The organism is Flavobacterium sp. LMO6 (assembly GCF_009495795.1).
Taxonomy (GTDB): domain Bacteria; phylum Bacteroidota; class Bacteroidia; order Flavobacteriales; family Flavobacteriaceae; genus Flavobacterium.
Genome location: NZ_WIBH01000005.1, coordinates 57,672 through 114,708, shown reverse-complemented (window position 1 = coordinate 114,708; position 57,037 = coordinate 57,672). Strand labels below are relative to the sequence as shown.

General features: G+C 29.8%; 62 protein-coding genes and 1 other RNA gene (2 of these 63 only partly in view). 21 read left to right on the top strand and 42 right to left on the bottom strand.

Annotation, left to right across the window (positions count from 1 at the left end; genetic code table 11):
• The 3 genes in view from GFJ99_RS06725 to GFJ99_RS06715 are tightly spaced (at most 12 nt apart) and all read left to right on the top strand, a layout consistent with a single transcriptional unit that may run on beyond the window.
• Positions 1-373 carry the 3' portion of a histidine phosphatase family protein gene (locus tag GFJ99_RS06725; RefSeq protein WP_153208078.1) on the top strand. It extends 119 nt beyond the left edge of the window, so the window shows 373 of its 492 coding nt (coding positions 120-492); its start codon lies beyond the left edge, outside the window; the stop codon is at positions 371-373.
• Positions 366-2,462: a polyphosphate kinase 1 gene (gene ppk1 / locus GFJ99_RS06720; protein WP_153208077.1), complete on the top strand. Its 2,097-nt coding sequence runs from the start codon at positions 366-368 to the stop codon at positions 2,460-2,462. The genes GFJ99_RS06725 and ppk1 overlap by 8 nt, the downstream gene beginning before the upstream one ends.
• Positions 2,463-2,474: 12 nt before the next feature.
• Complete coding sequence (locus GFJ99_RS06715; protein WP_153208076.1) at positions 2,475-3,365, top strand: Ppx/GppA phosphatase family protein; 891 nt, start codon at positions 2,475-2,477, stop codon at positions 3,363-3,365.
• A gap of 24 nt (positions 3,366-3,389) precedes the next feature.
• Here the strand turns inward: GFJ99_RS06715 and GFJ99_RS06710 are convergent, their stop codons facing one another.
• From GFJ99_RS06710 to GFJ99_RS06695, 4 genes are all read right to left on the bottom strand, one after another.
• Positions 3,390-7,100 (bottom strand): PAS domain S-box protein, encoded by a 3,711-nt coding sequence (locus tag GFJ99_RS06710; protein WP_153208075.1) that lies wholly within the window; start codon positions 7,098-7,100, stop codon positions 3,390-3,392.
• A 145-nt stretch (positions 7,101-7,245) separates the two neighbouring features.
• On the bottom strand, positions 7,246-7,551 hold the full coding sequence (locus GFJ99_RS13740; protein WP_238990075.1) for a DNA polymerase III: 306 nt from the start codon (positions 7,549-7,551) through the stop codon (positions 7,246-7,248).
• Between the two features lie 383 nt (positions 7,552-7,934).
• The gene (dnaX, locus tag GFJ99_RS06700; protein ID WP_008258491.1) at positions 7,935-9,008 is read right to left on the bottom strand and encodes a DNA polymerase III subunit gamma/tau; all 1,074 of its coding nucleotides are present in this window, start codon (positions 9,006-9,008) and stop codon (positions 7,935-7,937) included.
• Positions 9,009-9,102: 94 nt separating this feature from the next.
• Complete coding sequence (locus tag GFJ99_RS06695; RefSeq protein ID WP_153208074.1) at positions 9,103-9,411, bottom strand: hypothetical protein; 309 nt, start codon at positions 9,409-9,411, stop codon at positions 9,103-9,105.
• 119 nt (positions 9,412-9,530) lie between these two features.
• On the opposite strand from GFJ99_RS06695, the gene rnpB reads away from it, so the two are divergent.
• Positions 9,531-9,858, top strand: an RNA gene (gene rnpB / locus GFJ99_RS06690) — RNase P RNA component class A.
• Here rnpB and GFJ99_RS06685 read toward each other — a convergent pair.
• From GFJ99_RS06685 to GFJ99_RS06670, 4 genes are read right to left on the bottom strand one after another with little or no spacing between them, the layout of a single operon-like run.
• On the bottom strand, positions 9,856-10,542 hold the full coding sequence (locus GFJ99_RS06685) for a DUF4328 domain-containing protein (RefSeq protein ID WP_153208073.1): 687 nt from the start codon (positions 10,540-10,542) through the stop codon (positions 9,856-9,858). The two genes, rnpB and GFJ99_RS06685, sit on opposite strands and share 3 nt — an antisense overlap.
• An 11-nt stretch (positions 10,543-10,553) precedes the next feature.
• The gene (gene rsmD, locus GFJ99_RS06680) at positions 10,554-11,132 is read right to left on the bottom strand and encodes a 16S rRNA (guanine(966)-N(2))-methyltransferase RsmD (protein WP_008258484.1); all 579 of its coding nucleotides are present in this window, start codon (positions 11,130-11,132) and stop codon (positions 10,554-10,556) included.
• The gene (locus GFJ99_RS06675) at positions 11,129-11,941 is read right to left on the bottom strand and encodes a DUF3822 family protein (RefSeq protein ID WP_153208072.1); all 813 of its coding nucleotides are present in this window, start codon (positions 11,939-11,941) and stop codon (positions 11,129-11,131) included. The genes rsmD and GFJ99_RS06675 overlap by 4 nt, the downstream gene beginning before the upstream one ends.
• Positions 11,925-12,686, bottom strand: a complete 762-nt coding sequence (locus GFJ99_RS06670) for a hypothetical protein (protein ID WP_153208071.1) — start codon at positions 12,684-12,686, stop codon at positions 11,925-11,927. Before GFJ99_RS06670 ends, GFJ99_RS06675 begins: the two co-directional genes overlap by 17 nt.
• A 123-nt stretch (positions 12,687-12,809) precedes the next feature.
• Between GFJ99_RS06670 and GFJ99_RS06665 the strand changes: the two genes are divergently transcribed.
• Entirely contained in the window at positions 12,810-14,234 is a 1,425-nt protein-coding gene (locus tag GFJ99_RS06665; RefSeq protein ID WP_153208070.1) for an ATP-dependent RecD-like DNA helicase, read from the top strand.
• A 30-nt stretch (positions 14,235-14,264) separates the two neighbouring features.
• A complete protein-coding gene (kdsB, locus tag GFJ99_RS06660; RefSeq protein ID WP_153208069.1) occupies positions 14,265-14,996 on the top strand; it encodes a 3-deoxy-manno-octulosonate cytidylyltransferase in 732 nt (243 codons plus the stop codon).
• On the opposite strand, the gene GFJ99_RS06655 is transcribed toward kdsB, so the two are convergent.
• Together GFJ99_RS06655 and GFJ99_RS06650 are read right to left on the bottom strand one after the other, a co-directional pair.
• The gene (locus GFJ99_RS06655) at positions 14,993-15,697 is read right to left on the bottom strand and encodes a potassium channel family protein (protein WP_153208068.1); all 705 of its coding nucleotides are present in this window, start codon (positions 15,695-15,697) and stop codon (positions 14,993-14,995) included. The two genes, kdsB and GFJ99_RS06655, sit on opposite strands and share 4 nt — an antisense overlap.
• A complete protein-coding gene (locus tag GFJ99_RS06650; RefSeq protein ID WP_153208067.1) occupies positions 15,697-16,359 on the bottom strand; it encodes a spermidine synthase in 663 nt (220 codons plus the stop codon). The genes GFJ99_RS06655 and GFJ99_RS06650 overlap by 1 nt, the downstream gene beginning before the upstream one ends.
• A 55-nt stretch (positions 16,360-16,414) precedes the next feature.
• Here GFJ99_RS06650 and GFJ99_RS06645 point away from each other — a divergent pair, with 55 nt between their 5' ends.
• On the top strand, positions 16,415-16,975 hold the full coding sequence (locus GFJ99_RS06645) for a 1-acyl-sn-glycerol-3-phosphate acyltransferase (RefSeq protein WP_153208066.1): 561 nt from the start codon (positions 16,415-16,417) through the stop codon (positions 16,973-16,975).
• Between the two features lie 69 nt (positions 16,976-17,044).
• Here the strand turns inward: GFJ99_RS06645 and GFJ99_RS06640 are convergent, their stop codons facing one another.
• Positions 17,045-17,506, bottom strand: coding sequence for a helix-turn-helix transcriptional regulator (locus GFJ99_RS06640; protein ID WP_153208065.1), 462 nt, complete (start codon positions 17,504-17,506; stop codon positions 17,045-17,047).
• 301 nt (positions 17,507-17,807) lie between these two features.
• On the opposite strand from GFJ99_RS06640, the gene GFJ99_RS06635 reads away from it, so the two are divergent.
• Genes GFJ99_RS06635 through GFJ99_RS06625 form a run of 3 tightly spaced genes read left to right on the top strand, consistent with a single transcriptional unit; the run spans position 17,808 to position 20,053 of the window.
• A complete protein-coding gene (locus tag GFJ99_RS06635; RefSeq protein ID WP_153208064.1) occupies positions 17,808-18,962 on the top strand; it encodes a M14 metallopeptidase family protein in 1,155 nt (384 codons plus the stop codon).
• Between the two features lie 57 nt (positions 18,963-19,019).
• A complete protein-coding gene (locus tag GFJ99_RS06630) occupies positions 19,020-19,499 on the top strand; it encodes an Lrp/AsnC family transcriptional regulator (protein ID WP_008258462.1) in 480 nt (159 codons plus the stop codon).
• Positions 19,500-19,543: 44 nt separating this feature from the next.
• A complete protein-coding gene (locus GFJ99_RS06625; protein WP_153208063.1) occupies positions 19,544-20,053 on the top strand; it encodes a DinB family protein in 510 nt (169 codons plus the stop codon).
• A 36-nt stretch (positions 20,054-20,089) separates the two neighbouring features.
• Here the strand turns inward: GFJ99_RS06625 and GFJ99_RS06620 are convergent, their stop codons facing one another.
• The 4 genes from GFJ99_RS06620 to aroB form a co-directional block, all read right to left on the bottom strand.
• Positions 20,090-20,464 carry a DNA primase gene (locus GFJ99_RS06620; RefSeq protein ID WP_153208062.1) on the bottom strand — a complete coding sequence of 125 codons (375 nt, stop codon included), beginning with the start codon at positions 20,462-20,464 and terminating at the stop codon, positions 20,090-20,092.
• An 87-nt stretch (positions 20,465-20,551) separates the two neighbouring features.
• A complete protein-coding gene (locus GFJ99_RS06615) occupies positions 20,552-21,526 on the bottom strand; it encodes a deoxyhypusine synthase family protein (RefSeq protein WP_008258459.1) in 975 nt (324 codons plus the stop codon).
• Positions 21,527-21,537: 11 nt separating this feature from the next.
• Complete coding sequence (locus GFJ99_RS06610; RefSeq protein WP_153208061.1) at positions 21,538-22,947, bottom strand: arginine decarboxylase; 1,410 nt, start codon at positions 22,945-22,947, stop codon at positions 21,538-21,540.
• A 289-nt stretch (positions 22,948-23,236) separates the two neighbouring features.
• Positions 23,237-24,304 carry a 3-dehydroquinate synthase gene (aroB, locus tag GFJ99_RS06605; protein WP_153208060.1) on the bottom strand — a complete coding sequence of 356 codons (1,068 nt, stop codon included), beginning with the start codon at positions 24,302-24,304 and terminating at the stop codon, positions 23,237-23,239.
• 95 nt (positions 24,305-24,399) lie between these two features.
• Here aroB and GFJ99_RS06600 point away from each other — a divergent pair, with 95 nt between their 5' ends.
• Together GFJ99_RS06600 and GFJ99_RS06595 are read left to right on the top strand one after the other, a co-directional pair.
• The gene (locus GFJ99_RS06600; protein WP_153208059.1) at positions 24,400-25,566 is read left to right on the top strand and encodes a proline dehydrogenase family protein; all 1,167 of its coding nucleotides are present in this window, start codon (positions 24,400-24,402) and stop codon (positions 25,564-25,566) included.
• A gap of 281 nt (positions 25,567-25,847) precedes the next feature.
• Positions 25,848-26,864 carry a T9SS type A sorting domain-containing protein gene (locus GFJ99_RS06595; protein ID WP_153208058.1) on the top strand — a complete coding sequence of 339 codons (1,017 nt, stop codon included), beginning with the start codon at positions 25,848-25,850 and terminating at the stop codon, positions 26,862-26,864.
• 39 nt (positions 26,865-26,903) lie between these two features.
• On the opposite strand, the gene GFJ99_RS13640 is transcribed toward GFJ99_RS06595, so the two are convergent.
• The 3 genes from GFJ99_RS13640 to GFJ99_RS06580 all read right to left on the bottom strand — a co-directional run bounded on the left by GFJ99_RS13640 (position 26,904) and on the right by GFJ99_RS06580 (position 29,817).
• Positions 26,904-27,047, bottom strand: coding sequence for a hypothetical protein (locus tag GFJ99_RS13640; RefSeq protein WP_153208057.1), 144 nt, complete (start codon positions 27,045-27,047; stop codon positions 26,904-26,906).
• A gap of 73 nt (positions 27,048-27,120) precedes the next feature.
• Entirely contained in the window at positions 27,121-27,543 is a 423-nt protein-coding gene (locus GFJ99_RS06585) for a thiol-disulfide oxidoreductase DCC family protein (protein WP_153208056.1), read from the bottom strand.
• 105 nt (positions 27,544-27,648) lie between these two features.
• Complete coding sequence (locus GFJ99_RS06580) at positions 27,649-29,817, bottom strand: DNA mismatch repair protein MutS (RefSeq protein ID WP_153208055.1); 2,169 nt, start codon at positions 29,815-29,817, stop codon at positions 27,649-27,651.
• Positions 29,818-29,900: 83 nt separating this feature from the next.
• On the opposite strand from GFJ99_RS06580, the gene ung reads away from it, so the two are divergent.
• The gene (ung, locus tag GFJ99_RS06575) at positions 29,901-30,566 is read left to right on the top strand and encodes a uracil-DNA glycosylase (RefSeq protein ID WP_153208054.1); all 666 of its coding nucleotides are present in this window, start codon (positions 29,901-29,903) and stop codon (positions 30,564-30,566) included.
• A 35-nt stretch (positions 30,567-30,601) separates the two neighbouring features.
• On the opposite strand, the gene GFJ99_RS06570 is transcribed toward ung, so the two are convergent.
• From GFJ99_RS06570 to GFJ99_RS06520, 11 genes are all read right to left on the bottom strand, one after another.
• The gene (locus GFJ99_RS06570) at positions 30,602-31,135 is read right to left on the bottom strand and encodes a hypothetical protein (protein WP_153208053.1); all 534 of its coding nucleotides are present in this window, start codon (positions 31,133-31,135) and stop codon (positions 30,602-30,604) included.
• Between the two features lie 11 nt (positions 31,136-31,146).
• Positions 31,147-31,728, bottom strand: coding sequence for a hypothetical protein (locus tag GFJ99_RS06565; RefSeq protein WP_153208052.1), 582 nt, complete (start codon positions 31,726-31,728; stop codon positions 31,147-31,149).
• Between the two features lie 39 nt (positions 31,729-31,767).
• Positions 31,768-32,697, bottom strand: coding sequence for a transglutaminase domain-containing protein (locus tag GFJ99_RS06560; protein ID WP_153208051.1), 930 nt, complete (start codon positions 32,695-32,697; stop codon positions 31,768-31,770).
• A gap of 27 nt (positions 32,698-32,724) precedes the next feature.
• Complete coding sequence (locus GFJ99_RS06555) at positions 32,725-33,570, bottom strand: substrate-binding domain-containing protein (protein ID WP_153208050.1); 846 nt, start codon at positions 33,568-33,570, stop codon at positions 32,725-32,727.
• Between the two features lie 37 nt (positions 33,571-33,607).
• On the bottom strand, positions 33,608-34,105 hold the full coding sequence (locus GFJ99_RS06550; protein ID WP_153208049.1) for a hypothetical protein: 498 nt from the start codon (positions 34,103-34,105) through the stop codon (positions 33,608-33,610).
• A 21-nt stretch (positions 34,106-34,126) separates the two neighbouring features.
• Positions 34,127-34,660: a GNAT family N-acetyltransferase gene (locus GFJ99_RS06545; protein ID WP_153208048.1), complete on the bottom strand. Its 534-nt coding sequence runs from the start codon at positions 34,658-34,660 to the stop codon at positions 34,127-34,129.
• Entirely contained in the window at positions 34,657-35,037 is a 381-nt protein-coding gene (locus tag GFJ99_RS06540) for a VOC family protein (RefSeq protein WP_153208047.1), read from the bottom strand. The genes GFJ99_RS06545 and GFJ99_RS06540 overlap by 4 nt, the downstream gene beginning before the upstream one ends.
• 13 nt (positions 35,038-35,050) lie before the next feature.
• Positions 35,051-35,917, bottom strand: coding sequence for a nucleoside phosphorylase (locus tag GFJ99_RS06535; RefSeq protein ID WP_153208046.1), 867 nt, complete (start codon positions 35,915-35,917; stop codon positions 35,051-35,053).
• 66 nt (positions 35,918-35,983) lie between these two features.
• Entirely contained in the window at positions 35,984-36,319 is a 336-nt protein-coding gene (locus tag GFJ99_RS06530; protein WP_153208045.1) for a translation initiation factor, read from the bottom strand.
• A 52-nt stretch (positions 36,320-36,371) separates the two neighbouring features.
• A complete protein-coding gene (locus GFJ99_RS06525; RefSeq protein ID WP_153208044.1) occupies positions 36,372-36,755 on the bottom strand; it encodes a GxxExxY protein in 384 nt (127 codons plus the stop codon).
• 144 nt (positions 36,756-36,899) lie between these two features.
• Positions 36,900-37,853 (bottom strand): isopenicillin N synthase family oxygenase, encoded by a 954-nt coding sequence (locus tag GFJ99_RS06520; RefSeq protein ID WP_153208043.1) that lies wholly within the window; start codon positions 37,851-37,853, stop codon positions 36,900-36,902.
• A 210-nt stretch (positions 37,854-38,063) separates the two neighbouring features.
• On the opposite strand from GFJ99_RS06520, the gene GFJ99_RS06515 reads away from it, so the two are divergent.
• Positions 38,064-40,040 (top strand): thiamine pyrophosphate-dependent enzyme, encoded by a 1,977-nt coding sequence (locus tag GFJ99_RS06515; protein WP_153208042.1) that lies wholly within the window; start codon positions 38,064-38,066, stop codon positions 40,038-40,040.
• Positions 40,041-40,266: 226 nt separating this feature from the next.
• On the opposite strand, the gene GFJ99_RS06510 is transcribed toward GFJ99_RS06515, so the two are convergent.
• The 4 genes from GFJ99_RS06510 to GFJ99_RS06495 form a co-directional block, all read right to left on the bottom strand.
• Positions 40,267-41,286, bottom strand: coding sequence for a hypothetical protein (locus GFJ99_RS06510; RefSeq protein WP_153208041.1), 1,020 nt, complete (start codon positions 41,284-41,286; stop codon positions 40,267-40,269).
• A 168-nt stretch (positions 41,287-41,454) separates the two neighbouring features.
• Positions 41,455-41,694 carry a hypothetical protein gene (locus GFJ99_RS06505; RefSeq protein WP_153208040.1) on the bottom strand — a complete coding sequence of 80 codons (240 nt, stop codon included), beginning with the start codon at positions 41,692-41,694 and terminating at the stop codon, positions 41,455-41,457.
• 12 nt (positions 41,695-41,706) lie between these two features.
• Positions 41,707-42,333: a hypothetical protein gene (locus GFJ99_RS06500; RefSeq protein ID WP_153208039.1), complete on the bottom strand. Its 627-nt coding sequence runs from the start codon at positions 42,331-42,333 to the stop codon at positions 41,707-41,709.
• Positions 42,334-42,957: 624 nt separating this feature from the next.
• Complete coding sequence (locus GFJ99_RS06495) at positions 42,958-43,881, bottom strand: LysR family transcriptional regulator (protein WP_153208038.1); 924 nt, start codon at positions 43,879-43,881, stop codon at positions 42,958-42,960.
• A gap of 83 nt (positions 43,882-43,964) precedes the next feature.
• Between GFJ99_RS06495 and GFJ99_RS06490 the strand changes: the two genes are divergently transcribed.
• The 7 genes from GFJ99_RS06490 (at position 43,965) to GFJ99_RS06460 (ending at position 49,538) form a co-directional block, all read left to right on the top strand.
• A complete protein-coding gene (locus GFJ99_RS06490; RefSeq protein ID WP_153208037.1) occupies positions 43,965-45,395 on the top strand; it encodes an NADP-dependent isocitrate dehydrogenase in 1,431 nt (476 codons plus the stop codon).
• 103 nt (positions 45,396-45,498) lie between these two features.
• Positions 45,499-45,696, top strand: coding sequence for a hypothetical protein (locus GFJ99_RS06485; protein ID WP_008258407.1), 198 nt, complete (start codon positions 45,499-45,501; stop codon positions 45,694-45,696).
• Positions 45,683-45,952, top strand: coding sequence for a hypothetical protein (locus GFJ99_RS06480; RefSeq protein ID WP_008258405.1), 270 nt, complete (start codon positions 45,683-45,685; stop codon positions 45,950-45,952). Before GFJ99_RS06485 ends, GFJ99_RS06480 begins: the two co-directional genes overlap by 14 nt.
• Entirely contained in the window at positions 45,942-46,796 is an 855-nt protein-coding gene (locus tag GFJ99_RS06475; protein ID WP_153208036.1) for a DUF6671 family protein, read from the top strand. The genes GFJ99_RS06480 and GFJ99_RS06475 overlap by 11 nt, the downstream gene beginning before the upstream one ends.
• Positions 46,797-46,799: 3 nt before the next feature.
• Positions 46,800-47,753 carry an L-threonylcarbamoyladenylate synthase gene (locus tag GFJ99_RS06470; protein ID WP_153208035.1) on the top strand — a complete coding sequence of 318 codons (954 nt, stop codon included), beginning with the start codon at positions 46,800-46,802 and terminating at the stop codon, positions 47,751-47,753.
• Between the two features lie 18 nt (positions 47,754-47,771).
• A complete protein-coding gene (locus GFJ99_RS06465) occupies positions 47,772-48,734 on the top strand; it encodes a sodium-dependent bicarbonate transport family permease (protein ID WP_153208034.1) in 963 nt (320 codons plus the stop codon).
• 114 nt (positions 48,735-48,848) lie between these two features.
• Positions 48,849-49,538, top strand: coding sequence for a Bax inhibitor-1 family protein (locus GFJ99_RS06460; RefSeq protein ID WP_153208033.1), 690 nt, complete (start codon positions 48,849-48,851; stop codon positions 49,536-49,538).
• A 133-nt stretch (positions 49,539-49,671) separates the two neighbouring features.
• Here the strand turns inward: GFJ99_RS06460 and GFJ99_RS06455 are convergent, their stop codons facing one another.
• The 9 genes from GFJ99_RS06455 to GFJ99_RS06415 all read right to left on the bottom strand — a co-directional run.
• Positions 49,672-49,962: a chaperone modulator CbpM gene (locus tag GFJ99_RS06455; protein ID WP_040471116.1), complete on the bottom strand. Its 291-nt coding sequence runs from the start codon at positions 49,960-49,962 to the stop codon at positions 49,672-49,674.
• Between the two features lie 4 nt (positions 49,963-49,966).
• Entirely contained in the window at positions 49,967-50,869 is a 903-nt protein-coding gene (locus tag GFJ99_RS06450) for a DnaJ C-terminal domain-containing protein (RefSeq protein WP_008258394.1), read from the bottom strand.
• 292 nt (positions 50,870-51,161) lie between these two features.
• Positions 51,162-51,908 (bottom strand): Asp/Glu racemase, encoded by a 747-nt coding sequence (locus tag GFJ99_RS06445; RefSeq protein ID WP_305069016.1) that lies wholly within the window; start codon positions 51,906-51,908, stop codon positions 51,162-51,164.
• Between the two features lie 69 nt (positions 51,909-51,977).
• Complete coding sequence (locus GFJ99_RS06440) at positions 51,978-52,886, bottom strand: fumarylacetoacetate hydrolase family protein (protein ID WP_153208032.1); 909 nt, start codon at positions 52,884-52,886, stop codon at positions 51,978-51,980.
• Between the two features lie 6 nt (positions 52,887-52,892).
• Positions 52,893-54,068: a retropepsin-like aspartic protease gene (locus tag GFJ99_RS06435; RefSeq protein WP_153208031.1), complete on the bottom strand. Its 1,176-nt coding sequence runs from the start codon at positions 54,066-54,068 to the stop codon at positions 52,893-52,895.
• 16 nt (positions 54,069-54,084) lie between these two features.
• Positions 54,085-55,197 carry a cupin domain-containing protein gene (locus GFJ99_RS06430; protein WP_153208030.1) on the bottom strand — a complete coding sequence of 371 codons (1,113 nt, stop codon included), beginning with the start codon at positions 55,195-55,197 and terminating at the stop codon, positions 54,085-54,087.
• A 38-nt stretch (positions 55,198-55,235) separates the two neighbouring features.
• Positions 55,236-56,216 (bottom strand): carbon-nitrogen hydrolase family protein, encoded by a 981-nt coding sequence (locus GFJ99_RS06425; RefSeq protein ID WP_153208029.1) that lies wholly within the window; start codon positions 56,214-56,216, stop codon positions 55,236-55,238.
• 24 nt (positions 56,217-56,240) lie between these two features.
• Positions 56,241-56,666, bottom strand: coding sequence for a thioesterase family protein (locus tag GFJ99_RS06420; RefSeq protein ID WP_153208028.1), 426 nt, complete (start codon positions 56,664-56,666; stop codon positions 56,241-56,243).
• Positions 56,667-56,704: 38 nt separating this feature from the next.
• Positions 56,705-57,037: the end of an AMP-binding protein gene (locus tag GFJ99_RS06415; RefSeq protein WP_008258382.1), read on the bottom strand. Its footprint extends 1,269 nt past the window's final position; only the last 333 of its 1,602 coding nucleotides appear in the window; the start codon falls outside the window, past its right edge; the stop codon is at positions 56,705-56,707.

Below are 57,037 nucleotides of genomic sequence, written 5' to 3'. Positions count from 1 at the left end.
AGTTGCACTTGTGCCTAATTCTTATATTGTTTGGTGTAGTAAAGCAAAGCGAACAACAGAAACGGCTTATATCTTTTCGGAATACTTATCGATACCCATAGAAACAATTTATTTTTCTGAGGATTTATATACGTTTGACGAAAAAAAATTACATGAAATCATAAAAAAGTGTAAAAATGAACATGATAATCTAATTCTTTTTGGACATAATGAAGCTATTACAAATTTTGTTAATAAATTTGGGGACCTTAATATAGAAAATGTTCCAACATCTGGTTTAGTTGCTATGCAATTTAACACAGAAGATTGGCAAAATATAGGAAAAGGAAAAACAATAGCAACATTATTTCCAAGCCATTTTAAAAATGAATAATACCATAAATAACTATACTGATAGAGAAAAAAGTTGGTTAACATTTAATGCAAGAGTACTTCAAGAAGCTAACGATGAAAGTGTTCCATTATTAGATCGATTTCGATTTCTTGGAATTTTTTCAAATAATTTAGATGAATTTTTTAGAGTTCGTTATGCTGCAATTCGTAGAATGAGTTTTGAAAGAGTAGAATCTGAAAAAATTCTGGGTGTTCCGGCGGAGCAATTACTAAAAGAAATTACAGAAATTGTTATTGAACAACAAGCTGAAAGTTTACGTATTTTAAGTGAAATTGAGAAAAAGTTAGAAAGTGAAAATATTTTCATTATTAATGAAAAACAAGTAACTAAAGAACAAGAAATTTTTATTCATGATTACTTTATTCAAAATGTAAGTCCGGCAGTTGTAACTATCATGCTTAACGACTTAGATGAATTTCCATTGCTAAAAGATACTTCGGGATATTTAGCAGTTAAATTGGTCATGAAATCAAAAAATAATTTTCCATTTTCGTCAAAAGAAATTCGTTATGCAGTTGTAGAAATTCCAAATACCGTGAATCGATTTGTTGTGCTTCCATCTAATTCAGGAAAGCAGTATATTATTCTTTTAGATGATGTTATACGTTGTAATTTAAATAATATATTTAACATATTTGATTACGAAAGCATATCGGCACATATGATAAAAATTACTCGCGATGCGCAGTTAGAATTTGATAGCGATTTGAGTAAAAGTTTAATGGAAAAAATATCCAATTCGGTTAAAGAACGAAGAGTAGGTGAGCCAGTTCGATTTGTTTACGATCAATCTATTGAAAATGACACCTTGTCTTTTTTCTTAAAAGGCATGGGAATTGATAGTTCAGATAGTGTTATTCCCGGTGGAAGATATCACAATCGTAGAGATTACATGAATTTTCCAAATTTAGGGCGCTATGATTTATTGTATAAGGAAAATTTACCGTTGCCTGTTCCCGGATTATCATTAGAAGGAAGTATTTTAGAAAGAATTAAAAAGAAAGATTATTTGCTTTACGCTCCTTATCAATCTTTTTCGTACATAATAAAGTTTTTACGAGAAGCCGCATTAGATCCTAAAGTAGTTTCTATTAAGATTACGTTGTATCGTTTAGCAAAGAATTCTCAAATTGTAAGTTCGCTTATAAATGCTGCTAAAAACGGAAAAAAAGTAACGGTTCAAATAGAATTACAGGCTCGTTTTGATGAAGAAAGTAATATTTCGTATTCCGAACAAATGCAAACCGAAGGAATTGAATTAATTTTTGGAGTAAAAGGCTTAAAAGTTCACAGTAAAATTTGTGTTATAGAGCGTTTAGAGGAAGGAAAAGTGAAACGATATGGATTGGTTTCTACTGGAAATTTCAATGAAAATTCGGCTAAAATATATACCGATGTTACATTATTTACTAGTAACAATGAAATTTTAAAGGATGCAGCTAAAATATTTGATTTTTTTGATGTAAATTACAGAGTGCATCGATACAAACATTTAATCGTTTCACCTCATTACACACGTAGCCGATTTAATAAATTAATCGATCGTGAAATATCAAATGCCCTTTCAGGAAAAGAAGCTTATATAAAATTGAAAATGAACAGTATATCCGATTTTAAAATGACGGATAAATTGTATGAAGCGAGTAATGCTGGAGTAAAAATTCAATTGGTCATTAGAGGTATTTGTTGTTTAATTCCTGGATTAAAAGGAATAAGCGAAAATATTGAAGCCATAAGTATAGTAGATAATTATTTAGAACATTCTCGTATTTATATTTTTGCAAATGATGGAAATCCGGATGTGTTTATTTCTTCGGCTGATTTTATGACTCGTAATTTAGATTCTAGGGTAGAAGTAACTTGCCCAATTTATGATTCAGAAATTAAAAAAGAGTTAATTGAAACATTTGAAATAGGCTGGAAAGCTAATGTAAAAGCACGTATTCATTCTGCCGATTTATTAAATAATTACAGAAAGCGTAATGATGAAAAACCTTTTAGAGCGCAACAAGAAATGTACAATTTCTATCAAAATAAATTAGATGTAATTGCAGAAGACGTACAATAATTAAATAACTAAATGATTACAATAAAAAAATATGCTGCTATTGATATTGGATCTAATGCCATGAGGTTGTTAGTAACTAATATTGTGGAGCAAGAAGGCCATCCACCTCAGTTTAATAAGAGCTCTTTAGTTCGTGTTCCAATTCGTTTAGGGCAAGATGCTTTTACTGTTGGAGAAATTTCTGAAGAAAATATTGACCGAATGGTCGATGCAATGAAGGCTTTTAAACTATTAATGAAAGTACACAAAGTAGAACAATATAAAGCTTGTGCTACATCTGCCATGAGGGAAGCCTATAATGGTAAAGAAGTTGCCGATATAATTAAGAAAAAGGCTGATATAAAAATTGATATAATTGACGGAAAAAAAGAAGCTGCTATTATTGCCGCTTCTGATTTAAAACAATTTATTTCTTCTGATAAAGCGTATTTATATGTTGATGTTGGTGGAGGAAGTACTGAATTTTCTTTATTTCATGAAGGAAAAATAATTGCTTCTAAATCTTTTAAAAACGGAACGGTTAGATTGTTAAATAATATGGTTTCCGATATTGTATGGCAAGAAATAGAAAAATGGATTAAAATAAATACAGAACCTTTTGAAAATATTACTTTAATTGGCTCTGGTGGAAATATTAATAAATTATTTAAATTATCTGAGAAAAATCAAGATAGACCATTGTCTTATATGTATGTGCAATCGCAATATCAAAAGTTGAATAGCATGACATACGAACAACGCATAGCCGATTTAGGTTTAAATCCAGACCGTGCCGACGTAATTATTCCTGCAACGCGTATTTATTTAAATGCAATGAAATGGAGTGGAGCACGAAATATTTATGTACCAAAAATTGGATTATCTGATGGTATTGTAAAAGCAATGTATTATGGTAAAATTTAAAACATTGCTTTTATAATTTTTATACTAGTTATTAGTTTTAGGAATTGTAAAGTAAAATGTACTTCCTTCTCCAACAACTGATTCTAACCAAATTTTACCTCCTAAAAATTCAACATGTCTTTTAGCAACTGATAAACCTATTCCAGTTCCAGAATATGCTTCTTTACTGTGGAGACGCTGAAAAATAACAAATATTTTTTCATAAAATTGAGAATCAATTCCAATACCATTATCTTGAATAGAAAATAGCCACTCTTGATCATTTTCTTGACAATTAATTTCAATTTTTGATGGACTATTTTCTTTAGAATATTTTAAAGCATTGTCTAATATACAATGCATTATTTGGGTAATTGCAGCTTTATAGGTTTTTAATGTTGGTAAATTTTTATATGTTATTGCAGCAGATTTTTCTGAAATAACTTTTCGTCTTAACTTTTTATACTCAATGATTACTTCTTTTAAATCAATTTGTTCTCTGCCTTCTTGTGGTCTACTGGCTCTAGAATATTGTAATAAATCAAGCATAAGTTGTTTCATTCTTTTTGCACCATCAGTAGCAAAATGAATATATTTCTTTCCGTTATCATCAATTTCATGACCATATCTACGGAGAAAAAGTTCCATAAAGCTAGAAATCATTCGTAAAGGTTCTTGCAAATCATGCGAAGCAACAAAGGCAAATTGTTCTAATTCTTTGTTAGAACGCTCAAGTTCAATTGTATATTTTTGTAGCGCCTCATTTAATTCACTTAATTCTAAAGTCATTTGTTTTTGCTCAGTAATGTCAGTCATGGCGCCCACCATTCGAATGGCTTTTCCTTTAGAATCTCTAATAATTATACCTCTATCAATTACAAAGAGGACTTTTTTCTGCTTATTTATAACTCTAAATTCTAGCTCCCATCTTGTAATTGAAGGATCTGCAACTGCTTCAGAAAGGCTGGTTTTAAAATTTTCAACATCATCTGGATGAAAATTATCATTCCAAAATCTATTATCTATTATTTTATTAGGTACTTTTTTTCCAAAAAATCGCTCAAAAGCTTTTGAACGATAAATTGTTTGATTTACAATGTCCCAATCCCAAATAGCGTCATTTGTAGCTTCGGTAACTTTTTCAAATCGTTCATTTGAAAGTAGTATTAATTCCTTATTTTTTTTACGTTCTGTAATATCTAGAATATTTGCCAAGATACGTTTGGATTTATCTTCAATAACTAATTGTAAATGAACTTCAACAGGATAAACACTTCCATCTTTACGTTTATGATTTGTTATAAGTGTAATTTTTTCTTTTTCACCTTTAAGTAACGGAGATACAAGTTCATTAAAAGAATCTATTTTAAAATCAGAGTTTATATCAAAAGGAGTTAATGTTTTAATTTCAGATTCTAAGTAACCTAAATTATGAAGTGCACCTTTATTAACAAAACTAAATTTATACGTTTCTGCATCAAAAATATAAATTTCATTTAAGCTGTTTTCAAGGGTTAGTAATAAACTGTTTTTTTCTTTTTCTATATTAGTTCGTTCTGTAATATCTCTAGTTACTGCTAAAATAGAAATAATAGCACCCAATTCATTTCTCATAGGAACTGCATGGGTTTCTAGCCAACGTTTTGTTCCTTTTAAACCTTTAATTTCAAATATAAGTTTTCGAGATTTACCTTTTAATACATCTTTTATTAAAGTTAGGAATGCAGGTCTATGTTCTGGTAAAACAATTTCATGTACTTGATTACCCAAAATTATAGCTTCATTATCTGCCTCAATCATTTCTAATCCAGCAGGGTTCATCATCAATAATTTACCTTCTCTATCTAACAATTTTATACATTCTGGCTCAGCTTCTAAAATAGTTTTAAATCTATTTTCGCTTTCATGTAATTTAATTTCAGCTTTTTTCCTTATGTTAATATCTTGAAAACCACCAATAACGCGAATACACTTACCCTTTTCAAAAATAGTATGACCAATTGATCGTACCCATAGCTCTTTCTTTTCATTGTTAACCAAAACAGCTTCAAAATCAAATCCTTCTCCAGTTTTTATAGCATTTTCAATTTTATTTAGAACCATTTCACGAAAATCTTTTCTGTAGAAATTTATAGCTGTTTTTAAATTAGGTGAAAATGTATCTGGATTTGTTCCGTGTAATTCATGTACCTTATCTGACCAAAATATTGCTTTTTTTTCTAAATCTATTTCCCAACTTCCTATTTTAGATAATTTACTAATTTGTTCAAGAAGTTGTTCGTTTTTAACATCTTTTGTAATATCTAATACTGTAGCATTAAACATTATAGTTCCATCGGATAAGAAAACCGGAGTTCCACTAGCAAGATGCGTATTTCTTTCTCCAGTTGGTTTAATATTTTCAAAACGAGAAATCCATTTAGACTTTGTTTCTATTGCATGTAGAATACTTGCTTTCACAGCTTCATAATCTTTTCCTGCTTTTATTTGATCCCAAATTAAATCAACATTATTAAGAACTTCAGAAGCAGAATACCCCCAAAGTTGTTCTACAGCTCCAGATACGTATTTTAAGGAATCGGTTCCATCTGGATGAATGAAATATTGATAAACTACACCTGGGAAATTTTCTGAAAACGCATTAAGCCTAATTTGAGATTCTTTAAATTCATCAATATTTTGAAAACTCCCATAAATACGTTTGCATTTATTATCTTTAAATTCTGCATGTCCAATTGCTCGAGCCCAAATTTCTTTTTTATTTGTTGTAATTAATACAGCTTCAATATCAAATGGTTCTCCAGTTGATATACATTTTTGAATATTAAATTGAATATTTTCACGAAAATCTTCTCTATAAAAATTAATTCCGGTTTCTAATTTTGGTTCAAATGTATTTGGATCCGTTTCGTGCATTTTATGAACTTCATCTGACCAATAAATTTTTTTATGTTCTAAATCTATTTCCCAACTTCCTATTTTTGCAATTTCACTAACTTGACGATTTAATTCTCTAAGTTTTCTCTCTTCTGTAATGTCTCTTGAGTTAATTACAATACCATTTACATATGGATTTTCTAACATATTGGTTAGTATCATTTCCATACAGCGCCATTCTAACTTATAGTTTTGAAAACGTATACAATCTAAAACAACTTTAGATTCAGAAATTACATTTTGTATACCAGTAGTAATTTTTTTAATATCATCAGGATGAATAAATTCATTTATATTTTTACCAATAAATTTTTCAGGCCCAAATCCAAGTATTGAAGTAGTTTTAGGATTGCAATAGCTATAATTTCCATCTGGATTTATTATTGCTATCATATCATGGCCTTCGTGAATTAACGCATTGTATCGTTGTTCGCTCTCATTTCTTTGATTAACTAAGGTTGTTATATCTTTTGATTGGCAAGAAACGCCAAAAATTAATTTATCTTCTCCAATTAATGGTTCAAAAGTTATTTGATTGTATTGTGGTTTGTTTGATTCAGAATGATTTAGTTGTTCTTCTATTTGGAAATATTCACCTTTAAGACATTTACTGTAATAGTTTTCCCATTTTTGAATATATTCGTCACTTAATCCATCAATCCAAATAGATTTATTTAAAATCATTTCTTCTCCTGTGAATTCTTTCATGAATTTTAAATAACTTTTATTAGCATATACTAATTGAAAGTTATTGTCAATCATCCAAATAAGGTCTTGAGTTTGATCTAGTAGAAGATTCTTATATTGATTTTCCCTCATTTATAGGTAGATTTATAGATAGATTTTTTTAGATTTAAATTGAAAACAAACCATAATCATTATAAAGATAGTGTTTTTTATAGTTTCTAAAAAAAATCAATTAAAAATGATTTAAATAGAACTATTTATTATAAAATTTTATAAACTAAACATCTAAATCAAAAGTTTTTCTCAGTAATTCGATTGTTGGATTAATTTGTTTTAATCGTTCAAATTTTTCTTGTGGTGTAAATGCATATTTGTTTTCAGTGGCTTCATTTACAATTACTTCGATCGTAATATCGTGATTATGTAATTTACCTCTTAAATAACCAATTAATTCATGGCATCCAGTTAAGAATTCTTCTTTTGTGCTTTGATTGGGTAACTCTAGTGTTATTGTTGTACCATTTAACGTAGGATCGTTCATTTGCATATAAGTTGCTAACAAACGTTTTCCTGCATCTGTCATTTTTTGAGCAAATTTATTCCATTGCAATAACATATCGGTTTCATTAAAAACTTCCGAAGGTAATTCTTCCTTGTGTTTTTGATACTGATTTTGTTGGGCTTCTAAGTCTTTTTTTGCTTTTACACTAGCTAGCGATAGGGCAGATACTTTTGTTCCTGTTGGATTAAAATTAGGAAGACTAGGTTTTGGAATTTCCGTAATAATTGGAGCAACAACTTCATTCTGAACTTGTGTGATTTCAGCAACTATTGGTTCATTTATAACCGTTTCAGTAACTACAACAGGTTTTGATTCCTCTGTTGGAATTTGCGTTTTAATTGCAGGAACTTCAGTAATAGAGTAGGAGTTGTTCTTGTAATAAGTAGCTGGAATTATAAATTTAGCTACTTTTTTTTTTCTCCATCAAAAGTGATAGAGGCTAATTGCATTAAACAAAGTTCAACTAAAAGTCGTTGATTTTGACTGACTTTAAATTTTAAATCGCACTCATTTGCTAATTCAATTCCTTTGATTAAGAAATCGTGCATGGCTTTATGAGATTGTGCAGCATACAAACTTTGAGCTTGTTCTCCTGCTTCTAATAAAGATAAAGTTGCAGGATTTTTACAAACTAATAAATCTCTAAAATGAGATGCCAAGCCAGCAATAAAATGATGTCCATCAAAACCTTTAGATAATATATCATTATAAGCTAAAAGTAAATCAGGGATTTTATTTTCTAAAATTAAATCGGTTATGGTAATATAATATTCAAAATCTAAAACATTTAAGTTTTCAGTAACCGCTTGTCTGGTTAAATTTTTACCACAATACGAAACTACTCTGTCAAAAATAGATAAAGCATCACGCATTGCACCATCTGCTTTTTGAGCAATAATATGCAGGGCATCATCTTCAAAAGTAACACCTTGTTCATTTGCAATTTCAGCTAAATGATTTTTAGCATCTTTTATGGTAATTCTTTTAAAATCAAATATTTGACAACGCGATAAAATTGTTGGAATTATTTTATGCTTTTCTGTTGTTGCTAAAATAAAAATAGCATGCTTAGGTGGTTCCTCTAATGTTTTTAAAAAAGCATTAAAAGCTGATGTAGAAAGCATGTGAACCTCGTCTATAATATAAACTTTATATTTTCCAGTTTGTGGTGGTATTCTTACTTGGTCAATGATACTTCTAATATCATCTACACCATTGTTTGAAGCCGCATCTAATTCGAACACATTAAACGAAAAATCTTCATACGGATCATCATAACCTTCCTGATTTATTTTTCGTGCTAAAATACGTGCACAAGTTGTTTTTCCTACACCTCTTGGACCTGTAAATAATAAAGCTTGCGCTAGGTGATTGGTTTCAATTGCATTTAACAAAGTATTGGTAATAGCTTGTTGTCCTACAACATCTTTAAATGTTTGAGGACGATATTTACGAGCCGATACGATAAATTGTTCCATAAATCTTATTGAATCACAAATATAGATTTAAAAATTTCAAATTTCAAATTGTAAGTTCTAAATTGAGTAAAATGTTTCTAAAAGTTATTCACAATTACATATAAGGTTCATTTGCATTTTTAATACTGACTTTAGCAAGTATAGTAGCGTTTTTATCTGTAGAATTTGCAGAAGTACCTGTTACAAAAACGCCTTTTAAACCAAATTTATTTTTTATGCCATAAACAGCAGATCTATCTCCTGTTCCCGAATTCCCTTCATATTGATAAATTTCGTTTATGATATAATTTTCAGGATGTAAAATAATATCTTCAGGATTTAAATTAAAGTCATATGTATATCCATTAATTTTTAATTGTTTTAATGCTTCTGAAACCGATGCGTAATTATAAATACTTGACATAATAATTTGATTTTAAATCTTCTATAAATTTACATATTATTAAGTAAACAAATACAAGTTATTTTGTTAAACAATGCATCTAAATTGCTTAATAACTATTAATTTTATTGTAAGTTTGCAACGCAGACCGCCTTATCGTCGTCCGCCTAGGCGGATGGAGGAAAGTCCGGACACCAAAGAGTAGCATAGCGGGTAACGCCCGTCCGTTGAAAGGCGAGGACAAGTGCAACAGAAAGTATGTACAGATAATGCTGTAGTGAAACCAGGTAAACTCTATGCGGTGAAATGTCAAGTATATCAACAGTTTCTGAGTAATTAGAATAAGGGCTACTCGTCCGATGTTGAAGGGTAGACAGCTTGAGCTAAGCAGTAATGTTTGGTCTAGATAAATGATAAGGGTCCGCCATTGGCGCGATACAGAATCCGGCTTATAGGTCTGCTTTTTTATTCAATTAAAGGTATAGATTCATCAGTAATTTCAATACCTTTTGATTTTTCCATCTCAAATATTTCATTTTCTACCACACTATAATCTTTGATTACTTTTATAATTATTAAGCAAAGTGGTATGGTAAAAATTTCGTTTATCAAATTAATTGTTGTGGCATTGATAATTTCATCTAAAGTTTCAGCTTTTAAATTTAATCTCATTCCTATTCTTTCTAGGAAAGAAGCAATTATCCATAATGTCCACCAAAGTCCAACAAAAGTTACATTTAATTTTTTTGTATAGTCTGGTTTAATTTTTGAGATATATTTTTCAGATTCTACATAAAGTTCCCTCATTATTTGGTAAGGTCTGAAAAAATTTATAAAAGGAACAAACCATGCGCCAGCAGCCCATCCTTCGCTATGTTCAAGATGTTTTACTACTTGATGTAAATTGTAATATGCTCTTCTAAACCAAAGTATAAATAAAACATAACAACAAACGTAAACGCTAAACATTGTTATTCCAATAATTGACTGTCTTAAATCATTTAATTCAGCTTCTTCCATAGAAAAACCCTCTAAGGAATTTAGCATTGAATATTGCATTAAATCAGAAATAATAGTAATAATATTTAAGATAAATATTATCGAAAATATAATGATTAAATTTCTAGCTCTTAATTTATTATTCTTTAGCATATTACAGAATTTTAGCCTTCGTCTTCCTCTTCAATATTTTCTTCTTCGTCGCTTTCAAATTCATAAAACGAAAACACAGAACCGCCATAACTCTTAGAAAAAGAAAAATTTGTCATGTGATCTAATTTCGTGTGCTTAGAATGCTCAACAATAAGCATTCCTTCTTCATCTAAAAGTTCGTTTTCAAATATTTCTTGAATAATTTTTTCAAAATTTTCTTGTCCAATATCATACGGAGGATCGGCAAAAATAATATCGTAGGTAGCTTTGCTTTTTTCTAGGAATTTAAATACATCGCTTTTTATTGCAGAAATATCTAAATCAAGTTCAGTTGCTGTTTTTTTAATAAAATTTACGCATCCCATATCGCCATCAACACTTGTTATGGGTCCAGCACCACGAGAAGCAAATTCGTAACTTATATTACCGGTTCCAGAAAATAAATCTAAAACTTTTAACCCATGTAAATTAAAATAATTATTTAAAATATTAAACAACGATTCTTTACACATATCGGTAGTAGGGCGAACTGGTAAATTTTTAGGAGCTACTAAACGGCGACCTTTGTGTTTTCCGGAGATAATTCTCATGAATGATAGAGTATAAAATGATTTCTTAAGTCAGAAGGAGTAACGTCTAAAATAGAAGCTTTATCAATATTTTGAATAAGGCTACAATTTCTAATGTATTTAAATGCAATTTTAAAATAGGCATCATCTTCATTACAATTTCCTAAAATTTGTACTAATACACTTTCTGGATTGAGTTGTAATTGCTCACAAGTAAATAAAAGATAATAAATAAAATCTTCTGGAGTATTATGTTGAAAAGAATTATAGAGAATAAGTTGTTGATTTTTAACTATAATTATTTCAAAGTGTTCTTTTTGAAGATGTATAAAAACTTGTTTTTCGTCTTTGTTGATTGACAAATCAAGTAATTGTTTTACTAAAATTGAATTCGCATTTTGATATTCAAAACTTTGGTATTGATCTAATAGAAAGTTATTAATATTTACAAAAGGGACATGAATATTATTAATTTCATAAGGAAAAATAACATCGTGTGTAAAAAAATCAGTCTCAAAAACTTTGGTGTTGTATTGTAAGTAACTTGCTAAAAAATTAGCATCAAAAAGCGAATTAGGAACAAATGAATTTAAGTTATTATCATGAATAATAATAATGTCATCGTAAGCTTTTGTTAGTATAGGATAATCTACAAATGTTTTCCATAACTGTTCTTCAATTACTTTGTTTTTTTCAAAGTTAATTGATTTAGTTAGGATTACTTTATTTGATATTAAATCAAAAACACAAAAAGAAAGTCCATTCAAGGAAACCTGAATGGACAACTTTTTGTATGTTTTTAGAGTAATGTCGTTATTCGTTATTACCATATTTTTTTGGCCAGTTTCCAGTAAGAGAAACTTCTTCTAAAGATCCTAAGATAATTTTATCACCATTAATTTCATCAATAGCTTCAACTTTATTTTCTTGTTTTACTAATTCTTGATCTAAATCTTTTAATAAAGCATTTTTATCAATAATTGCTTGAAAAACCGAAATATTCATATCATTTCTGCTAACTGTACTAGTTTTCATTTCCACAGGAACTTGAACACCTCCAACTTTTACAACATTTAATCTTTTGTAACGATCAGAGTTTTTAAATAATGAATCTTTTACAGAAACATTTCCTAATTTAGTTATAATAACTTCATCTTTAAAAAATCCACCAACACCATCAGCTCCAACTTTAATTCCAAATGCAGCATTTTTAGTAGCATCTATAACAGCTGTATCTTTTCTAGAAACGATTTCAAATTGTCCGTTTTCAACAAACTGAATAAGTTGTTCAAACGTGTCAGCATAAACTCCATTAACTGATTTATATCCAGTTTGAAGTTTTTTAATATCTAACATTGTTTTAACCGCAATTTCATAACGAGCTTCTTTTTCTTGTTTGAATTCAATAGGTTTCATAACGGAACCATAGATTAAATAAGCAAGAAAAATAGAAATTCCCCACAACAAAATTGTGAATATTTTTTTATTTCCTGGTGTAACAAATTTATCAATTAGTTTAACCAATGCAAAGATTAAAACAATTAATACGACTAAATAAATAGCAATTTCTAACATTTGATTAATTTATTTTTAGTTAAATAGGTACGCAAATCTACAATTTTTTTTTCTACACAAAAGAATTTCTTGTAAAAATCATCAGTATATTTGAAAAAAATAATATTGGCCAAATCAATTTTTATGACTTACAAGCTGTTTTACAATTTATTACAAAATAATTTTCCGCATCAACCCACTTTAAAACAAGATATTTTTTTTCAGAAAATAGCCGATTTTATTTTAAATTCTACTTCTGATGATATTTTTGTACTCAAAGGTTATGCCGGAACGGGTAAAACAACCATAATTTCTACTGTAATTAATAATTTACAAGAAATTAATATGAAAGCGGTTTTACTTGCACCAACAGGAAGAGCTGCAAAAGTTATAGGAAATTATTCAGGAAAACCAGCACATACTATTCATAAGCGTATTTATTTCCCCAAAAAAAATAAAACAGGTGGAGTAAGTTTTACATTGCAACAAAATAAATTTAAAAATACCATTTTTATTGTAGATGAATCCTCTATGATATCTGATACGAGTCAGGATTCTAAATTATATGAAAATGGGTCTCTTTTAGATGATTTGTTTTTTTATGTAGAAGCTGGTAAAAACTGTAAGTTATTATTAATAGGAGATACAGCTCAGTTACCACCAGTAAACATGACGATTAGTCCGGCATTAAATATTGATTCTCTTTCATTACATTATCAAAAAAACGTGCATCATATCGAATTAGATGAAGTAATGAGACAATCTGAATTTTCAGGTATTCTTTACAATGCTACTGAGTTAAGAGAATTATTACATTCTCAATTTATAGATACTTTTAAGTTTAAATTAAAAGGATTTAAAGATATTGTTCGTTTGCAAGATGGATATGATATTCAAGATGCTATTCATCAAGCTTATGATAATTATAGTATTGAAGACACTGTTTTTATTGTTCGTTCAAACAAAAGAGCCAATCAGTATAACCAACAAATTAGAGCTTCCATTTTATCAAAAGAGAATGAAATTTCTACAGGAGATTATTTAATGGTTGTTAAAAACAATTATTTTTGGTTAAAAGAAGAATCAGAAGCAGGTTTTATTGCAAATGGAGATATAGTAGAAGTTTTAGAAATTAGAAAAATTCAGGAACTATATGGTTTTAAATTTGCAACGGTAAAAGTACGAATGGTAGATTATCCAAATCAGCTTCCATTTGATACCATTGTAATGCTAGATACCATTATGAGTGAATCACCTTCATTAACGTATGACGAATCAAATAAATTATATCAGGAAGTTTTATTAGATTACGAAGAAGAGCGTCAGCAATATAAAAAACTACAAAAAGTAAAAGAAAATCCTTATTTTAATGCACTTCAAGTAAAATTTTCTTATGCTATTACTTGTCATAAATCACAAGGCGGACAATGGAAAACGGTTTTTGTAGAACAACCTTATTTACCAGACGGAATTGATGTAGAATATGTAAGATGGTTGTATACCGCCATTACTCGTGCCGAAGAAAAATTATATTTAATTGGATTTAAAGATGAGTTTTTTGAAAATTAATACTTTTGTAACTAAATTAATTAAAACAACATGAAAATTATAGCTGTAATTCCGGCCAGATATGCCTCAACACGTTTTCCTGCAAAGTTAATGCAAGACTTAGGAGGAAAAACTGTAATCTTAAGAACGTATGAAGCTGCTATATCAACTGAATTGTTTGATGATGTTTTTGTAGTAACAGATTCAGAATTAATTTTTAATGAAATCATTTCTAATGGAGGCAAAGCTATTATGTCTGTAAAAGAGCATGAGAGTGGAAGCGACAGAATTGCTGAAGCTGTTGAAAACATGGAAGTTGATGTTGTAATTAATGTGCAAGGCGATGAACCTTTTATTAATAAAAAACCATTAGAAGAATTAATTGAAGTATTTAAAAACGATACTAAAAACCAAGTAGATTTAGGTTCGTTAATGTTTCAAATTACGGATAAAGAAGAAGTTAATAATCCAAATAATGTTAAAGTAATTACAGATCAACAAGGTTTTGCTTTGTACTTTTCCCGTTCTGTAATACCCTTTCCAAGAGATGAAAATGCAGGTGTTCGTTATATGAAACACATCGGAATTTATGCATTTAGAAAAGCCGCTTTAATGGATTTCTATCGTTTACCCATGTTGTCATTAGAAGCTTCTGAAAAATTAGAACAACTTCGTTATTTAGAATACGGAAAACGTATCAAAATGGTTGAAACATCACATGGAAGTATCGGAATTGATACACCAGAAGATTTAGAAAAAGCTAGAAAACTAATAAAGAATTAAATCTCGTCATCATCAAAATATCCTTTGCTTTTTATTTTTGTTGAAAAGAAATTCAAAAATAAAATTACAAACGATAAAAAGAACATGGCTTGTAAACTAACTAAAACTTTTCCAAAAGTTGTAACAGGATAATAATCTCCATAACCAATAGAATTAGAGCTAATTATACTAAAATAAACCGAGTCAAACCAATGTTTAAAAGGTTTATTCATGTTGTTCCCTAATGTGTATAAAACAGCAAAAGAAACTACGATTTCTATATAGTTGAAAAACAGCAAAAGCATTGAACGTTTATACGATCGTGGTCTTGAAAATAAATCGGAAGCAAATATTAAAGTCGGAATATAAAATACGGTTTCTAGCAAAACATAAATTAGGATGTAAATTATGTAAGGCTCGTATTGAAGATGGTTTGTTAGAATTATGAGTGGAAAAATAACTTTTGCAAGAACATATAAATCCATAGCTAAATCTTCATATTCATACCCTTTTTTAGAGGCTAGATATTTAATATAAATTCCAGGAAATATCAATTGAGTAGAAGATAAAAATAATCGAACAATTTTTTCAATTCCATTATCTTCTTGATGGTCATTGTTCCAAATAGATTTTAGATTCAAAATTCTTTTTTGAATTGGGTTGTATTTTGGGGTATAATTTTTTGTTACCTTACCCAATAAAAGTTTTTTAAAAAAATTCATTAACTCAATTTTTTAATGGTAAATAATTCGTTGTGTTCTTCAATCTTAGGATATAATCTAACAGAATAATTACTTTCAAATTTGCTTTTATATATAGCGTTTCTTCTTCTATCGTTAAACTCTAAAACCATGGTATTAAATAATATAAACCCATTTATATTAAGTAAAAAATTAATACGATTAATAAAAAAATCTTCAAATAGAAAGTTAGGCATAACAGTATCTTGAAAAATATCAATTACGATTAAATCATACTTTTCTTTTGTTTTTAGCACATATTCAAAAGCATCATCTATTACAATTTCAACATTATCATACTTATTTAAACCAAAGTATTTATTGGCTAAATCTACTACAGTAGCATCAATTTCAACACCTGTAATTTTTCCTTCAAACTTTATTTCTTTTTTTAAAGTTTCTATTACACTTCCACCTGCAACTCCAAGAACTAAAATTGATTTAAATTTTTTAATCCTTTCATAACCAATATATTTCAATCCTTTCTTTAAAACACGTTGCAAACTACCAAACGAATAATTGGTGTTTTCTGAATCTAATACCAAATAACCATTATTCCAGGTAATTTCTAGATTTTTATTGTATTTCGACTTTTTTTCATGAATTTTTATAGGGAGTAAAAAACTCATTAATCTCTTAACCATTAACTTTTAGTTTGTAATCGTAAATATAATTTTAATTTTGTGCAAAATCTATCACATGAAACAAATTATTTATAAATTTATTTTTTGTACCCTTTTAGGGTGGAAAGTTATTGGAACAATCACTCCCGAGGTTAAAAAATGTGTAATAATTGCTGTACCTCACACCAGTTGGTGGGATTTTTTTCTAGGAATTTTTTCAAGAGGAATTTTAAAAATAGAAATTAATTATGTCGCCAAAAAAGAATTATTTGTATTTCCATTTAATTATTTTTTCACCTGGACAGGAGGAAGATCTTTAAATCGTCAAAAAAACGAAAACAAAGTAGATTCTATTGCTAAAATTTTTACAGAAAATGACATCTTTAGATTAGCAATTGCTCCTGAAGGAACTCGTAAAAAAGTAACCGAATGGAAAACGGGGTTTTATTATATCGCCTTAAAAGCAAATGTGCCTATTGTTCCCGTTGCATTTGATTTTGGTAAAAAGCAAGTTGTTTACAACGAACCATTTTATCCAACAGGAAATATTGAAGCAGATATTAAAATTTTAGAATCGTATTATGTAGGAGTAGTTGGTAAAGTACCAAGTTTAAGTTACACACCTAAAAACCAATAAGGTATTTTAAAACCCAAAATTAATCTGTAGTTAAAATTTATAAGGCTTTAAAGAAATTTAGAGCTTTTTTTATGGTTTATAATTCTTAAAAGTTCCATTTTTAAAGAACACTACAATGCGCTCAATTTCTTCAGCAGCATTATTTTCTGTTTTAATAGATTCTACAGCATTGTTTTCTGAAAGAGCAGGAGTAGTTACTTTTTCTGCAGTGGAAAACAAATCCAGTTCCGAATTAGTGATTTCTGCGATAGGCAATGAAGGAGATTTTTTTTCTATTTCAGAAACTGTAGGAACAACATTATCAGATTTAGGGAAACTTCCTTTCCCATTTAAAATCCAATACAAATCAACTTCAGGAAAAACCTCAATTACTTTTATGATAAAATCTAAACTAGGCTTATTTCTTCCAGAGAGTAGGTGAGACAAACTCGAGCGTTGCACATTAATTTTATCTGCAAAAGCTGATGCCGATAAATTGTAATAATCGAGTATAATTTCTAAACGTTTAATAAAATCATCTATGTTTACCATTGTAAATAGTAATTAAAATTAATTAATTACAAATGTAAACATTAGTAATGAAATACACAAGTTTACAAATGTAAATACGTAAATAAATATTAAACTATCTATTTAGTATAAATAACTTAAATAAATGATAATCTATAATTTAGGTATAATTATATAAATGTATTTAAACTTGTAAACATAAGTAAATATAACGATCTAATAAAGACAAATAAGATGTTTACAAAAGTAAATTTAGGTTTGTTTTTACTTGTTTACAAATGTAAATTTAAAGTTGTTTACATTTGTAAATCAAATTTAAAGCATGGATTATTTACAATTAGCAACTCAATTTAAAGAGCCTTTATTAAAAGGAAAATATATTCATTTAGATATAATTCATCCTCTTTTAGAAAAATTGAAATTGGATTTTAAAATAACTGAAATAGGGAAATCGGTTCAAGGTAGAAGTATAGACCAGGTAAAAATTGGTACCGGAAAGATTAAAATATTGATGTGGTCACAAATGCATGGTAACGAATCTACAACTACTAAAGGGTTGTTTGATTTTTTTAATTTTTTGAATTCGGATTCTGATTTTGCTAAACAAATAAAAGATAATTATACTTTATTATGTATTCCTATGTTAAATCCTGATGGTGCTTTTTTGTATACACGCGAAAATGCTTATCAAATTGATTTAAATAGAGATGCTTTCGATAGAACACAGCCTGAAATGCAGCTATTATATGCTGTTTATAGCGAGTTTCAACCGGACTTTTGTTATAATCTACATGATCAGAGAACTATTTTTGGAACTGAGGACTTTAAATTGCCCGCTACGGTCTCGTTTTTATCACCTGCTTTTAATGATGCTAGGGAATATAATGAAACTCGCTTAAAAGCAATTTATGTTATTAATAGAATGAATGCTGTTTTGCAAAATTATCTTCCAAATCAAATAGGAAGATTTGATGATAGTTATAATGTAAATTGTACGGGAGATTTTTTTACAACTCAAAATACACCAACTATTTTATTTGAGGCCGGACATTATGAAAATGATTATGATAGAGATTTGGTGCGTAGTTATCTTTTTATAGCGCTTTTAAGTTCGTTTGAGGTAAATTACGAAAACGTTATAGTTGATAAAGAATTGACGAATTATTTGAATATTTCTCAAAATAACAAATGTTTTTATGATTTTATTTATAAAAATGTCAAAATTATTGAAAATAGTGAGGAAAAAATAATTAACTTTGCAGCTCAATATAGTGAAGAATTGCATGATGGTCAATTAAAATTTATTGCTAAAATCTCTAAAATAGATGATTTACAAAATTTTAAAGGACATATTGAATACGATTGTGAGAATGGTTTATATTCCTCAATTGGTTTGCATTTCCCAATTATAGGAGAAAATGCAGATTTTATTATTAATAATTTAACAAAATTTCACAATGGTTTAATTATTATTTAATAAATTTGTTTAAAAATAGATAAAAAAATAAAATTTTAACAATTATTATAAGCACTTATGAGTAAGTTTCGTTTAGATGAAGTAGATCATCAAATTTTGGACATGTTGATTGATAACACGAGAGTTCCTTTTACAGATATTGCAAAAAAACTATTAATTTCTGCAGGAACTGTACATGTTAGAGTAAAGAAAATGGAAGATGCTGGTATTATCCAAGGATCGTCATTAACTTTAGATTATGAAAAATTAGGATATTCGTTTATTGCTTATGTTGGAGTTTTTTTACATAATACATCTCAAACTAAATTTGTTTTAGAGCGTATTAATCAAATTCCATTTGTAACAGTTGCGCATGTTACTACAGGAAAATTTAATGTTTTCTGTAAAATTAGAGCTAAAGACACTAAACACGCTAAAGAAGTAATCTTCATGATTGATGATATTGAAGGTGTTTACAGAACTGAAACCATGATTTCTTTAGAAGAGAGCATCAATGATAAAAAACGTTTGATGCACACCATTTTTAAAGAAATGTAAAATATTAAAGTCTCTTAGGAGGCTTTTTTTATACCTATTAGTATATGAAGAATTTAGAAATCAATGAGTTTTCTCCTTATTATGAAAATTATATAAAGTTAGTTCCGGGTAATAATATAAATAAAGAGTTAATTAGGCAAAAAGAAGAACTATTACATTTTTATAAATCAATTCCTGTTTTTAAACAGGAATACAAATATGCGGAGGGAAAGTGGACTATAAAAGATATTATATTGCATCTTATTGATGCGGAACGAATATTTGCATACAGAGCTTTAAGAATTTCTAGAAGTGATACGACACCTTTACCTGGTTTTGACGAAAATGATTATGTTGGTATGGCTAATGCTAACGATAGAGAATTTGAAAGTTTGTTATCCGAATTCGAAACTGTACGAGAAGCTACAATTAGTTTATTTGCTAGTTTTACAGATTTAGATTTATTACGCTTAGGAACTGCATCAAATGCTAGTGTTTCTGTAAGAGCTATTGGTTATATAATTCTTGGACATGAATTACATCATAAAAATATAATTTTAGAACGTTATTTATAAAAAAAAAGGATTCAAAATTAATTGAATCCTTTTTTTTTATTCTTCATCTTCGTCAGAATCATCTTCAGAATCTTCTATATTATCTGCATTGTCAGACATATCGTCATCGTCATCATCGTCGTCTTCGATATCTAAATCTTTTAGAGCAGCAATTTTGTCGTCTACTACCACTACATCATCTTCAATAATATCATCTTCATCGTAATTTTCAATTCTGTCAGCTAATTTTGTACTTACTTTAACTAAATAAATAGTGTCTTCTGTACGAACTTCAACAGCTTCAATAGTTTCATTTTTTGCGTTCTTAAAACGGATAATATCCGAATCATCATAACCATCAGGAAATTTCTCAACTAATAAGGTTAAGATTTCATTTGTTAATTTAGCGTAATCAACAATAACTCTTTTCATTGGGTAGGTTTTAATCTTGTATTTTTGTCAAATGTACTATCCTAAACTTATATTTTCAAGCAAAATTAATTTTTTTTTTAATTTTTTTTACCATCCTAAAATGTAAGCAAACATTAAAGGCGCAACTATCGTAGCGTCAGACTCTACGATGAATTTTGGTGTATGAATATCTAATTTACCCCAAGTAATTTTTTCGTTTGGAACTGCTCCAGAGTACGAACCATAACTTGTTGTTGAATCAGAAATCTGGCAAAAATAGCTCCAAAAAGGTACATCATGCATTTCCATATCTTGATAAAGCATTGGAACTACACAAATAGGAAAGTCTCCTGCGATACCTCCACCAATTTGAAAGAAACCAATTCCTTTTCCAGCACAGTTTTTAGGATACCAATCTGCTAACCACATCATGTATTCAATACCACTTTTCATTGTAGTAGCTTTGAATTCTCCTTTAATGCAATACGATGAAAAAATATTCCCCATAGTACTGTCTTCCCATCCTGGTACAACAATAGGCAAGTTTTTTTCAGCTGCAGCTACCATCCAAGAATCAGCAGGATCAATTTCGTAATATTGTTTTAAAACACCAGAATTAATCATTTGATACATAAATTCATGTGGAAAATATCTTTCTCCTTTTGAATCTGCATTATTCCATATATCAAATAAATGCGACTGAAGTCTTCTAAAAGCTTCTTCCTCTGGAATACAAGTGTCAGTTACACGGTTATAGTGATTTTCTAACAAATCCCATTCTTCTTGTGGACTTAAATCTCTGTAATTTGGAACTCTTTTATAAGAATTATGAGCTACAAGGTTCATAATATCTTCTTCTAAATTAGCACCAGTACATGAAATAATATGCACTTTATCTTGACGAATCATTTCAGCTAAAGATTTACCAAGTTCAGCAGTACTCATGGCACCTGCTAAGGTAATCATCATTTTTCCGTTGTCTAATAAATGTTCTTCGTAACCTTTTGCAGCATCAACTAAAGCGGCAGAGTTAAAATGAAGATAATGTTTTTCAATAAACTGACTAACTGGTCCTTTATTCATCTTATTTTGATTTATTGTTCTTTGTTTTTGTTATATCCTAAAATAGCTAATACATCTTCGGCTTTTTGTTGTTCAGCGAAAACTTCTGTAGCAATTATTCCGTTTTTATCTTTATCAATCAATATGTGCTTTGGTTGTGGTAAAATACAGTGACTTAATCCACCAAAACCTCCAATTGTTTCTTGATAAGCTCCTGTGTTGAAAAAACCAATATATAAAGGTTTTTCTTTGTTGTATTTTGGTAAATAAACAGCATTCATGTGTTGCTCTGAATTGTAATAATCATCTCCATCACAGGTTAAACCTCCAAGCAATACACGCTCGTAAGTATCATTCCAACGATTTACAGCCATCATTACAAAACGTTTATTAATAGCCCAAGTATCTGGTAGAGTAGTAATGAAAGAAGAATCAATCATGTTCCAGTTTTCTCTATCATTTTGTTTCTTTTGATAAAGGACTTGGTATAAAGCACCACCGGCTTCTCCAACAGTAAATGAGCCAAATTCTGTAAAAATATGAGGAACTTCTACTTCTGCATCATCACAAGCGATTTTAATTTGATTTAAAATCTCATCCACCATGTATTGGTAATCGTAATCAAAAGCTAATGAGTTTTTAATTGGAAATCCTCCGCCAATATTTAAACTATCTAATGAAGGACATTCCTTTTTTAAAGCAATGTACACTTTCATACACTTTAATAACTCGTTCCAATAATAGGCTGTGTCTCTAATTCCTGCATTAATAAAAAAGTGAAGCATTTTTAACTCAACTTTTTTATTATCAGCTATTTGTTTACGGTAAAAAGGTAGAATATCTTTGTATCCAATTCCTAATCTTGAAGTATAAAACTCAAATTTTGGTTCTTCTTCAGCAGCAATTCGAATTCCAATTTTAAATTTACCATCAATTTCTACTTGTAATAAATCTAATTCTTCAAAATTATCAATTACAGGAATAGTATTCTTATGTCCGTTATTTATTAAACGTGCAATATTAGTAACATACTGAGCTCTTTTAAAGCCATTACAAACCACAAAGGAATTTTTATTAATTTTTCCTTGCGCCATTAAATTTTCAACGATATCGATGTCAAAAGCAGAAGATGTTTCTATGTGAATATTATTTTTTAATGCTTCATTCAAAATAAATTCAAAATGAGAACTTTTAGTACAATAGCAATAGAAATATTTGGCTTCGTAACCATGTTTTTCCATTGAATTTCTAAACCACATTTTAGCTCTATTAATATTCTGTGATATTTTAGGTAAATAGGTAAATTTTAAAGGAGTACCATATTCTTCTACTAATTTCATTAAGTCGATACCATGAAATTGTAATTCGTCTTTGTTTAAAGTAAATTCTTCTTGAGGAAAATAAAAAGTTTGATTTATTAAGTCTGAATATTTAGTGTTCATTTTGAAAATTTGAATTAAATTATTGAATTAAAAATTTGATTTAATAATTCAATTTCAAACTCTAATATTTGCAAATCGAATAGGAAGTTTTTCACTAAATGTCTTCGAAAGCATAAATAAATCGGTTATATGAAAGCAAAAAATAGAAAAAAACAAAAGTTCAATAATAGATAAGTCGTTGCTTTTATTATTAAAATTTTTATTGTTATTATTCGAATTGTAGTTTTCTTTCATGAGCGCAAAGTTAAAAATAAAACGGCTATAATTTAAAGAAAATTAAAAAAAATAATTAGATAAAATAATCATTAAAAGCCTTGATAATCAATTCATTATTTGTTTCTTGATTGATTTTTATTTTTCCAATTCCATCTAAGAGTGCAAATTGGACTTTACCAAATTCATTTTTTTTATCAAAAATCAAAAGTTTAATAATTTCATCAATATCTGATCTGTTAAATTCAACTCGTTCAAATATATCATTAATGATGTATTTGATTTCTTGATATTCTTCATTGGTTATTAATTTCTTCTCTCTAGAAATGTAGCTTTCTAAAATCATTCCTATGGCAATTGCTTCACCATGAAGAAGGTTTGTTTTTTCTTCATTTTCTAAAAAATAACTTTCAATAGCATGTCCTATAGTATGACCGAAATTCAATGATTTTCTAATTCCGTTTTCAGTTAAATCTTCGCAAACAATTCTATTCTTTATTTGAATTGATTCATGAATTAATTCGTTTAAATTATCTGTACTTAAGTCTTTTAAGTTTTTAAATTTATCCCAATATTTTTTATCATAGATTAAGCCATGTTTCAGCATTTCAGCCAAACCAGATCGCATTTCGTTTTGAGGTAATGTGTTTAAAAATTGAGTGTCAACAATTACAGCTTTTGGTTCACGAATTATCCCAATTTGATTTTTTAAATTTCCTAAATCTACACCGTTTTTTCCTCCAATTGAGGCATCAACCATAGATAATAATGTTGTTGGGATGTTAATAAAATCTATACCTCTTTTAAAAGTACAAGCTACAAATCCGCCTAAATCCGAAATAACGCCACCGCCTAAATTAATTAATACGCTTTTACGATCACCTCCAAGTTCAGATAACGCTCCCCACACTTCAGTGCATGTTTCAATATTTTTATGAATTTCACCCACTTCCAATTCGATTATTTCAATTTCGATTTCCGTAGCTAAATTATTTAGTAAATGTGGTAAACAATATTGTGAAGTATTTTCATCAACTAAAATAAATATTTTTGAATAACGTGAAGGAATTAGTAGTTCTACTAAAGTTTCATATCCTTCTAAATCAAAGTAAACACTATATTGGGTTGCTGTAATTGTTTGCATGTGAAAAGCTTGAATTTTATTGCAAAATAAGGCATTTTTTATTTAAAATTCGCAAAATCTAACGTATATTTGTGTCGCTTTTTATTAAAAATATCATGAATAAAATATTTGACAATACACAAGTTGCTTTTTCTTTAAAAAGTGACACAGAACTCGAAAGAGCTTATTTTCTTTTCAAATTAATTGCTAGTCAACCACTTGTAAAAATAGGAACTGCGGTTACCAATTTTGCTCTTAAAGCACATTTACCTGTAGAAGGATTGATTCGTTCAACTGTTTTTGATCATTTTTGTGGTGGTGTTAACGAAGTAGATTGTTTAAAAGTGGTAGATAATATGTTTACCAAAGGTGTTTCATCGGTTTTGGATTATTCTGTAGAAGGGAAAGAAGAAGAAGAACAGTTTGACGCAGCTTTAGAAATGACATTGAAAACAATTGAATTTGCTAGAGAACGTGAAGCTATTCCGTTTGCGGTTTTTAAACCAACCGGTTTTGGTCGTTTAGATTTATATGAAAAAGTAGGAGAGAAGTCGGTTTTAACGGAAGCTGAACAACAAGAATGGAATCGTGTAATTGCTCGATTTGATTTGGCTTGTAGAACCGCACATGAAAAAGATGTTTTATTACTAATTGATGCAGAGGAGAGTTGGATGCAAGATGCCGCTGATGCAATAGTTACCGATATGATGCGCAAGTACAACAAACAAAAGGCTATTGTATTCAATACGTTGCAAATGTATCGTTGGGATCGATTGGATTATTTAAAAAATCTTCATGATCAAGCGAAAGCAGAAGGTTTTTTTATTGGAATGAAGTTAGTTCGTGGAGCTTACATGGAAAAAGAAAATGAAAGAGCAGAAGCACGTGGATTAAAATCTCCAATATGCGTTTCTAAAGAAGCTACTGATATTAATTACGATGCAGCCATTTTGTACATGGTTGAAAATATTGATAGAATGGCTGTTTTTGCCGGAACACACAATGAAGAAAGCTCATACAAATTAATGCTATTAATGACAGAAAAAGGAATTGCTAAAAACGATAATCGTATCTTTTTTGGACAATTATTAGGAATGAGTGATAATATTAGTTTTAATTTAGCGTCTAATGGTTATAATGTTGCTAAATATTTGCCATTTGGACCAGTAAGAGATGTTATGCCATACTTAATTAGAAGAGCAGAAGAAAACACTTCAGTTGCTGGACAAACTAGTAGAGAATTAATGTTAATTAAAAAAGAAAAGGAGAGAAGGAAATTGTAAGTTATATTTAAATTATTAAAGCATTTGATTTTAAGGAAATAAAAAATATTTTGAATAATATTAATTTTTTCTTTCTAAAATCAAAAAAATAACACACAATTTGCTCTTTTAAATAGCACTTAATATCAAATTAATGTAAATATAATGTTATTTCACTAATTATAAATTTGTATTAAAGTGAAATAGAAATTTGTTCTGAGTTCAAAAAAAACAGAAAAAATAAAACTAAATGTCTTACATTTTTTATAAATTTGGTGAAAATTAAAATAAATTACTTAATTATGAAAAAAACATTACTTTTATTAACTTTATTATCTTTTGGCGTTAGCAATTCGCAAGTGCTTATTAATGAAGATTATAATGCTTTAACTGTTGGAAATATTACAACAGTTGTGGATGGAACTTTAGCTGGGCAAGGTGGTTATTTTGCTGCTAATGGTACAGTTTCTAGTTATCAAATTGTTTCAGAAGGTGGTTCAAGAGGAAACGTAATTGAAATTACAGGTTCAAATACTGCAACTGGGACACGTTTTTTATTCAAAGATATTACTTCTTTGTGGTCAGGTAGAACTTCTGGAAACAATGTTATTGATGTTGAATTTGATATTTTTACTGGAGGTACAACAACAAGTAAAAATACTGCTCGAGTTTATTTATACAATGATACAGATGTTGCTTTAGCTGGTATAGGTTTAAATTTAGAAACAAAAGCAATTTCTGGTTATGCATTTTTTGATCCAAATAATGGTGGAGTTAATCCAGTTGGCTTTTATTCTTTTAACTTAGGAGCTTCTAATGCTGTACTGAATTTAACAGCTAGTACTTGGGTTAGAGTCGGATTATCTTATAATACTACAACCAAAGAGGTAGTTTGGAAAGGACCAGGATTTTATGTAGGTGTTGATGGAGCTACTCCAACATCAGGTACTACTAATCCTAAAGAAGTAGATTATATTCATACAGCAGGAACAGCTAATGCTGTTGCAGCCACTTCTAGATTTGATAATTTATATTTAGAGGCTGTTGCTACTGAAGATTTATTAGGAACTGAAAATATTGTAATTTCTAATGATAGTTTTGCATTATATCCAAACCCAACTACATCTGTTTTAAACATATTAAATAATAATAATGTTGAAATCAAAAACATTTCTGTAACGGATATCAATGGAAGAGTTGTTAAAAATGAAACAGGTTCATTAACTCAAATAAACGTTTCTGACTTAAATTCAGGTGTTTACTTTGTAACTATTGAAGCTGCTGAAGGTAAAACAACTAAGAAATTTATCAAACAATAATTTCTTTCAAAAAGAATAGTAAATTAAAAACGACCAGTATTACTGGTCGTTTTTTTTCTTTTTATCACTATTCATCATAAGCATTACGGCGCCTACTAAGCCGAGAATTACAATTGCAAAAATTGCAATCATAATAAATGCTCCATTTCCCCAAGAATAAAGTGGTAATAATAAATTTGCCATAGTTACAAAGGTTAGAATTTACACAAAGGTAAACCTTCACAATTGTTTATAAACTGATAATTATCATGTGAATTTATTCTAAAAACTTGGCTTTTAATTCAGATGTTGGTATCATGCAAGCTTCTTTTTTACCATACCATTTATATCTATTTTTTGCGATATAATCATAAATAGTATCACTAATTCCTGTGGGTAATAGTGTGAAAACTCTTGCTAAAGTAAAAACACCACTTAATCTTTTTGCAATTTGTAAAGCAGCAGTAGATTTATAATAATAAGAAATACCAGGCTCATATAGCACAATACTATCCGTATGAATGGGATTAATTCCAATATGTTTTAATATTTTTTGACCTAAATTGGATTGTAAGGATACAAATCGAAAAATATCTTTTTTATCCTGTTTTATAATATATTGAACAGATGAATTGCAAAGGTTGCAAACACCGTCAAAAAGTATAATTTTTTTATCTTGTGGTAAGTCTTGTATTTCCATAAATCAAGTTCAATGTCAAGTTCAATATCAAGTTCAATCTTTAATTTTTAAAAAAAGGAACACAGATTTTTAAAAAATTAAGTAATTGAAAAAACTCTGTATAACTTAAACAGGTTGCACGTATTCCAATTGCTCTAAACTCACTTTTGATGTGAAAATTCCGTAATTCACAGTTGCTTTTGTTTTTTCGATTACATCAATGGTTCCAATCGCTTTTCCATCTATCATTCTAACTCTGTCGCCAACTTTTAAAGTAACTTTTGGTTTGTTTTCTTCTTCAATTTTGGCTTTGATTTTTTTTTCTTTTTTAACTACTCGAATTTCCTCCACAATAACCTTGACTTCTTCTTCCACTTTTTTCTGGATGACTTCTTTTACTTTCTTTTCCTTTACAGAAAGCTTTTTACGTTTCGAATTTTCAATTTCAACCATTTTCAGAAATTCGCCAATTAACGTTTTTTTATCTTTGTTATTGAAGTAACTTTCCGAAATATCATCAATCTTTTGACCTATGTAAATCAAACGCTGATTCGCATCATATAATTCCTGATAACGTTCTAATTTATCTTGAATTTTTGCATTGATGGTTTCCATTTTTTTGCTTTCTTCACGCGCTTTGGTTTCTTCTTCCTTTAAATTTAAAGATGTTTTTTCCAATTTAGAACGCTCTTTTTGAAGTGTAGCAATTGTTTTGTCAAATCGGACTTTTCCACCTTCAATTTTCTTTTTGGCACGATTGATTAGTCCGTATGGAATGCCATTTTTCTGAGCTACTTCAAATGTAAATGAACTTCCGGCTTGACCTAATATTAATTTGTACATGGGTTCTAATGATTTCTCATCAAACATCATATTGGCATTGGAAGCAAAAGGTAATTCGTTAGCTAATATTTTTAAGTTGCTGTAATGTGTTGTTATAATTCCGAATGCTTCGCGAGCATAAAATTCTTCTAAAAACGTTTCAGCTAAAGCGCCACCTAATTCCGGGTCAGAACCAGTTCCAAACTCATCAATTAAAAATAAGGTTTTAGCGTTACATTTCTTCAAAAAATAATTCATATTCTTCAATCGGTAACTGTACGTACTCAAATGATTTTCGATAGACTGATTATCTCCAATATCCGTTAGAATTCTATCAAATAAAAAGGTTTCACTTCGTTCATGAACCGGAATTAATATCCCACTTTGAAGCATTAATTGTAATAAGCCAACAGTTTTTAAAGAAATTGTTTTTCCACCAGCATTAGGTCCGGAAATTACAATAATTCTACTTTCATTGTTAAGTTCTATAGTTTGCGGATAAGTAATCGCCTTTTTTTCTTTGTTATTTAAATACAAAATAGGATGGAAGGCTTCTCTAAAATACAACCGCTTTTCTTCGATAATATTTGGAAGAATTCCATTGATTTTATTAGCGTATTTTGCCTTTGCAGCAATTACATCAACATCACTTAAAAAGTCTTGATAAGCCGCAATAGTTTCTGTAAAAGGACGAATTTCATTTGTCAAACGTTTTAAAATACGCATTATTTCTTCACGTTCTTCAAACTCTAAATTGTTCAATTCTCTTGAGTAACGTTGTGCTGCCTCGGGTTCGATATAAGCAATACTTCCTGTTTTAGAACTTCCTAAGATAGAACCTTTTACTTTTCTTCGGTACATGGCTAAAACCGCTAAAACTCTGCGATTTTCAACAACCGTTTCTTTGATGTCATCTAAATAACCTAACGAATTGTATTGACTTAACGCCATTCCAAAACTTTGATTGATTTTACCTCTAACTACATTAATATTTCTTCTAATGTCAATTAAATCTGGTGAAGCGTTGTCTTTTATAATTCCAAATTTATCAACAACTTCGTCAATTCTTTGAATGATTAATTTGACAATATCAATTTGAGAAGCTTTTTGATGTAAAGTTGGATAATAGTCTTCGAATTTCTTTAAAAACTGAATCAACGTAATGGCTGTTTCTGAAAGGTTGGCAATCTTTTTAAAACTTCCAACTTCTAAAAAACTGTCTTCAATTGCTAAGAATTTTAATTCGTAATTAATGTTTTCAAATCCGTGATTCGGAATCGCATTATTGTTAGAAAAAGAAGATAAATATTCAGAAGTTTGCTTTAAGTTGATAAGCAATTCTTCTTTGTTTTTAAAAGGCGTTATTGCCATTGCTTTTGCTTCACCAATATCAGTGTTACATCGACCAGCGATGGTTTCTAAAACCGTATTGAATTCTAAATCCTGAAGCGTTTTTTGGGTAATCGAAATCATTTTTCTTTTTCTGTTAGGTCAAAGTTACAAAGTAATAAAGGCATATTGCAACAGAAATTTATATTTTTGGGAAAAATTATAAAATGTTTATCAAAAATCAGAGTTGGGATACCTTATTAGAGTCTGAATTTCAGAAGCCATATTTTGTAGAACTCATGCAACAAGTGGAACAAGAATATACTATTACGACTTGTTTTCCGCCCAAAGAACTCATTTTTTCGGCTTTTGAACAATTTGATTTTCAAGATACAAAAGTGGTCATCATTGGACAAGATCCGTATCATGGAATCGGTGAAGCTAATGGTTTGTGTTTTTCGGTGAATGATGGCGTTGCGATTCCGCCTTCGTTGAAAAATATTTATACAGAAATTAATAATGAATATGATAGATTTCTATTCCCAACATCGGGTAATTTAGAACGATGGGCAAAGCAAGGTATTTTGTTGTTAAATGCTGGTTTAACGGTAAGAAAAGACGAAGCTAACAGCCACAAACACCTAAAATGGAATGTTTTTACCGATGCTGTAATTGATTTGATTAATCAGAAATCTGAAAACGTGGTGTTTTTATTATGGGGTGGTTTTGCACAAAAAAAAGGTAAATTAATAAACAGAAGTAAACATTTGGTTTTAGAAAGTGGTCATCCTTCTCCTTTAAGTGCTAACAGAGGTTTTTGGTTTGGTCATGATCATTTTAAATTGACGAACGAATACTTATTAAAAAATAAAAAAGTTGAAATAGACTGGTAGTCTTTTCAACTTTTTAATGATAATTTTAAACTGTTTTATAAGATAGTAAATTCGATATTATTGGAACCAATTACTGTTGTTTTAATGGTTACAGTAACCGCATCTTTTGAATCTAAAGAAACGATTTCGTTATCTACTGATAATCTATATTGGCCTGCAGTGTTTGGAGTTATTACACTTTCATACTGATAATCACTTTCTAGCGCATCTAATTGACAAATTGCTGATATATAACTACCTAGTTGATTGCTACCTAAATTATTTGTAATGGTATAGTTTGTTGAAGTTACATATTCCCAATTTCCAGCATTATTTTTCTTTTCTAAAGTATAATTAAAGAAAAATTCTTCAGAGGTAGTTGTTAAGTATAAATCTAAAGGATTTGTGTCTTGAGGAAGTAATCGAGCAAAATTACACGTAACGGTAGCGCTACTAGAGGTTGTAATTACTTCAATTAAACCATTTGATGTTACATATTTTGAAGCATAAAATTCATCATCATTTTCTGTACATCCTGTAAAAATTAAAGCTATTATTACTACTGTAATGTATTGAATATATTTTTTCATATGTTTTCTTTTTAAAATCTATAACCTAAATTAATTCCTAATCTTGAAATATCTTTTGGACTTTCTGCGTGAAATAAGTTTTTTCCCATTCCAATAGTAATATCAACTACAAAACTTTCTTTTATATAGAATTTATATCCTGCAGAGGCACCAATTGCTAAATCATTATACTCTTTAACAGAAGTTACAACATAATCAGCAACTCCATTATTTAGGGTAACTAACTCTTTATATTGTCCGCCATTAATAGAAGTAAAGGCTTCTAAATAATATAAGTTTACTGCGCTTTTAGATAAAGCATAACGTACATAAGGTATTATTTGATAATCTATTAATGTTCTAGTGTCGTCAGTTGAAAAGTTATCTTTTTTGCTTGATTTATTTAAGAACATTCCGGTAATTCCAACAGAGAAATCATTATTTAAAAAGCGCTCATAAGTAATTCCTAATCTTCCATTTGAAATTAAATTTAGAACATCAAGTTTAACTTCGTTTTTTTTTGTAAGAATTGGAGAGGCTATTGTATCTAAATTTGTTTGGGAAAAGGAAATAGAGGAAAGGAATAAACAAAATATTACACTTATTTTTTTCATAAATAGGGGATGTTAATTTGCGTAAATATAACAAAATAATTAATTAAAAGTAAGAGCTCCTAAAATTTCTTCACTCATAAATTTTCCACCAGGATAGGTTGCTGTGTAATCTAAATTCAACCAAATCTGACCTCTTTCATCAATATGATAGTGAATTTCTTGATTCTTACTTTCGTTAATAAACAATACTTCTTTTATTAAATATATGGCATATTCTAAATCATTTTTATTTCCAATTAACATTTCTGGATACAAATGACCTCCTGTATGAATAATTCTAGGAGTGCCACCAATTGCTTTAATACAAGCCGACATTAATATTGCATGATCATCACAATCGCCAGAAAAATGTTGTAAACTTTCTGAAGCATAAGCAATATATTCTCTTCCTTTAGGATCGTTTACATAATTCCAATGATTTCTAATTTCTTTGAAAATGGCAAAACACTGAATCATTCTTCTTTTATCTCCGGTTTCATTACTAGTAGTAAAGTGTTTTGAAGTTGCATATAATGCAAAGTTTCTAACTTTTGGATTTGCAAAATCTACTGCATCTATAATTTTAGATTTATTAGGGAAAGGTAAAAGTTTTTCAATAATAATGTCCTGAGGTTTAGGGTTTTCACTCATTGAATATATCATGTGTTTATAATCTTCAAATACTCTTCCAAAACCATATCCACCAAAAATAGTTCCATAAAATAACGAGATTAAATACAAGAAAATGATTAAAATTAAAATTGTTTTAACCAATCTTAAAATTAACTGAATAATTACAACAAGTAAAATAAAAAGTAAAATTCTATCTAAATGAATTGGCCAATTTAAATCAATTAAATTTTGATGAGCAATTATAAAAATAGGAATTGCAATAAGAATATTTAATAAAAAAATGATAACATTATCCCATGGCTTCGGTAAAGAAAGCTTTTCTTTTAATTCAGCGATTGTGGGGATTTTAATTGTCATTTCGTTTAAAACGATAAAAATACGGAATTATTTAAGTATCGATTCTTTTGGTGGTTTTTTATCGATAATTTGAAGCTTCAAAAGTTGTTCCATAATTTTTTCTAAAGTTGGTGCTGTCATTTGTTTTTGCGACCAACGCGTTAATTTCAACCATTCTTGTATTGCAGCAACTTCTTGATTATATTTGGCTGCTAAAGTTCTATCAATACTTGGAATTAGCTTAAATTCTTCGGTTGTAGTATTTATGATGTCTAAAATTTGCTCAATTACTTTTGGATGATTTTCCAAAACTTCATTTCGAACTGCAATTACAAAACAAGGCCATGGAGTAGGACAATCTGCAATTCTTCTAAAAATCCCTTTATCTACAAGAGGTTGCGTCATAAAACGTTCCCACATGAAATAATCAGCTTTTCCTGAAGTTAAACTTTCAACGGCGCCATCAATAGTATTTACGATTTCGAATTGTATGTTTTCTGTATTCCAATTTTGATTTTGTGCATTCACAATACTCATCAAATGCGAACCGGAACCCATGCGAGAAATCGCTACTTTTTTATGTTCTAAATCGGAAAGTGTTTTATAATTAGAATTAGCAGCAACGTGAATTCCCCAAATCAAAGGACTTTGCACATAAACTTGTACAATCTTACTCTGATTTCCAGCAGCGATATCTTTGATAATGCCTTCGGTAAGAATTACGGCAATATCGGTTTCACCATCGCGCAACATTTGACACATTTTTCCTGTTCCTTCAGGAACATCAGTCCATTGTAAATCGATTCCCACGGCTTCAAATTCGCCATCTTCAATGCACATATGCCAAGGTAAGTTGAAATGTTCTGGAACTCCCGCTATTTTGATTGTTTTCATTTTAAAAGTATTAAGACAAAAGAATTAAGTATTAAGACTATACAGATAATTTTGAGATACATTGCTCTCTAATTTCCCAAATTTCTTCAAAGTTATTATTTTGATTGGTTTCTTTAATCCAATTTTTCAAAAAAGCCTTATGATAAGTTACTTTAAAATCACTTACTTGATTAGGAGTTATTTCGATTTCTTCAACGATATCCTGCTTTATTTTGTCGTAAAATGAATCAACTGTTGTGACATCAACTGGAACTTGGTTTATTTTCAAATAACAATGTGCTTCTGGAATGTACTCAATTTTATTATTTGAAAGTAAATCACCCAATTTCGGTGTATTTGTCTCGTTCATTTTAAATATTCCAATGTATAACTTAACATTTTCAATTCCATTATTATCTGCAAAATCCTTTAAGAAAGCATGTTTTGAACTACAAGTTCCTTTGTTTTCAGAAAGTACTAATGAAAAATCGTATCTATTAGCATTTCTACCGTAAGGAATGTTTTTTACTTTATCGATTAGTTCTTTAAATTCCATTTTCTGAATACTAAATACTGATTACTGAACACTATTTAAAAGCTGCCACCATTTCCAAATTACATCATTTTCATCTGGATAATCTTCCATAAAATGAAAACCTACTTTTTGTAAAACGTGATTAGAAGCCCCGTTTTCGGCATGCGTATAAGCATTCATTTCTTGGATGTTCATTTGGTTGAAACCATAGTCTAACCAAGCCTTTGAAGCTTCAGTAGCAAAACCTTTGTTCCAAAATTTTTCATTTAAACGATAGCCGTAATCATAAAAATTGGTATTTCCATTTTCTACGTGGTCGTTTACAAATTTAATTCCTGTCCAACCGATTAATTCATTCGTATCTTTAGTAATAGCAATAAAACGCCCAATTCCGTAATCAACGTATTGTTTTCTAACCATATCAATATAAGCATGAACTTCGTCAATGTGAACAACAGGTTTTTGCCACAGATATTTGTGAACATTAGGATTGCAATCCATTTCAAATAGAGCATTTGCATCTTCATGACGCATTTCTCTTAGGATTAGTCTTGGTGTTTCTAATATTAATTTCATTGTTTTATTTTTAAATCAGAAATTATAATTCTATATCCATCAGGATCTAAAATCATTTTCCCGTTTTCATTCCAATAAGGATTTTTGGCTTCTACGAATTCAATTTTTTTTGATTGAATTTTATTCATGATGAAGTCAAACTCTATTTTATTGTTTGGATAAAAAACTAAAATATCATCCTCGTTAAAATCAAAATGAACAACTTCTTCTGATTTTGTAAATTCTAAATGCCAATTCTCATTTGATTTTCCAATAAAAATACCATCATAATCATTATGTTTTACAAAATTACCTAATAATTCAAAACCTAAAATATCGATATAAAAAGATTTAACTTGTTCTAAATTATTGGTATGTCTTGCAAAACGAAACGTCATTTTTTTTTTTTAATTATTCAGATAACTTATTCAAAGTATATTCAATTAATTCATCCACAGCTTTGTATGGGTCTTCACTGAAAGTTCCAGTTGCACGATTTGCGATGATAGCATTTAATGATAAACAGTTATGACCTAATAGTTTTCCTAAACCATAAATAGCGCCGGTTTCCATTTCTAAATTGGTCATTTTAGTTCCGTTGAAATTGAAACTATCCATTTTAGAATTTAATTCTGGATCTTGAATTCCTAAACGCACTACACGTCCTTGTGGTCCGTAAAATCCACCAGCTGTTCCAGTAAATCCTTTGAAAATTTTATCGCTTTCCAAACGTTGTTCTAAAGTTTTACTTCCAGAAATTACATAAGGACGCCCTTTTCTCATGTCCCAATTCGTTTGTTTGATGAACGCTTCTTCCATTTCTATTTCCGAAATTTCATCGATTAAATAGGAGCGAAGCATGTTGTCTAAACCTAATCCATACTGACTCATAACAAAACTATCGCAAGGAATATCCGCTTGTAACGAACCCGAAGTTCCGATACGAACTATATTCAACGAAGTCAATTCTGTCTTAACAGTTCTGGTTGCTAAATCCACGTTTACCAAAGCGTCTAATTCATTCATTACGATGTCGATGTTGTCTGGACCAATACCAGTTGACATAACGGTAATTCTTTTGCCTTTGTAGGTTCCGGTTTGGGTTTTAAATTCGCGTTTTTGAGTCGTAAACTCAATAGAATCAAAGTGTTTGGTAATTTTTTCAACACGATTTTGATCACCAACGAAGATAATATCGTTAGCTACTTGTCCAGGTTTTAAATTGATGTGATATACACTTCCGTCTGGATTTAATATTAATTCTGATGCTGCTATCATTTGTTTTTTAGTCTAAAGTTTCAGGTTTCAGGTTCTTTAACTTTGAACTTGAAACCTGAAACAAATTTATCCACCTACTCGTTTTGTTTTGAATCCTTTATCTTGTAATAGTTTCATGATTTTATCACGATAATCACCTTGAATGATGATTTCACCCTCTTTAAAAGTGCCACCTACTGCTAATTTGCTTTTGATTTCCTTAGCTAAGATTTTAAAATCTTCCTCTTCGCCTTCATATCCTGAAATTATCGTGGTAGGCTTTCCTTTACGTTTTTCATATTTGCAAATCATAGGTTCCTTTTGAACAAATAGTTCATGATGGGTTTCCTCGATTGCTTCTGGTTCATTTGAAACTTCGTGGTCGGGGAAAAGTTTTTTTAGTTGTTCTTCTAAATCATTCATAGTTAATTTTTTAGAACGCAGATAATACTGATTTTTCGAATTACCGCTGATTTTATTTTCTATAATTTTGAAATACTTTTCTACAAAACTCAGGTTTTTTTCCAAAGTTTAATAGAAGTCCTACTTCAATATTCGTGCTTTTTAAATAATTAAGTAGTTGAAATTCATGAGCTTCAGTAATTACTTCAGTAGCTTTTAATTCTAAAATCACTTTATCGTTTACTATTAAATCGGCATAATATTCTCCTACTTCAACATTCTTGTAATATACTTTTATTTGCTTTTGAGATTCAACTTCAAATCCATTATTTTTCAATTCAGTATACAATGCATTTTGATATACTTTTTCTAGAAAACCATATCCTAGCTCATTGTATACCTCATAAAATAATTTCAAAATTGAACCTGTTAACTCTTTGTGTAAAATACTACTCATAATTTTTATTTATAATCTGCGGTTATCCGAAAAATCCGTTTCATCCGCGTTCTATTGTGGCGTGTAAATATTAATCTTTAAACAAAAAACCAAACCCCAATGTTACTTGGAATTTGGAATTTATTATTTAGAGTATTTTATTCTTTATTTCTTAATTAAACCTAATTCCACCAAACGTTCATGTAAAAAATCACCAGCGGTAATATCTTCATATAATTTTGGATTATTTTCATCGATACATTCAGGCAAACAATTTAAACTCATATCACTTACAGGATGCATGAAGAAAGGAATTGAATAACGAGAAGAACCCCACAATTCTCTTGCCGGATTAACCACTTGATGAATCGTTGATTTCAACTTATTATTCGTATGTCTTGATAACATGTCGCCCACATTAATCATCAATTCGTCTGGTTGTGCCATAGCGTCAATCCATTCTCCATTGTGATTTTGTACTTGTAATCCTTTTCCTTGAGCGCCCATTAATAAGGTAATCAAGTTGATGTCACCATGTGCTGCTGCACGAACGGCTCCATCTTTAGGCTCGTCAGTAATAGGTGGGTAGTGAATTGGACGTAAAATACTGTTTCCGTCTTTGATGTATTTATCAAAGTAGAATTCGTCTAAACCAATGTAAATCGCTAAAGCTCTTAACACATAAACGCCTGTTTTTTCTAACATTTGGTACGCTTCTTTACCTACTTCATTGAATTTAGGCAATTCAGTTACTTCAACATTATCTGGATATTCACCAGCATATTTAGAACCTTCACTAACGTATTGTCCAAAATGCCAAAACTCTTTTAAATCACCAGCAGAGCGACCTTTAGCATGTTCTTTACCGAAAGAAACATAACCACGTTGTCCGCCAATGCCCGGGATTTCGTATTTTTCTTTGGTTTCTAAAGGAAGTGTGAAAAAATTTCTTACTTCTGAATACAAACCTTCAACTAATTTGTCATCTAAAAAATGACCTTTTAATGCTACGAAGCCGATTTCTTCGTAGGCTTTTCCGATTTCATTTACAAATTTTTGTTTACGTGCCGGATCATCCGACAGGAAATCACGTAAGTCAACACTAGGAATTTGTTGCATACTTAAGCTTTGTTATTAATAAATCATTTTGGGCTAAACCCAAGTATTGACAAATGTATAGAAATAATTTAAATTCAAAATAGTAAAGTTATTAACATTCTAATTTACTCAATATTAATGCGTTCAAAAAAAGAGTTAATTTTTTATAACAATTCACTTTCAAAATGTTATTTTTATTACTTTTGAGCAAAATTTAATTGTTCCAACATCATGAACTTTGAAAGAAAAGAATTAACGAATCCTCAATTATTAGATTTATATAAAAAAATATTGAAACCCAGATTGATAGAAGAAAAGATGCTTATCTTAATTCGTCAAGGAAAAGTTTCTAAATGGTTCTCTGGAATTGGACAAGAAGCTATTTCTGTGGGGATTACTTCAGTTTTGGATAAAGATGAATATATTTTACCAATGCACCGTAATTTAGGAGTATTTACTACGCGTGATATTCCGTTGCACCGTTTGTTTTCGCAATGGCAAGGAAAGAAAAACGGATTCACAAAAGGTCGTGATAGAAGTTTCCACTTTGGAACGCAAGAATATAAGATTATTGGAATGATTTCGCATTTAGGTCCTCAATTAGGGATTGCAGACGGAATCGCTTTAGCCAATAAATTAAGAAAGAACGGAAAAGTAACAGCAGTATTTACTGGTGAAGGGGCTACTTCAGAGGGCGATTTTCACGAAGCTTTGAATATTGCAGCTGTTTGGGAATTACCGGTTTTATTCGTTATTGAAAATAATGGTTACGGATTATCAACACCAACAAACGAGCAATACCGTTGTGAAAACCTTGCCGATAAAGGTGTAGGTTACGGAATGGAAAGCCACGTTGTTGATGGAAATAACTTGTTAGAAGTAGTGCATTTGATTTCGGAATTAAAAGCATCTATGGTAGAAAATCCGCGTCCGGTGTTATTAGAGTTCAAAACGTTTAGAATGCGTGGTCATGAAGAGGCGAGTGGTACTAAGTATGTTCCGCAAGAATTAATGGACATGTGGGCGGTGAAAGACCCAGTAGAAAATTATAGAAATTACTTAAAAGCTACAGCCGTTTTATCAGAAGAAGAAGATGAAGCTATTAGAGCTGAAATTAAGAAAGAAATCGATACGGATTGGGCAAAAGTGCAAGAAGAACCAGAAATTGTAGCTTCGTTAGAAGAAGAATTGGGAGATGTTTACCAACCTTACGAATTTGAAGCATTCAATCCTTCTTCAGAAGTAGAAAATATCCGTGTGATTGATGCGATTTCGAATGGTCTACGTCAGTCGATGGAACGCCATGAGAATTTGGTAATTATGGGACAAGATATTGCTGAATATGGTGGTGCTTTCAAAATTACCGACGGATTTGTAGCGCAATTTGGAAAAGAAAGAGTTAGAAATACACCAATCTGTGAAAGTGCTGTAGTTTCAGCCGCTAACGGATTATCAATAAACGGATTTAAAGCGGTAATGGAAATGCAATTTGCAGATTTCGTTTCAACCGGATTTAATCCAATCGTAAACTTATTAGCGAAGCAACATTACAGATGGCAAGAAAAGTCGGATGTAGTGGTGCGTATGCCTTGTGGTGGTGGTACTCAGGCAGGACCTTTCCACTCACAAACTAACGAAGCTTGGTTTACCAAAACACCAGGATTAAAAGTAGTGTATCCAGCGTTTCCTTATGATGCAAAAGGTTTATTGAATACCGCAATTAACGATCCAAATCCGGTATTATTCTTCGAACACAAGCAATTGTATAGAAGTGTGTATCAAGATGTACCAAAAGATTACTATACGTTACCTTTTGGGAAAGCGTCTTTAATTAAAGAAGGAACGGATGTTACGATTATTTCTTTTGGAGCAGGCGTTCATTGGGCTTTAGAAACTCTAGTTAAAAATCCAGAAATTAAAGCAGATTTATTGGATTTAAGAACATTACAACCAATGGATTGGGATGCAATTTACGCTTCAATCAAGAAAACAAATAAAGTAATCATTTTACAAGAAGATACTTTATTTGGTGGTGTTGCCAGCGATATTTCAGCAATGATTATGGAAAACTGCTTCGAACATTTAGATGCTCCTGTTAGAAGAGTGGGAAGTTTAGAATCACCTATTCCATTTATGAAATCATTAGAAGATCAATATTTACCTAAAGTTAGATTTGAAAAAGAATTAAAAGAGCTATTGGCTTATTAATTTGAACAATAAATATTTTAAAAAAGACACTTTCTGGGTGTCTTTTTTAATTTTACATCGTCTCATACCAGCTAAATTTGGAGTGGATTATCGCTTCTTTTTACTTTTTTAAATAATCCAAATAGGCTAGGACGGCTGGGATGTGATTTTTGCCTTTTACCCAAATTAAACTCCAATCGGTTTTAATGGGTAATTGTATGCCTTAATTTTATCAATTAATAGACTGTTATTCACATAAACAGTCTATTAATTTATTGTTAAATATTTTCCATGGATCATAACTTACACCATTAAAATTTGAACTTATAGTGATTCTACCATATGCACATTTTCCATTGTTTTTAGTAGCATAAAATCCTACATCAAATGTTTTATAATCAGGAAAGCCGTTATTTTTTTTAATATTACTAATACTGCTATTGTAATAACTAAGCATTTTTAATTTATAATCTGTATTGTTAAATAATTTAAATGCAATTTTTTCTACATCTACACGAGTTATTTCTCCATCAAAGCCTTTAAAATCATTGTTTAAGTAATCTTTTGGTGCTTTGGTTTTATTAGTAAGATTTGAATACATTTCCTTTTTTTGAGCCTCCGCTTTTTCAGTTGATTTATTGATGATATCTGAAAAAGGATAGTCTTTAGAAAGTTCTTTAGAAAATTCAACAACTTTTTTTAATTTAATATTTGGCATTATTCCAGAAAACTGAGGAAACCGATCTGCATCTTCCGAAAACATACCAATACCAATTCTAGTATTATAACCCTTTAAGTGGTCATAAACGGTTACATCAAATTCATCAATACTAACTTTCCATTTCTTTTGATTTGCAGTTTGTTTTTCCATTTCTTGCAAAAATCTATAATGAAATTCTTGGTGAATTGTATTTACGTCAAAGGTTGCCGCCTCGTTTGTTGGTGGTATTATAACTCCTGAACCACGAATAACACCTTGATTGTCCTGAGTAGCAGAAATTTTATAGTTTTCTATTGGTTGAACACCACTCAAAAAACGCATACTAATAAAAATGGATTCACTTTCTAATAATTTCATTTTTTGTACATCGTGTATTTCAAAAGCTATATATACAGGATCTGTTGAATTAAATTTTAAAACATTAGGTACCGTATTTAAATCAGATTCAATAATTGGTGTATTAGAAAATCGAATATATGTTTGAGAAAAACTATTAAAGCTAACTAAACATAAAATGAGTGTTTTTAAGAAAAGTTTTGATGTCATATTAATTTTATTTAAGAAAATAAGATAGTTGTAAATTTAATTTTTTTTATCTTTTTATACAATATTTTTTATTTTTTTATGATACTATATTAGTAAAATAGTCTTTTGTTGTTATTTTATATTATATTTTAACACGTAAGATATTTTTAGGATTTAGTTAAATTTCATTTAAATATCTTCTGAACATCTTTTTTTTACCTCATTTAAAATTTCATTATAAATTTCAACAGAAAAATTTGATTTAATTATCATTGCTGTGAAATTTTTATTTATTAAAAAATCTTCAAATTTTTCATAACTCTCAAAACTGTTATGTGGATTGTCTGTAATATTGCATCTTACAATTTGTCTTTTATCACTATCTAAGGTAATGATTTCATGTTCGCATTTCCACTCTAAATTATCCATATGTTGTGTTTTTTAATAAATAACATTTAGCCATCCAATTTTTAAATTAATATTTGCTTGTGTGTTATTTTTAATTTCAACGTTATTATTTTTTATATCTTCAATTATTATTGAAGTATTTTGTATACTATCCAAAGAGTCATAAAGTATTTCTGTTATCTGTAAGTCATATTCCTTTTTAGTGTTGGTTTCTAAAAGTGAAACAAAATACCTGTTTTTATGATAAGTTCGTTTTACATTGCTAATGGATGGTGTTTTTTTATATAGTGAAATAATGTTTCCAGTTAGTACATAAGGCTTAGATTTTGATGGAATTTTGTTTGCGAAATTTAAACTTCCTAAGATACCCCAAATAATGAATACGATGCTGAAAATATGAATTATGAATTTAATAGCGATTGGTTGTTTCATAAATTCAGGATGACGATAAATAATCTGTAAAAAAAGAATGCTAATCACAATTGCAATTGGAACAACAAGATAGTAATAGCTATAAATAATTAAATCAATGGAGTTAATAATAATATGAATCGGGGCTAAAACCATTCCTACAATCCCAATTACTACAAATAAAATATAAAAAATAATCAATGGCCAAAGGGCTTTGCTAGGGGCTGTTTTGTCTTTAGTAGTTTTCATGCTTATTTATCAAAATCGTTTAAAAATTCGGAAAGGAATTTAAGTTGTACTTTTCTTTCTTCTAAAGAGTGATTAAAGTATTTATCTTTAAATTTAGTTTCAAACATTTTAGTTCTTGGGTAGAAATATTCTACTTTAAGATTTCCTACTGTTTTTTCTTTGTTTAAACTAAATCAATATTAAATACTGTTGGTTACTACAGTTGTAATACCTCCAAAAATGAGTCTGTCATGATTAATATTATTTGTTTAATAGTATGGGGTATAAAAACAAACCCGTTATGTATTTAGAAAAAAATAAAACAATGTTCATAGAATTATTAAAATATGGACATTTAATTAGTTTTAAAATTAATTAAATAAACAAATGACCTTAATCAAAGCTATGAAAATATTTTGAAAAGTCTGCAATCTCTAAATATTTTTTTAAACTATTCTTTAATTTTGATAACCAAAACTTGAATTAGAATTTAATCGAAATTGAATATAAAGTCATATTTATAATTGATTTTAATGTCAATCAATTGATAAATAATAGCAAGTATACTTTATATTTTTTCGATTGCTTTGCATTTTTTTATTTGATCACTTAAGAAGTTTCTTACTAATAAACTATAAAACAAGCTTACACCGTTTCATACCAACTAAACTTATTCTTTATAATCGCTTCTTTTTCCTTTTTTAAATATTCCAAATAGGCTAGGGCGGCTGGGTTGTGGTTTTTACCTTTTACCCAAATCAAACTCCAGTCGGTTTTAATGGGTAATCCTTTTAAAGGAATAATTTGTAAGTCCTTGTTTTGTATTTCTTTACGAATACCAATTAAAGGCATGATTGAATATCCTAATCCTGCTAAAATGGATTGTTTTACTGCTTCATTTGAAGTAAGTTCCATTTTCTTTTCTATTTTAATCGCATTTTTTTGAATAAAACGTTCCATAGTTTGCCTTGTACCAGAACCAATTTCTCTAAATAATAATGGACGTTTTTGTAAAATAGTTTCCATATCCTTTTTTGAAGTAAAATCTTCCTCCATATTACCTACAAAATAGAGTTTGTTTTGCATTAAGTCTATTTTTTCTACGTTTAATTTTTCTGGAAGAATGGATACTAAAGCAAAATCTATTTCATTTTGTTGTAAACTTTTAACCACTTTATTTTTATTGGTTACATCCATTTCGAGTTCAACACCAGGATGTAATTTTAAAAAATCAGATAAAAAATAAGGCATAATGTATTTTCCTGTAGATACAATATCAATTTTAATTTTTCCAAAAAGCTGCCCTTTATAGGCTAACGTTTTGTAATTAATTGTTCCTACTTGTTGTAGTATTTGTTCAGCTGCTTCTGCAATTTCTTTTCCAAAATCGGTTACATAAATTTTCCTTCCAATTACTTCAGTCAGTGGAATTTCAAATTGATCTTGAAAATTTTTCAATTGAATGGACACTGCAGGTTGAGTTAAATGTAATTCTTCAGAAGCTTTTGTTACACTCTGATTTTGAACAACTTTTAAAAATATACGCAATTGGTTTAATGTATAGTTCATAAAATATAATTATGTAAATGATTACAAATATAAATAAAAATATATGGAATAAAGGTTAGAAATTTGTAAAAAATATTAAAATCATGAAAAAAGTAACCATTGCAAAAGGAGACGGAATTGGTCCAGAAATTATGAATGCTGTTATTAAGATTATTAAAGCAGCTAATACGCCAATTGATTTTGAAGAAATTGAAATAGGTGAAAAAGTCTATTTAGCTGGGAATTCATCTGGAATTTCCGATTCAAGTTGGGATGTTATTCGAAGAAATAAAGTGTTACTAAAAGCTCCTATAACAACTCCTCAAGGTGGAGGTTATAAAAGTTTAAATGTAACCATGAGAAAAGCTTTAGGTTTGTATGCTAACATAAGACCATGCCTTGCTCTTCATCCTTTTGTAGCAACAAACTTTCCTAAATTAGATGTTGTAATTGTTAGAGAAAATGAAGAAGATTTGTATGCAGGAATAGAACACCAACAAACTGATGAAGTAGTTCAGTGCTTAAAATTGATTAGCCGACCAGGTTGTGAAAAAATTATTCGCTACGCTTTTGAATATGCTAAAAATTACGGTAGAAAAAAAGTTACTTGTTTTAGTAAAGACAATATTATGAAGCAAACAGACGGATTGTTTCATCAGGTATTCAAAGAGATTGCCATGGAATATCCAGAAATTGAATCTAACCATATGATTATCGATATTGGAACGGCTTATTTAGCAGATCATCCTGAAAAATTTGATGTTATTGTAACCTCAAATTTATATGGTGATATTATTTCAGATGTAGCAGCACAAATTGCGGGCTCAGTAGGATTGGCAGGTTCCGTGAATATAGGAAATGAATGTTCTATGTTTGAAGCAATTCATGGATCTGCTCCTGATATTGCTGGTAAAAACATTGCTAATCCATCTGGCTTACTTCAAGCTGCTATTGCAATGTTATATCATTTAGGTTTTTCAGAAAATGCTACAATGATTCAAAATGCGTGGCTTAAAACTTTAGAAGATGGAATTCATACCGCCGATATTTTTAATATCGAAAATAGCAAAATAAATTCGAGTACTTCTGATTTTGCAAATGCTGTTATTGCTAACTTTTTGCAGCAACCTAAGATTTTAAAAGCGGTAACTCCTCCACAAAATTCTGTTATTAAGTTACCTGCATATACAAGAAAACCAGCTGCAAATAAAGAATTATTAGGTGTTGATTTATTTGTTCATTGGACAGGAACCGATGCTAATTTGTTAGCAAATCGACTAAATCAACTAATTAAAGATGATATTTCTTTAGTAATGATATCTAATAGAGGTGTAAAAGTATGGCCAAATGGATTTTCAGAAACTTTTTGTACCGATCATTGGCGTTGTAGATTTCAATCTAATGCTCCAATATCTAAAGGATTAATTGTAAATCTTTTAGGAGATGCAATAGAATTAGGTATCGATGTCATTAAAACTGAAAATTTGTATCAATTTGACGGAACTAAAGCGTATTCAATGGGACAAGGGCAATAAAAAAATCATAAAATATTTTTATACATATGATTACAAATATAAATAAAAACAAATGATTTATAATCCGCAACTTTGCCCCAGTATTTAATTAAGTACCATTACGATGAAGAAATTTAGTATTCAAATAATATTAGTGGTTTGTACTATAATAGAAGTAATATTATTATTTAAAATTATAGATACGACAGATATAATTTATAATGGACTTTATTCTGGTTTAGCAATATTAGTGATGCTTACAATGATTCGTTTAATTTACAATTTTACAGATACTATTTATGGAAACCATGAAAAAAATTAATTTAATCGACGGACATTTTAATTCTTTTGAAGCAAGAGAAATTTTAATGGATTTGTGTAATAAAAACCTAAATTTTAATCAAGTACAAAACTTTAGTTCTCAAATTCGATTTGGAAAAGACGATACAAATGCGCTTAAAAGAATTGATTCTTTAAACGAAAGTAAGTCTTCTATTTGTGAGATATTAAATGAAGCTAAAGCAACAAATAAAAAGTTAATTATTAAGTCTTTTATAGAAATTGAATATGAAGATTAGTCAAAATTTCTTTAAAAATAGAGATTTATTAATTGTAACCAAGCATAAAAAGGAGCAAGTAATTGCTCCTTTATTTGAAAAAGAATTGGGCGTTAATTGCTTTGTTTCTAAAGAGTTTGATACTGATTTGTTAGGCACATTTAGTGGTGAAATTTCTCGTAAATATGATGCTCTTGAAACCTTGAAACAGAAATGTTTACAAGCCATGGAACTTGAAGGGTATGATTTAGCAATTGCCACAGAAGGTTCTTTCGGAAATCATCCAGCTGTTTTTTTTGCACCTGCAAATGAAGAACTAATCCTTTTATTAGACAAAAAAAATGAAATTGAAATTATAGAACGCGTTATAAGTTTAGATACAAACTTTGATGCACAAGAAATTCATTCAAAAGAAATGTTATTTGCATTTTTAGAAAAGATACAATTTCCATCGCATGGTGTTATAATAAAAGATAAAAAACAAGATTGGAATAAAATTAAAAAAGGAATTACCTGTAAAGAAACAATTGAAAAGTGTTTTGAAGATTTTACAGAAAATAAAAATTCATGCTATGTAGAAACGGATATGCGAGCAATGTATAATCCGACTCGAATGAAAATAATAAAAGAAGTTAGTTTAAAGTTAATCAATAAAATTAATTCTTTTTGTCCAAGTTGCCATTTACCCGGCTTTGGAGTGGTTAAAGCCAAAGCCGGTTTATTATGTAGTTCTTGTTCTATGCCTACACGATCTGTTTCTGCTCATGTGTATAATTGCCAAAAGTGTAATTATGAAACAGAAAAAATGTATCCGAATGGTAAATCTATTGAAGATCCAATGTATTGCGATTTTTGTAACCCATAAAATATGATAAGTACTAATTTAGACCAAGCAGTTGCTCTTTTAAACAAGGATCAAATTATAGGTTTTCCTACTGAAACAGTTTACGGATTAGCAGGTAATGCTTTTAGCGATGTAGCTATTAAAAAAATATATGAAGTTAAAAAACGACCTTCTTTTAATCCACTTATTGTTCATATAAAATCATTTGATGTTTTAGACACCGTTGCCACTGAAATTCCAGAAAAAGCCCATTTATTAGCTAATGCATTTTGGCCAGGTCCATTAACTTTACTTCTAAAAAAGCAACCTACAATTTCTAACTTAGTAACTGCAAATTTAGACACTGTTGCAGTTAGAATTCCAAATCACCCTGTTGCTTTAGAGTTGTTACACCAATTGGATTTTCCTTTAGTGGCTCCAAGTGCAAATCCATTTACACGAATTAGCCCTACCAAAGCAGAACATGTGGCTCAATATTTTGAAAATGAAATTGACATGGTTTTAGACGGAGGAACATGTACGGCAGGAGTAGAGTCTACCATTGTTGGCTTTGAATCTAATAAAGTAATTGTTTATCGTCTTGGAGCACTTTCATTAGAAGCTATAGAAAAGGTTGTTGGTCCGGTAACAATTATCAATAAAAATAAAAAAAATCCTAAAGCTCCTGGAATGTTTTTAAAACATTATTCTCCAAAAACAGAATTTATTTTAACTCGTAATCTTCAAAGTGAAATTGATTGGTTTCAGGATAAAAAAGTTGGTTTGCTTTTATTTAATACTATCCAACCTAATTTTGAACTAAAAAACCAGTTTGTTCTCTCAAAAGATAGTAATTTAAATGAAGCTGCAGCAAATTTATATGAAGCGCTACACGAATTAGATAAACTAAACTTAGATTTAATAATAGCAGAACGATTTCCAGAATATGGATTAGGAATAACAATTAATGATCGCTTAGAAAGAGCCTCTAAAAATTAATAACACAAACTAACAAATATGAATTTTAATTTATTACTCGAAAATTTAACAAATCCGGCATTATTGTATTTCATTTTAGGAATAGTTGCAGTCTATTTAAAAAGTGATTTAGAGATTCCTCAAAATTCTTCAAAATTTATATCGCTTTATTTACTTTTTGCTATTGGTTTTAAAGGCGGACAAGAATTATCTCATGAAACGATTACAAGCGAAATTTTATGGTGTATGCTTTTTGGAATTTCAATCGCTATAATAATTCCTTTATATACATTTTTTGTATTAAAACGTAAGTTAAATGTTTTTGATGCTGGTGCAATTGCTGCTGCCTATGGTTCTATTAGTGCAGTAACTTTTGTAACTGCAGTATCGTATTTAGAATCGCAACAAATTTCAATTCATGGCTATATGGTTGCTATTATGGCCTTAATGGAATCGCCAGCTATTATTGTTGGTTTAGTATTAATTACACTTTTCAATAAAGAAAAATCAAGTAAGTTTAATAAATCGGAAATTTTACGTCACTCATTTACAAATGGAAGTGTATTATTAATCTTAGGTAGTTTGATAATTGGGTTTTTAGCTAGTGATAAACAAGCAGAAGGAATTCAGCCATTTACTAACGATTTATTTAAAGGATTTTTAGCTATATTTTTATTAGACATGGGAATAACAAGTGGTAAAAAATTAAAATCTTTCTTTGACCACGGATGGTTTCCCTTTGCATTTGCATTCTTAATACCGTTAGTGAATGGAAGTTTGTTTGCTTGGTTAAGTGGTTATATAACAGATGATGTTTCAAATCGTTTTATTTTCTCAATATTAGCAGCTAGTGCATCCTATATTGCAGTTCCTGCAGCCATGAAAATTACCGTTCCAAAAGCCAATCCAGGATTGTTTTTACCAATGGCACTTGCCGTAACTTTTCCTGTAAACATAACCATTGGTATGCCTTTGTATTTTTTTATTGTTCAGAATTGTTAATGAATGTAATTAATTGATTTAAAAACACTTAAAAATTAAAAATTCAGAAAACGTAATTTATTTTTATAATTCGATAGAAAATCATAAATTCGATAAACTTTAAAATTAAATTATATGAATTCAGAAAATAATGTAATTGTATCTTATGCTACTGATAGTGAAAGAGCTACATTTTTTAAAAAGACGTACAGTCATGTCGCTTATGCTATTTTAGCCTTTATGTTAGTAGAATCTATTTTATTGAAGATTGTACCAATAGATTGGATTTTAATGATGATGGGTGGTAAATTTGTATGGTTGTTTATATTGGGATTATTTTGGTTGGGATCAACATTATCAGACCGATTGGTTTTTCATCCTGATAGAGACAAACAATATTTAGGTTTAGGATTATATGTTTTATTAGAGGCTATAATTTTTTTACCAATGATAGCCATTGCGGTTATTTATTCGGGTAGCGAAATGATTATGCAAGCGGCAATTATTACCTTATTCATGTTTTCTGGATTAACAGCGGTTGTATTTATGACAAAAACCGATTTCTCTTTTTTAAGAACTGCAATTACAATAGGAGGTTTTGTTGCGTTAGGAGTAATTGTTGTAGGTGCTATTTTTGGTTTTAATTTAGGATTATGGTTTTCTGTTGGTATGGTTGTATTAGCTTCTGCTAGTATTTTATATCAAACTAGTCAAATTAAAGATAATTTTAGTACAGATCAATACGTTGGAGCTTCATTACAATTGTTTGCTTCAATTATGTTATTATTCTGGTATATTTTAAGAATATTAATGAGTAGAAAATAAAAAAAGGTTTTTAAATAAATCAAAAGCCCTGAAATACTATATTTCAGGGCTTTTTTATAATAGATAGTTAAAAAGACATTCGTAATTAATTTGGAGTAAAATGAATTTAATTTAAAAAAAATATTTTTAATATTTACTCGTACAAACTCAACCTATTTTTCAAGTAATTAATCTCAGTAAGTAATTGATTTTCTTTATCTTGTAGATTTAGAATAATATCAATACCTTCTTTATTTATTTTTAAATCGTTGTGTAATCGAATTATTTTTTCAAGAGTGCCCAATTGATTTTTATTTAAATATTTATTTTCGTTTTGAGCCGTAATTTCAATCAAACCAAACGCTTCTAAATCATGAATAAAGTTAATTTCGATTTGAGATTCTTTGCAAAATAGATCTACAACAATTAAATCAGATGTTTCCATAATGTTAGTTTTTAGTAGCTTTTGATAATTCATTGAATAATTCAGTTTCTTTTTCAGAAAGATTGGTTGGAATGGGAATCGTAAATATTACATACAAATCACCAAATTCATTATCCTTTTTATAGATTGGGAAACCTTTTCCTTTTAATCGAACTTTTGTACCGTTTTGAGTCCCAGCGGTTACTTTTAGTTTTAATTTAGTGTTATTAAAATCAGTAATTGTAACTTCTCCACCCAGTACAGCAGTGTATAAATTTAAATCATGATGTAAGAATAAATCATTTCCAACTCTTTTAAATAAAGTTGTATTTAGTATTGAAAAAGTAATGAATAAATCACCATTTGGGCCATTATTAACTCCAGTTCCGCCAAAACCGCTGATTTTTATGGTTTGTTGATCTTCAATTCCTGCAGGAATAGTAATTCGAATGTTTTTTCCGTTTACCGTAAATTCTTTTTTATGTGCTGTATAAGCTTCATTGATGCTAATTTGCAATTGCGCTTGAATATCTTGTCCGCGGTATTTTACTTGTGCTCTTTGTCTATTTCCAGATTGATTACCAAACATAGAGGAGAAAAAATCTGAAAAGTCTTCTTCTTGATAATTTCCACCAGAATAGGATTGTTGAGCAGCCGAGTTGGAATAACTTTGTTGTTGTTTCTGTTTTTCATACGCTTCACCATTTTCCCAATCTTTTCCATACGTATCGTATTTCTTTCTTTTTTCAGGATTACTCAGTACTTCATTAGCTTCATTAAGTTGCTGAAACTTGGCTTGTGCTTCTTTATCGTTTGGGTTGATGTCTGGATGTAATTTTCTAGCTTGTTTTCTGTAGGCTTTTTTTATTTCATCATTAGTTGCACTTTTTGTAACGCCAAGAACTTTGTAATAGTCTATAAATTCCATAAGAATTGTGAATTAAACACTTTAAATAATCTTAGAGTGTTTATGTAAATTTACGGAATTTAAAAGGGTTGTGACTTTAAATCGTTTATTTCTTTGAAAATAAGAGTATTATAATGAAATGGATTAGATTCATAAAAATTTAATCCATTTCATTTGGAGCATTTTATTACAATGATATACAAACCAATTAATATTGGAATTATGAATACAAAATACAATCCAAATAGTCGTAATAAGGAGATGCCAATGACTATAAATAAAAAGAACAGTATTTTATATTGAAGTGACTTCATTAATATTTACCGCTCAATAATTCACCACCAATTGCTGATTTTGCTTCAATTCCTAATTTTTTCATCATTTCGTATGTGGTACAAACAGCTGCTGAAGTTACCGGAATGCCACATTCTGCCTGAATTAAATCAATTGCTTCTAACGATGGCATTTGAACACAAGCTGATGCTACTAAAACATCTACACCTGTTAAATCTAATTGTTTGTAGATTTCCAATAAATTCATTGGATTTTGAGCTGCCACTTCTAAATTATCTGGAATTTCTAAAGCAATACTTTCTTTTACTTTAATGCCTTGATGTTCAATATAATCTACGACTTTATCAGTTAATGGGCGCATATATGGAGTTATTATGGAAACCGTTTTCGCTCCTAATACTTTTAATCCGTTAATTAATGCTCCAGCAGATGTTACAATAGGAGTAGGGAAGTCGTTCGCCACCGTTTCTTGGTGTAAATTTACTTCTGAAACACAATGATAACCACGCCCCATACTCATAATCGCTACTAAACACGCATATCCCATAACGTCTACATGAGCATCAGAAAGTTCTTGAGCACATTTTAAACTCATCGCATCCATAGCTTCGAGTTCTTCTTTGGTTACTTTTTTCATTCGCATTCTACTGCTGTGAAACGTAAAACGTTCCGGAAGTATCGTTTCTCTTGAACGAAAAATTGCTGGTATTTCGGTTTCCATCGTTACGTTTGATGATGGAACTATTTGGCCAATTCTGTATTTCATTTTCATAAGTTTACAGTCTCAGTCACAGTTAGCAGTCTGAAAACTGAAAACTGCGACTGAATACTTTTATTATATTTCTTTAATTGTATTCACAATCGTTCCTATTCCTTCTACAGTTGCTTCAACTACATCTCCATCGTACATCCATTCTTGAGGATTTCTTCCGGCTCCAACGCCTGCAGGAGTTCCAGTTGCAATGATGTCGCCAGCTTCTAATGTGAAAACGGTGCTTAAATCTTCAATTAAATCGTTGATGTTGAATAGCAAAAATTTGGTATTTGAATTTTGTTTTTCAACACCATTTACTGTTAAAGATAAATTTAGGTTATGCGGATTTTCGATTTCGTCTTTTGTTACTAAATATGGTCCCATTGGAGCAAAAGTATCTTGTCCTTTAGATACAATCCATTGTCCTTCTCTGCGACAATCACGTGCCGAAATATCGTTAATTACGGTATAACCAAAAACATAATCTAATGCTTCAGATTTAGCAACGTATTTGCCTTTCTTTGAGATAATTACAGCTAACTCAACTTCCCAATCCAATTGTTCTGTTAACTTAGTATTTTTAATGATTTCTGTATTAGTAGCCGTAACGGTTGTTGGTGGTTTAGAAAAGATAATTGGTTTTTGAGGAAGCTTTCCTGTTGTATCTAATGTACGAGCGCTTTCTGCAACGTGTTCGGTATAATTTAAACCTATTCCGATGATATTTTTTCTTGGTTTTTCGATGGGTGCTAAAATCGTAACTTCATTCATCTCACAAGCGATTTCTTCAAAGAAATTCTCAGGAGTTTCTGAAATTAGTTCTGTAATTTCAGCAATGATTTCAAATCCCATATCAATTAATTCCAACATATCGTTTGGCAAAGGAAAATTGGATATATCTCCAAAATATTGCATATCAATAACTTGGTTGTTATGAATAAAGCCTAAACGTGCATCTGTGTCTTGTGTTTTGTAGGTAAGTAGTTTCATTTAATATTAATTTTCTATTGCAATAGTAGTTATTTTGTTTTCTTTATTTTTTATTGTTAACGAGTAATTTGATTTATTTTTCCAATTCTTTTTATGAGATAAATAATTGCACAACGACATTTCAGAAATGTTTACTTGGTCGATACTAATTACTTCATCACCCGAATTCATTACTCGTTTAAGATTTTCATCCCAAATTAATCCAATAACAACTTTATCATTTTGTAAAGAAGTTTGAAATTTTGGTACTGCCTTTAGTTCAACGTTACTTATTGGTTCAAAGTAAAATTTCTTATTTATAAAATCAAATGTTAAGTTACCATGTTTCAAAAAATCTAATCCTATTCTCGAATTATTATCACTAGTAGTTGATAGAACCATGTTTTTGAGTTCATAATGATTAAGCATGGTGGTTTCTACTCGGACTAATTTTTGTTCACTAGCAACACCAGAGCCAAAAATCCCTATATCACCAATTCCTGTTGAAGTAGCAAGAACACTAAATATATCGAGTTTCTCAAAAATAGAGAATGCTCTTTTTGACATGTCATATAGTCCATCCATTCCGGTATCAACAAGAACCATATCTGAAGCTTTCTTTCTATCTTTTCCAAAAAATTTAAGTTTAACATAGGGTGAAAGTTGATTGTTAATTAAAACCATTTTAATAGGTTTTTTTTCAATTTTCAATCGTTTAATATTGTTGGTGATTGTAATAGTTTTGTTTTGACTATTGATTTTAAATATGGACATTCGAAATAAATTGCTACCAATAATTCCATCAATACCAAAACACTTTAAAAGGTTGTGTTTTTCAAAATCATAAACTAATCCGGCTTGATTTTCAAAAGTTAAGTTTCCTATTTTTAATTGCGGAACTATGACAGATTTCATACTATCATTTTGATTATTTGCGTCACTTATGTTTATAGAGTCACCAATTATTAAATTATTTTCTTTTAAAATAGTATTAGAAAATATGTTTGGAGCGCCTGTATCTAACATGAATCTATAGTTCTGTCCATTAATAGTAATTGGGAGAATTATTTTTCCAAATACTAATTCATATTTTATTTCTTCAAAATAGTCTTTTGAATTTACTGAACCTTGATTAAAATTTATATTTTGTGTAAAAGAACACAAGGGTAGTAACAATGTCAGATATATTATCAAACTTCTCATAAAAATTCAACTTTAATTACAGAATAAATTGATGTCCATTATTCTCTTCCAATTCTCTTGATTGAAATAAACCTAAACTTTCAATTACTGGCAAATCGTTAAATTGGAATAAGCAAGCATCTTCAGTTTCAGATAAGTTATGATGTTCGTGCCATGCCCAACTTGGAACACAGAAAATATCGCGTTCCTTCCAATCGAAGCGCTGTCCATTAATAATTGAATATCCTTTTCCTTTTGCACATTGATATACAAATGAACCTGTATGTTTGTGTGCTTTTCCTTTAAATCCAGCAGGTAATAATTGCATGGCTGCACCCATCGTTTGCATCACGTGTCCGCCAGTTAACGGATTGGAATATTGCATGAAAATTCCATCAAATGGATTGACTTCATTCACTTTTTGAGCTTCTAACAAGGCTAGATACACATTTTTCCAAGAATATTTGAACAAAGGTGAATAGGGTTTATCCCAAGTCTTGTCTGCAGGAATTAATCCCGCACAACCATAAGTAATAGGCGAGTAGTTTAATGGTTTTACCAATTCTTGTTTGCCATCATAAACCGCATAATCATTGGCTTCTAAAGCATTGACTAACGGAATATCTAAACCATCTTGCCAAATGCAGGTTTTTCCACCTTCATTAACGCCATGTTCATGCCAAGTAGAGTTTGGTGTAATAACAAAATCATTTACTTCCAACATGATCTTATTACCATCTACCACGGTATAACCACCTTCACCTTCCATAATAAAACGTAGGGCAGAAGCACGATGACGATGCGCTGAAGTAAATTCACCAGGACGTGTAACTTGAATTCCGGTGTATAACCAACCCACAGCAGCGGAAACGTCTTTTCGTTTGTCGTTTACCAAATATACTACACGTCTTCCCGCTTGTTCAGGTGTTACTAATTCTGATGATTTTAAAACCAAATCCCGTAAAGTATCGTATTTCCAAAGCATTGGAACAGATGATGAACGAGGTTCCCAAGGTTCGATATCATTAGCTACTGTCCATAATGCACCAGCGCCTAATGTTTCTAATTCTTTATAATAGGCTTTTAGTTCGTCTGAGTCTTGCACACGAGCTCTTCCGTATTGGTCGTCTGAATAGTTATTTTCTTCCATAGTAAGTTGTCTTAATACTTAATTCTCTAGTCTTAATACTATCTTTTATTAAATTCCTCGTGATTATCGATAAACGTAATTTTTCGAGTAGGAGCGGTGTTTACTCGTAAATCGAAAATATCAAATCTATTGTAATGTCCTAGAATATCGTGCATTTGTTTGGGTTGGATGCATTTTGCTAAATCAATTTCGGCATACACCATTCCTTCTTCATCAATTAATGGTTGCCCAATTACAGCTCCATTTGGACCAATAAATCCTGAAAAAGCAGAACTTTTTCTATCCAATAATTCATCTACATTCGGAACATCAGCACGTAAAGCATCTTTGATTTCTTGCGAAACAGTCGAACAGGAAACAATTGTAAACAATTTTCCTTCAAACGAATGCGCTGCGGCACGAATTTTAATTGCTTCTGCCATATCGTAATCGGGTGGCGCTACTGGAAGTGAAATATAATTGGCGATGTGAATCAATTCGCCTTGAGAAAGTAGCGTAAAACGCGCTAAAGTATTGGTGTTTTCGCCACAAGCTAAGGTGCCGATTGGACCAATTTCTGTATTGTACACTTTTAACGAAGAACCATCACCTGAAGACCAAGTTAGTTTTTCGGCCCATGTTGGGACTAATTTTCTGTGTTTTCCAACGAAAACTCCTTTGTTGTCGATGATTAAATTGGTATTGTAAATTTCGCCATAGCTATTGCCACGTTCGTTGATTCCCATTACAATATGAATATCATTGTCTTTGGCAGCTAAGCAAAGCTTCTTGATTTCTGGACCTGCTACGTCAACCGAATTTTTATATAATTCTTCGTACCATTTACTCCCTTGAACTGGCGTCATAATCCAATTCCAATAGGGATATCCAGCGATAAATACTTCTGGAAAAGCGATTAATTTTGCTCCGTTATTACTGGCTTCTTTAATAAAAGAAATGGCTTTATCTACTGTTTTTTCTACATTTAGAAATACAGGTGACGTTTGAACGGTTGCGGCTTTGAATTTTTTGAATTCCATAATAATTGTATTAAGATTTGAGTATTAAGTATTAAGACTAAATACTGAAATTTTATTCTTCATTTCTTCTGTAAAAGGTTCTGCTTTGATGCCGTTTCTTTCTGGGTTGAAAGCTACGTTTACTAAGGTAACTTCGCCTTCTAAAACGGTATTTTCTGCTTCATTTACAAACTGAAATCCGCAAAGAATAGAGGAGTTTTTTAATTCTTTTACCCACAATTTTTTGGTTAAGATTTCGCCTAATCTAGCAGCATTTTTGAATTGTATTTTTAAATCAACCGTTGGAATACCATTGGTTTCGTGCATTTTTGAAAAAGGACGATCTAAGGCTTCTTCAAACCAATCTTCTACTAAACAATTTAGCATTTCTAAAAATCGGGGATAGAAGACAATTCCAGCATAATCAACATGTTGGAAACGTACTTTTTCTTGTTTTGTGAATTGACTCATTATATATGTCTTGATACTTAATACTAAAATCTTAATACTTATTTTAACTTAAATCGTTGTATTTTTCCTGTTTCCGTTTTTGGCAAACAATCCACGAAATTAATCACTCTTGGATATTTATAGGGTGCAGCTACTTCTTTGAACCAGTGTTGAATACGATTTTTCATTACATCAGTTGCTTTAGTATTATCGTGTAATACAATATGCGCACAAACTAACATTCCTCGTTCTTCATCAGGTAAGCCAACCACAGCACATTCCAAAATATCTTCGTGGGTTAAAAGTACGGATTCTACTTCAATTGCCGCAATATTATAGCCAGAAGAAATTATCATATCATCACCACGTGCCACAAAATAGAAGTAACCTTC

Excerpts from the sequence above, each read along its gene's own strand:
- GFJ99_RS06695 (WP_153208074.1), bottom strand. The coding sequence starts at position 9,411 with ATGTCAAGTATTTATAATTACGCATCGGTTTCAGAAGCATTAAAACAA.
- GFJ99_RS06710 (WP_153208075.1), bottom strand. The coding sequence starts at position 7,100 with ATGAGGGAAAATCAATATAAGAATCTTCTACTAGATCAAACTCAAGAC.
- GFJ99_RS06655 (WP_153208068.1), bottom strand. The coding sequence starts at position 15,697 with ATGAATTTTTTTAAAAAACTTTTATTGGGTAAGGTAACAAAAAATTAT.
- GFJ99_RS06650 (WP_153208067.1), bottom strand. The coding sequence starts at position 16,359 with ATGGTTAAGAGATTAATGAGTTTTTTACTCCCTATAAAAATTCATGAA.
- GFJ99_RS06505 (WP_153208040.1), bottom strand. The coding sequence starts at position 41,694 with ATGGATAATTTAGAGTGGAAATGCGAACATGAAATCATTACCTTAGAT.
- GFJ99_RS06485 (WP_008258407.1), top strand. The coding sequence starts at position 45,499 with ATGAAGAAATTTAGTATTCAAATAATATTAGTGGTTTGTACTATAATA.
- GFJ99_RS06535 (WP_153208046.1), bottom strand. The coding sequence starts at position 35,917 with ATGATAGCAGCATCAGAATTAATATTAAATCCAGACGGAAGTGTATAT.
- GFJ99_RS13740 (WP_238990075.1), bottom strand. The coding sequence starts at position 7,551 with ATGACAGATGCAGGAAAACGTTTGTTAGCAACTTATATGCAAATGAAC.
- GFJ99_RS06525 (WP_153208044.1), bottom strand. The coding sequence starts at position 36,755 with ATGAGTAGTATTTTACACAAAGAGTTAACAGGTTCAATTTTGAAATTA.
- GFJ99_RS06420 (WP_153208028.1), bottom strand. The coding sequence starts at position 56,666 with ATGAGTCAATTCACAAAACAAGAAAAAGTACGTTTCCAACATGTTGAT.
- dnaX (WP_008258491.1), bottom strand. The coding sequence starts at position 9,008 with ATGGAACAATTTATCGTATCGGCTCGTAAATATCGTCCTCAAACATTT.
- GFJ99_RS06440 (WP_153208032.1), bottom strand. The coding sequence starts at position 52,886 with ATGAAACTACTTACCTACAAAACACAAGACACAGATGCACGTTTAGGC.
- GFJ99_RS06490 (WP_153208037.1), top strand. The coding sequence starts at position 43,965 with ATGAAAAAAGTAACCATTGCAAAAGGAGACGGAATTGGTCCAGAAATT.
- GFJ99_RS06675 (WP_153208072.1), bottom strand. The coding sequence starts at position 11,941 with ATGGTAATAACGAATAACGACATTACTCTAAAAACATACAAAAAGTTG.
- kdsB (WP_153208069.1), top strand. The coding sequence starts at position 14,265 with ATGAAAATTATAGCTGTAATTCCGGCCAGATATGCCTCAACACGTTTT.
- GFJ99_RS06685 (WP_153208073.1), bottom strand. The coding sequence starts at position 10,542 with ATGCTAAAGAATAATAAATTAAGAGCTAGAAATTTAATCATTATATTT.
- GFJ99_RS06635 (WP_153208064.1), top strand. The coding sequence starts at position 17,808 with ATGGATTATTTACAATTAGCAACTCAATTTAAAGAGCCTTTATTAAAA.
- GFJ99_RS06455 (WP_040471116.1), bottom strand. The coding sequence starts at position 49,962 with ATGGAAACATCTGATTTAATTGTTGTAGATCTATTTTGCAAAGAATCT.
- aroB (WP_153208060.1), bottom strand. The coding sequence starts at position 24,304 with ATGCAAACAATTACAGCAACCCAATATAGTGTTTACTTTGATTTAGAA.
- GFJ99_RS06465 (WP_153208034.1), top strand. The coding sequence starts at position 47,772 with ATGAATTTTAATTTATTACTCGAAAATTTAACAAATCCGGCATTATTG.
- GFJ99_RS06555 (WP_153208050.1), bottom strand. The coding sequence starts at position 33,570 with ATGAAAACAATCAAAATAGCGGGAGTTCCAGAACATTTCAACTTACCT.
- GFJ99_RS06530 (WP_153208045.1), bottom strand. The coding sequence starts at position 36,319 with ATGAATGATTTAGAAGAACAACTAAAAAAACTTTTCCCCGACCACGAA.
- GFJ99_RS06500 (WP_153208039.1), bottom strand. The coding sequence starts at position 42,333 with ATGAAAACTACTAAAGACAAAACAGCCCCTAGCAAAGCCCTTTGGCCA.
- GFJ99_RS06460 (WP_153208033.1), top strand. The coding sequence starts at position 48,849 with ATGAATTCAGAAAATAATGTAATTGTATCTTATGCTACTGATAGTGAA.
- GFJ99_RS06645 (WP_153208066.1), top strand. The coding sequence starts at position 16,415 with ATGAAACAAATTATTTATAAATTTATTTTTTGTACCCTTTTAGGGTGG.
- GFJ99_RS06610 (WP_153208061.1), bottom strand. The coding sequence starts at position 22,947 with ATGAACACTAAATATTCAGACTTAATAAATCAAACTTTTTATTTTCCT.
- GFJ99_RS06625 (WP_153208063.1), top strand. The coding sequence starts at position 19,544 with ATGAAGAATTTAGAAATCAATGAGTTTTCTCCTTATTATGAAAATTAT.
- GFJ99_RS06565 (WP_153208052.1), bottom strand. The coding sequence starts at position 31,728 with ATGAAAAAAATAAGTGTAATATTTTGTTTATTCCTTTCCTCTATTTCC.
- GFJ99_RS06545 (WP_153208048.1), bottom strand. The coding sequence starts at position 34,660 with ATGAAATTAATATTAGAAACACCAAGACTAATCCTAAGAGAAATGCGT.
- GFJ99_RS06595 (WP_153208058.1), top strand. The coding sequence starts at position 25,848 with ATGAAAAAAACATTACTTTTATTAACTTTATTATCTTTTGGCGTTAGC.
- rsmD (WP_008258484.1), bottom strand. The coding sequence starts at position 11,132 with ATGAGAATTATCTCCGGAAAACACAAAGGTCGCCGTTTAGTAGCTCCT.
- GFJ99_RS06515 (WP_153208042.1), top strand. The coding sequence starts at position 38,064 with ATGAACTTTGAAAGAAAAGAATTAACGAATCCTCAATTATTAGATTTA.
- GFJ99_RS06480 (WP_008258405.1), top strand. The coding sequence starts at position 45,683 with ATGAAAAAAATTAATTTAATCGACGGACATTTTAATTCTTTTGAAGCA.
- GFJ99_RS06510 (WP_153208041.1), bottom strand. The coding sequence starts at position 41,286 with ATGACATCAAAACTTTTCTTAAAAACACTCATTTTATGTTTAGTTAGC.
- GFJ99_RS06670 (WP_153208071.1), bottom strand. The coding sequence starts at position 12,686 with ATGTTAGAAATTGCTATTTATTTAGTCGTATTAATTGTTTTAATCTTT.
- GFJ99_RS06615 (WP_008258459.1), bottom strand. The coding sequence starts at position 21,526 with ATGAATAAAGGACCAGTTAGTCAGTTTATTGAAAAACATTATCTTCAT.
- GFJ99_RS06715 (WP_153208076.1), top strand. The coding sequence starts at position 2,475 with ATGATTACAATAAAAAAATATGCTGCTATTGATATTGGATCTAATGCC.
- GFJ99_RS13640 (WP_153208057.1), bottom strand. The coding sequence starts at position 27,047 with ATGGCAAATTTATTATTACCACTTTATTCTTGGGGAAATGGAGCATTT.
- GFJ99_RS06450 (WP_008258394.1), bottom strand. The coding sequence starts at position 50,869 with ATGGAATTTATAGACTATTACAAAGTTCTTGGCGTTACAAAAAGTGCA.
- GFJ99_RS06550 (WP_153208049.1), bottom strand. The coding sequence starts at position 34,105 with ATGGAATTTAAAGAACTAATCGATAAAGTAAAAAACATTCCTTACGGT.
- ung (WP_153208054.1), top strand. The coding sequence starts at position 29,901 with ATGTTTATCAAAAATCAGAGTTGGGATACCTTATTAGAGTCTGAATTT.
- GFJ99_RS06520 (WP_153208043.1), bottom strand. The coding sequence starts at position 37,853 with ATGCAACAAATTCCTAGTGTTGACTTACGTGATTTCCTGTCGGATGAT.
- GFJ99_RS06540 (WP_153208047.1), bottom strand. The coding sequence starts at position 35,037 with ATGACGTTTCGTTTTGCAAGACATACCAATAATTTAGAACAAGTTAAA.
- GFJ99_RS06585 (WP_153208056.1), bottom strand. The coding sequence starts at position 27,543 with ATGGAAATACAAGACTTACCACAAGATAAAAAAATTATACTTTTTGAC.
- GFJ99_RS06580 (WP_153208055.1), bottom strand. The coding sequence starts at position 29,817 with ATGATTTCGATTACCCAAAAAACGCTTCAGGATTTAGAATTCAATACG.
- GFJ99_RS06560 (WP_153208051.1), bottom strand. The coding sequence starts at position 32,697 with ATGACAATTAAAATCCCCACAATCGCTGAATTAAAAGAAAAGCTTTCT.
- GFJ99_RS06435 (WP_153208031.1), bottom strand. The coding sequence starts at position 54,068 with ATGAGAAGTTTGATAATATATCTGACATTGTTACTACCCTTGTGTTCT.
- GFJ99_RS06640 (WP_153208065.1), bottom strand. The coding sequence starts at position 17,506 with ATGGTAAACATAGATGATTTTATTAAACGTTTAGAAATTATACTCGAT.
- GFJ99_RS06630 (WP_008258462.1), top strand. The coding sequence starts at position 19,020 with ATGAGTAAGTTTCGTTTAGATGAAGTAGATCATCAAATTTTGGACATG.
- GFJ99_RS06430 (WP_153208030.1), bottom strand. The coding sequence starts at position 55,197 with ATGGAAGAAAATAACTATTCAGACGACCAATACGGAAGAGCTCGTGTG.
- GFJ99_RS06445 (WP_305069016.1), bottom strand. The coding sequence starts at position 51,908 with ATGAAATACAGAATTGGCCAAATAGTTCCATCATCAAACGTAACGATG.
- GFJ99_RS06665 (WP_153208070.1), top strand. The coding sequence starts at position 12,810 with ATGACTTACAAGCTGTTTTACAATTTATTACAAAATAATTTTCCGCAT.
- GFJ99_RS06620 (WP_153208062.1), bottom strand. The coding sequence starts at position 20,464 with ATGAAAAGAGTTATTGTTGATTACGCTAAATTAACAAATGAAATCTTA.
- GFJ99_RS06475 (WP_153208036.1), top strand. The coding sequence starts at position 45,942 with ATGAAGATTAGTCAAAATTTCTTTAAAAATAGAGATTTATTAATTGTA.
- GFJ99_RS06495 (WP_153208038.1), bottom strand. The coding sequence starts at position 43,881 with ATGAACTATACATTAAACCAATTGCGTATATTTTTAAAAGTTGTTCAA.
- GFJ99_RS06570 (WP_153208053.1), bottom strand. The coding sequence starts at position 31,135 with ATGAAAAAATATATTCAATACATTACAGTAGTAATAATAGCTTTAATT.
- GFJ99_RS06600 (WP_153208059.1), top strand. The coding sequence starts at position 24,400 with ATGAATAAAATATTTGACAATACACAAGTTGCTTTTTCTTTAAAAAGT.
- GFJ99_RS06470 (WP_153208035.1), top strand. The coding sequence starts at position 46,800 with ATGATAAGTACTAATTTAGACCAAGCAGTTGCTCTTTTAAACAAGGAT.
- ppk1 (WP_153208077.1), top strand. The coding sequence starts at position 366 with ATGAATAATACCATAAATAACTATACTGATAGAGAAAAAAGTTGGTTA.
- GFJ99_RS06425 (WP_153208029.1), bottom strand. The coding sequence starts at position 56,216 with ATGGAATTCAAAAAATTCAAAGCCGCAACCGTTCAAACGTCACCTGTA.